This is a genomic window from Ramlibacter sp. (genome assembly GCA_019635435.1).
In the GTDB taxonomy this organism is placed as follows: Bacteria; Pseudomonadota; Gammaproteobacteria; order Burkholderiales; family Burkholderiaceae_C; genus JAHBZM01.
Genome location: JAHBZM010000001.1, coordinates 56549 through 111564, shown reverse-complemented (window position 1 = coordinate 111564; position 55016 = coordinate 56549). Strand labels below are relative to the sequence as shown.

The following is a 55016-nucleotide window of genomic DNA, read 5'->3' as shown; positions in this document are numbered from 1 at the left end:
GGCGGCATGTTTGGCGCCATCGGCGCGATGGCGGCCCTGGCCCAGCGCGAAAAGACCGGGCAGGGCCAGGAGGTGCAGAGCGCGCTGTTCGAGAACAATGTGCTGCTGGTGGCGCAGCACATGATGCAGTTCGCGGTCACCGGCAAAGCGGCCGATCCCATGCCCAGCCGGATCTCGGCCTGGGGGGTGTACGACGTGTTCACCGTCAAGGACGGTGGGCAGATCTTTCTTGCGGTGGTCAGCGACACGCAATGGGCGATCTTCTGCGACGCCTTTGGCCTGGACACGCTCAAGGCCGACCCGCGCCTGACCCGCAACAACGACCGCGTGCGGGCCCGCGACTGGCTGATGCCGCTGCTGCGCGCGCACCTTGGCGGCTACGGCACCGCGCAGCTCGGGGCCCTGTTTGAAAAGCATGGCCTGCCCTTTGCCCCCATCACGCGCCCGCAGGAGCTGTTTGACGACCCTCACCTTCTGGCCACACAAGGCCTGGCGCCACTGACCCTGCCCGATGGCCGCGAAACGCGGGTGCCGCTGCTGCCACTGACGCTGGGTGGGGAGCGGCCCGGTGTGCGGCTCAACCCGCCCCGGCTGGGGGAGCACACCCGCGCACTGCTGCGGGATGTGGGCTACGGTCCTGAGCAGATTGAAGCGCTCATTTCAAAGCAATCAATGCCTGAGAAGCCTTGATTTTTGACTTCCATGCGCATAATCTGCGGCCATGGACAAGCTCAAAGCGCTGGAATCCTTTGTCTCGGTGGCCACCCGGGGCAGCCTCACAGCCGCCGCCAACGCGGAAGGCGTGGCCCCGGCCATCATGGGCCGCCGGCTTGACGCCCTGGAAGAGAAGCTGGGCGTCAAATTGCTGGTGCGCACCACGCGGCGCATCTCGCTGACGCACGAGGGCAGTGCCTTCCTTGAGGACTGCCAGCGCGTGCTGGCCGACCTGGCCAACGCCGAAGCCAGCGTCAGCGCGGGTGGGGTCAAGGCCAGCGGGCACCTGCGCATCACCGCGCCGGCCGGCTTTGGCCGCCGCCATGTGGCGCCGCTGGTGCCCCGGTTCCGCGAACTGCATGCCGACGTCACCATCTCGCTGAACCTGAGCGACCGCGTGGTCGATCTGGCGGGCGAGGGCTACGACTGCGCCGTGCGCGTGGGCGACCTGCCTGACTCGTCACTGGTCAGCGTGCGGCTGGCCGACAACCGGCGCCTGTGCGTGGCCACGCCCGGCTACCTCAAGCGCCAGGGCACGCCCGCGCACCCCAATGACCTGGTCAAGTTCGACTGCCTGACGCTGTCCAGCGACGCGTCCCAGACCCGGGGCTGGGCGTTTCGCGTGCCCAAGGGCGAGGCCTATGAGGTGGTGCACCTCAAGCCCGGCGGGCCGCTGGACTGCTCCGACGGCCAGGTGCTGCACGACTGGTGCCTGGGCGGCTTCGGCATTGCCTGGCGCAGCACCTGGGAGGTCGAAAGCGAGATTGGCGCGGGCCGCCTGGTGGCGGTGCTCGAGGAGTTCGCGGCCCCACCCAACGGGATCTACGCGGTGTTCCCGCAGCGCAAGCACCTGCCGCTGCGGGTGCGCCTTTGGATCGATTTCCTCAAACACCATTACGGCCAGCCTGAATTCTGGAGACAGACATGACCCTCGAAGCCATCCTTGCCTATCTGCACTTCATTGCCATCCTGACCCTGGTGGTGTTTTTGTCCAGCGAGGCCGCGCTGTGCCGCATGGAGTGGATGAACGCGAAAGTGGTCGAGCGCCTGGCGAAGGTCGACATGGTCTACGGCATGGCCTCGGGCGCCGTGCTGCTGACGGGCGTGGCCCGCACCTGGTGGGGCGTCAAGGGCACGGCCTGGTACTGGACCAACCCGCTGCTGCACACCAAGCTCGCGCTGTTCATCGTGATCGGCCTGCTGTCGATCAAGCCCACGCTGATGTACGCGCGCTGGCGCAAGGAGCTCAGGGCCAGTGGCGCGCTGCCCGCGCAGGACGAGGTCCGCCGGGCCCGCAAGTTCGTGATGATCCAGGCGCACCTGCTGGTGCTGATCCCGCTGGCGGCGGTGTTTCTGGCGCGGGGTTTTGGCAAGTAGCCAGAGAAACAAAAAAGCCCGCCTGGGGGCGGGCCTGGATTCAGCGGGGCGGATCAGCCCTTGTTGCTGAGGCATTCCTTCATGAAGGCCTTGCGCTCGTCGCCCTTCTTGCCCTTGGCGTCGGCGTTGCAGGTCTTCATCTTGTCTTTCTGGCTGGCGGCCGCGGCCGGCTTGGCGCTCAGGCATTCCTTCATGAAGGCCTTGCGCTCGTCGCCCTTCTTGTCGCCAGCTTCCTTGTTGCAGGAGCTCATCTTGCCTTGTTGGGCCGTGGGCTTTTTCTCGGCATCGGCCGCGTGGGCCACGCCCAGGGACAGGCTCAGGCCGAGGGCCAGCAGGGAAAGCAGTTGTTTCATGGGGTCTCCTGAACAGGGTTGGATTGGATGGGTTGAATCCCGCGAGGATTCCAGCACATAACGAAGCGGCCCACAAGATGGATGACGCCCGCCCCGTAAAATCGCCAGATGCTCTCCGTCAAACAAGAATTGCTCGGCAGCCTGGCCGCCGAGCTGGACCGGCTGTCGCCGGGCGCCGGCGCCAAGGCCGCCTTCGAGTCGCCCAAGGTCGCCGCCCATGGTGATCTGGCCTGCACGGCCGCGATGCAGCTGGCCAAGCCGCTCAAGCTCAATCCGCGCCAGCTGGCGGAACAGCTCAAGGCCGCCTTGCTGGCCGCGCCCGCGTATGCGCGCTGGGTCGAGGCCATCGAGATCGCCGGCCCCGGCTTCCTCAATATCCGCCTCAAGGCCGAGGCCAAGCAGCAGGTCGTGAGCGAAATCCTGCACGCCGGCGAGCGGTTTGGCTTTCAGCCGGCCAGGGGCCAGAAGATGATGGTGGAGTTTGTGTCCGCCAACCCGACCGGACCGCTGCATGTGGGCCATGGCCGCCAGGCGGCGTTGGGCGATGCCATCTGCAACCTGTATGCCACCCAGGGCTGGGACGTCTACCGCGAGTTCTATTACAACGACGCGGGCGTGCAGATCGCCACCCTGGCCACCTCCACCCAGCTGCGGGCGCGGGGCTTCAAGCCCGGGGACGCCCAGTGGCCCAGCGGCGAAAAGGCCGCGGCCTACAACGGCGACTACATCCAGGACATCGCCAACGACTTCCTGGCCGGAAAGACCGTGAAGTCCGACGACCGCGAGTTCACCGCCAGCGGCGATGTGAACGACCTGGACGGCCTGCGCCAGTTCGCCGTGGCCTACCTGCGCCGCGAACAGGACCTGGACCTGCAGGCCTTCCAGGTGAAGTTCGACAACTACTACCTCGAGTCCAGCCTGTACACCAGCGGCCGCGTCGAGGCGGCAGTGAAAAAGCTGCAGGACGCCGGCAAGACCTACGAGCAGGACGGCGCCCTGTGGCTCAGGTCCACCGACTACGGCGACGACAAGGACCGCGTGATGCGCAAGTCCGACGGCACCTACACCTACTTCGTGCCCGACGTGGCCTACCACATCAGCAAGTGGGAGCGCGGCTTCCACAAGGTGGTGAACATCCAGGGCACGGACCATCACGGCACCATCGCGCGCGTGCGCGCCGGCCTGCAGGCGGCCGATGTGGGCATCCCCCAGGGCTACCCCGACTACGTGCTGCACACCATGGTGCGCGTGATGCGCGGCGGCGAGGAGGTCAAGATCTCCAAGCGCGCGGGCAGCTATGTGACGCTGCGCGACCTGATCGAGTGGACCAGCACCGATGCGGTGCGCTTCTTCCTGTTGTCGCGCAAGCCCGACACCGAATACATCTTTGACATCGACCTCGCGCTGGCGCAGAACAACGACAACCCGGTGTACTACGTGCAGTACGCCCATGCGCGCATCTGCTCGGTGCTGGCGGCCTGGGCTGAGAAGGATGGCGGTGACCCGGCGGCCCTGAAAGACACCGACCTGTCGCCGCTGCAAAGCCCGCAGGCGCTGGCGCTGATGCTGCTGCTGGCCAAGTATCCCGAGATGCTGGCTGCCGCCGCGCAGGACTTCGCGCCCCACGACGTGACCTTTTACCTGCGTGAGCTGGCCGCCAGCTACCACAGCTACTACGATGCCGAGCGCATCCTGGTGGACGACGAACCCGTGAAGAAGGCCCGCCTGGCCCTGGTCCTGGCCACGGCCCAGGTGTTGCACAATGGGCTGAAGGTGCTGGGCGTGAACGCGCCGGCCAGGATGTGAGCATGAGAGCAATGAAGCAACAACGCGGCGGACTGATCCTGGGCCTGATCATCGGGGTGGTGATTGGCCTGGCCGCGGCACTGGCCGTGGCGGTCTATGTCACCAAGGTGCCGGTCCCGTTCATGAACAAGGGCCAGAACCGCACGGCCGACCAGGACGCGGCCGAGGCCCGCAAGAACAAGGATTGGGACCCCAACGCGCCGCTGTACGGCAAGAATCCGGCCCGGCCCGCCGCCGCGGCCTCGGCGGCCTCGGCGCCTGCCACGGCGGCCTCGGCGCCGCGGGCAGCTGCCAGCGCCGCGGGCGCCCGTGCCGAGGCCAAGCCCGCCGTGTCGGGCGACCCGCTGGGCGACCTGGCCCGGGCCAAGGCGGGTATCGGGGCTGATCCGTTCCTGTATTTCATCCAGGCCGGCGCCTACCGCACGGCCGAAGACGCCGAGGCCCAGCGTGCCAAGCTCTCGCTGATCGGGCTGGAGGCCAAGGTCACGGAGCGCGAGCAGTCGGGCCGCACGGTCTACCGGGTGCGGGTCGGGCCGTTCGAAAAGAAGGACGAGGCCGACCGCCAGAAGGAGCGGCTCGAGGCGGGCGGGGTCGAAACTGCCCTGGTGCGGGTCCAGCGCTGAAACTTTTACCGGGCCGCCGGCTCAGACACAGTCAAGGAGTGATTTGAAATGAAGCGACGTGAGTTTTCCCTGAGTGCCGCAGCCACCCTCGCCGTCTCCGGCCTGGCCCTGCCGGCCCACGCCCAGAAAAAGCCGGAGGAAGGGACCGAATACCTCGCGCTGGACAAGGCCGTGCCGGTCGAGGCGCCCAAGGGCAAGGTCGAGGTGATCGAGTTCTTCTGGTACAACTGCCCGCACTGCAACGCCTTCGAACCCAAGCTCGAGTCCTGGATCAAGAAGCTGCCGTCCGACGTGGTCATGAAGCGCGTTCCCGTGGCCTTCCGTGACGATTTTGTACCCCAGCAGCGTCTGTTCTACACGCTGGAAGCCATGGGCAAGCTCGACGAGCTGCACGGCAAGGTGTTCAACGCCATCCATGCCGAACGCATCCCCGTCAACCGGGAAGACAACATCACCGCCTGGATCGAGAAGCAGGGGCTGGACAAGGCCAAGTTTGCCCAGCTGTACAACTCGTTCTCGGTGTCGACCAAGGCCCGCAAGGCGACACAGCTGCAGGACGCCTTCAAGGTCCAGGGCGTGCCCGCGCTGGGCATCGCCGGGCGTTACTACACTGACGGCAGCCTGGCCGGCAACATGGACCGCGCGCTGCAGGTCACTGATTACCTGATCGCCGAGGCGCGAAAAGGCCGTTGATGCACCGCTCGCCCCCGCGCTCGCCGGGGGCCTGACAGCGGTTTGTCATGAAAATTGCCCGCGATCGCGGGCAATTTGCTTGGAGAGGCGGTATCGGCCGGTACAATGCCAGCAAGATTCGTGCCTCTATGAAACACCCTTACGCCTCCCTCCTGCTGGCTGTTGCCGCCGCCCTGACCTGGGGCATGGCCGGGGCCGAAAAAGCCGACCGCAACAAGCCCATGAACATCGAGGCCGACGCGCTGCGCTACGACGACCTCAAACAAACCAGCGTTTTCACCGGCCGGGTGGTCATGACCAAGGGCACCATCGTGATCCGTGGTGCCCGGGTCGAGGTCCGGCAGGACGCCGAGGGCTACCAGTTCGGCACCGTGACGGCCGAACCTGGCCAGCTCGCCTACTACCGCCAGAAGCGCGAAGGCCTCGACGAGTACATCGAGGGCGAGTCCGACACCATCGAGTACGACGGCCGGGCTGACCGGGTCCGGTTCATCGGCCACGCCGAACTGCGGCGCCTGCGCGGCGCCACCCTGGCCGACGAAATGTCGGGCAGCCTGATCGTGTACGACAACAGCACCGACGTGTTCACCGTCGATGGCGCCGCCGCCGTGCCCGGCCAGGCCAAATCCGGCGGCCGCGTCCGCGCGGTGCTCACGCCCAAGCCGGCCGCATCGGCCACCGTGCCCGCACCCGCGGGTGCCCCGGCGCCGCAGCTGCGGCCCAGCCCCCGTCTGAGCGGGGAACGCCAGTGACGGCGGCGACGGTGCAGGCGCCAGGGCCTGGCGCGGCAGCGGGCACGGCGGATTCCGCCGCCGCTCCGGTCAGCCGGCTCGAAGCGCGCCACCTGCAAAAGTCCTACGGCAGCCGCAAGGTGGTCAAGGATGTCTCGCTGGCCGTCCAGAAGGGCGAGGTGGTGGGCTTGCTGGGCCCCAACGGCGCGGGCAAGACCACGTCGTTCTACATGATCGTGGGCCTGGTGCGCGCCGATGGCGGCGAGATCGCCATCGACGGCCGGCCCGTGGCCCACATGCCCATCCACCGGCGCTCGCGGCTGGGCCTGTCCTACCTGCCGCAGGAAGCGTCGATCTTCCGCAAGCTCAACGTCGAGGAAAACGTGCGGGCCGTGCTGGAGCTGCAGCGCGACGAGGCCGGCCGGCCGCTGGGCAAGCTCGAAATCGACCGGCGCCTGACGGCGCTGCTGCAGGACCTGCGGGTCGAGCACCTGCGCGGTTCGCCCTCGGTGGCGCTGTCGGGCGGCGAGCGTCGCCGCGTGGAAATTGCCCGCGCGCTGGCCACCCAGCCGCGCTTCATCCTGCTGGACGAACCGTTTGCCGGCATCGACCCGATCGCGGTGATCGAGATCCAGCGCATCATCGGCTTTCTCAAGTCGCGCGGCATCGGCGTGCTGATCACCGACCACAACGTGCGCGAGACCCTGGGCATCTGCGACCACGCCTACATCATCAGCGACGGCCATGTGCTGGCGCAGGGAACGCCCTCCGAGATCGTGAACAACGCCGACGTGCGGCGCGTGTACCTCGGCGAACATTTCCGGATGTAGTGCAATGGCCGATGGACACGACTTGAGCGACGCCGGGCCGCCCCAAGGCGCGAGGGCCCCCTCGGGGGGCAGCGCAGTACACGCAGTGACAAGCGTGGGGGCACGATGAAGCAGGGCCTTTCCCTTCGGGTCTCGCAGCACCTGGCGCTGACGCCCCAGTTGCAGCAGTCGATCCGCCTGCTGCAACTGTCCACGCTGGAACTGAGCCAGGAAGTCGACCAGATGCTGGACGACAACCCCTTTCTCGAACTCACCCAGGACGAGGCCCCGCGCGAGGAGTTTGGCCTGGCGCAGGCGGACGCCCCGGTGCGCGAGGACGACCGCGAAACCGAGAGCGCGCCTGACTTCATCGCGCCGCGCGTCGAGGAGACGCGCACCGAGAGCCCGGCCGAAGCCGAACCCGGCGCCAGTTCCGAGGCCGACGAGCCGCTGTGGGATGGCGACGGCAGCGTGGAAATGGTGCCCGACGACGGCGAGTGGGGCGGCGACGCGCCGGCCCGGCGCAACAACCTGGGCGACGACGGCGAGATGGACGCGACCGAACTCGCGCGCACCCAGGAGTCGCTGCAGTCGCACCTGCACCGGCAGGTGCTGATGCTGCGCCTGTCGGCCGAGGACAACGCGGCGCTGCGCTTCCTGATCGAGTCGCTCAACGACGACGGCTACCTTGATGACTCCATCGAGACCCTGGCGATGAGCCTGGCCGGCCATGACAACGAGCAGCTCGAGGAGCTGGTGCACCGCTTCACCGTGGCGCTGCGCCTGCTGCACCACCTGGACCCGCCCGGCGTGGGCGCGCGCACGCTCGGTGAATGCCTGACGCTGCAGCTCAAGGCCCTGCAGGGCAGCGGTGAGGGCAGCGAGGCCTGCGACACCGCGCTGCTGCTGTGCGCCCAGCCCATGGAGCTGCTGGCCCGGCGTGACGTCAAGCGCCTGTCGCAGGTCAGCGCCTGCACCGAGGCCCAGGTCAAGGCCGCCATGGCCCTGATCGCGCGGCTGGAGCCCAAGCCCGGCCGGCGCTTCGTGGACGTGGAGCGCAACGTCGTGGTGCCCGACGTGATCGTGACCCAGATCGGGCGCGGCGGCCAGGCGCGCTTTCGGGTCCAGCTCAACAGCGACGTGATGCCGCGCCTGCGCGTGCATGACATCTACGCCGGCGCGCTCAAGGCCCACAAGGGCGAGGGCCACCAGGCGCTGCAGCAGCGGCTGCAGGAGGCGCGCTGGTTCATCAAGAACATCCAGCAGCGCTTTGACACCATCCTGCGCGTGAGCAACGCCATCGTCGAGCGGCAGAAGAACTTTTTCGTGCACGGCGAGCTGGCCATGCGCCCGCTGGTGCTGCGCGAGATCGCCGACGAGCTGGGCCTGCATGAATCCACCATCAGCCGCGTGACCACCGCCAAGTACATGGCCACGCCCTTCGGCACCTTCGAGCTCAAGTATTTCTTTGGCTCGGCGCTGGGCACCGAAACCGGCGGCAATGCCTCGAGCACGGCCGTGCGCGCGCTGATCAAGCAGTTCGTGGCCAGTGAAAGTGCCCGCAAGCCGCTGTCCGACAACCAGATTTCCGAGATGCTCAAGGAGCAGGGCATCGAGTGCGCGCGCCGCACCGTGGCCAAGTACCGCGAAGCCCTGCGCATCGCGCCGGCCAACCTGAGAAAAGAACTTTGAACCAGCTGCAGTTGTTTTTGCCCTGCGCCGCGGGCGTTGAGGGCCTGCTGGCCGACGAGGTCCATGCCATCACCGGCCTGGCCGGTGAAGACCTGCTGAGCGGGCGCGGCGGCGTGCTGGTGCGCGCCTCGTGGCGCGACGCCATGCAGCTGAACCTGCACAGCCGCCTGGCCCAGCGCGTGCTGGTGCAGCTGTCGCACACGCCCTACCGCAGCGAGCGCGACCTGTACGAAGCCGCCAGCGCCGTGGCCTGGGAAATCTGGTTCACCACGCGCCAGACCTTCAAGATCGAGGTCACGGCCCAGCACAGCCCGCTCAAGAGCCTGAACTTTGCAGCGCTCAAGATCAAGGACGCCGTGGCCGACCGGTTCCGCCACAAGAGCGGCGTGCGGCCCGACGTCAACACCCAGTGGCCCGACATCCGCCTGTACGCGCACCTGACCACCGACATGGCCACGCTGTACATCGACACCTCGGGCGAGCCACTGTTCAAGCGCGGCTGGCGCGAGGACAAGGGCGACGCGCCGCTCAAGGAAACCCTGGCCGCCGCCATCATCGCGGCCAGCGGCTGGGACGGCCTGGCCGACGAGCCCGTGCCGCTGTACGACCCCTGCTGCGGCAGCGGCACCATCGCCATCGAGGCCGCGCAGATCGCCTGCAACATCGCGCCTGGCAGCCTGCGGCGCTTCGCCTTCGAGAAAATGCTGCCGTTTCAGGCCCATGTCTGGTCTGCTATCAAAAGCGAAGCAGAAAGTGCCCGCCTGGCAAGGACTCCAGCCATATTTGGCAGTGATGTGGCGCACCGCATGGTTGATTTCGCCGAGCGCAACGCGCAGCGCGCCGGCGTGGCGCAGGCCGTGCAGTTCCGCGGGGGTGATGCGCTGCAGCGGATGCCGCCTTCGGAAACGCCCGGCGTCATGCTGCTCAACCCGCCCTACGGCGAGCGCATCGAGGCCGGCGGGGTCGCCGGCCAGCGCGCCACGGGCCGCGAGCTGGCGCAGGCCGACGACGGGGGCGACTTCTTCAGCCAGTTGGCCACCCACTGGAAGAAGAACTACGCGGGCTGGAGCGCCTGGATGCTCACGCCCGACCTCAAGCTGCCCGGCCGCATGCGCCTGAAGGAATCGCGCCGCGTGCCCCTGTGGAACGGCCCGATCGAGTGCCGGCTGTTCCGCTTCGACATGGTCAAAGGCTCCGCCCGTGACAAGCCCGCTGGCCCGCCCCGTCATTCTTGACACCAACATCGTGCTCGACGCGTTCGTGTTTGACGACGCGGCCGCGCAGCCCTTGCGGGAGGGCCTGGCCGCCGGCGCCCTGCAATGGCTGGCCACGCCCGCCATGCGCGACGAGCTGGCCCGCGTGCTGGCCTACCCCAAGATCGTGCCGCGGCTGGCGTTCTACGGCCTGGATGCGCAGCAGGTGCTGGCCGCGTTCGACCGCCACGCCGTGGTGGTCGACGCCGCCCCGCGCGCCGACGTGGCCTGCAAGGACGCCGATGACCAGAAGTTCATCGACCTCGCCGTGGCCCGCCAGGCCCTGCTGCTGAGCAAGGACCGGGCCGTGCTTTGCATGGCAAAAAGGCTGCTGGCCCGCGGTGCGCGGGCGCAGTCTGCTATCAAGTCTGTAGCAGAAAACTCTCCGCCCGGGCTTTCGGCCAGTACAGCCTGAAGACATTGTGCAGGCCGCTCACGTCGCGGTCGAGCAGCGCGCCGTCTTCCAGCTGCGGCACCAGGTTGGCCAGCAGCCGCACCTCGTTCTCGTTGACGCGCCGCACGATGTGGTGGGCCGTGATGTCGCTCGGGTGCGCCAGGCCCGCGGCCTGCACCAGTTCCTTGAGGGCCTTGAGCGTGTGCTGGTGGAACTGGAACACGCGCTCGGCCTTGTCGGGCACCACCAGCGCCTGCTGGCGCTTCGGGTCCTGGGTGGTCACGCCGGTGGGGCAGTGGCCGGTGTGGCAGGTCTGGGCCTGGATGCAGCCCAGCGCGAACATGAAGCCGCGCGCCGAGTTGCACCAGTCGGCGCCCAGCGCCATGGCGCGGGTCATGTCAAAAGCGCTCACGATCTTGCCCGCGCAGCCCAGCCGGATGCGGTCGCGCAGGCCCACGCCCTTGAGCGTGTTGTGCACCAGCAGCAGGCCCTCTTGCAGCGGCGAGCCCACATGGTTGGTGAACTCCAGCGGCGCGGCGCCGGTGCCGCCCTCGGCACCATCGACCACGATGAAATCGGGCGTGATGCCCGTGGCCTGCATGGCCTTGACCATGGCAAACCATTCCCAGGGGTGGCCGATGCACAGCTTGAAACCCGTGGGCTTGCCGCCTGACAGCTCGCGCAGCCGCGCAATGAACGCCATCAACTCCACCGGCGTGCTGAAGGCGCTGTGCGCGGCCGGCGAGATGCAGTCCACACCCACGGGCACGCCGCGCGCCATCGAGATCTCGGGCGTGACCTTGGGGCCCGGCAGCACGCCGCCATGGCCGGGCTTGGCGCCCTGGCTGAGCTTGATCTCGATCATGCGTACCTGCGGGTCGCGCGCGTTGGCCGTGAAGCGTTCGGGGTCGAACAGGCCCTTGTCGGTGCAGCAGCCGAAGTAGCCCGAGCCGATCTCCCAGATCAGGTCGCCGCCGTTGGCGCGGTGGTGCACCGAGATCGAGCCCTCACCCGTGTCGTGCGCGAAGCCGCCGCGCCGCGCGCCCGCGTTGAGCGCGCGGATGGCGTTGGCCGAGAGCGAGCCAAAGCTCATGGCCGAGATGTTGAACACGCTGGCCTCGTAGGGCTGGGCCGTGCCGGGCCCGATGGTCACCCGGAAGTCGTGCGTGGCCAGCCGCGTGGGCGCCACCGAGTGGTTGATCCACTCATAGCCCTCGGCCCCCACATCCAGTTGGGTGCCAAAGGGCCGGTTGTCGGGCTCGCCCTTGGCGCGCTGGTAGACCAGTGAGCGCTGGGCGCGCGAGAACGGCGCGGCCTCGTTGTCGCTCTCGATGAAGTACTGCCGCATCTCGGGGCGGATGTATTCCAGCACGTAGCGCAGGTGGCCGATCACCGGGTAGTTGCGCAGCACCGAGCGGTGGCTCTGGCGCAGGTCATACACCCCCAGGGCCACCAGCGCGGCGAACAGCACCAGCGGGATCCAGCCCGCGCCGAACGCCAGCAGGCTGAACAGGCTGAGCAGCAGGCCGAAGGCGCACAGGCCGAAAGCGGTGTAGCGCACGGGGTAGAGCGTGTTGAGGTAGGCGAGCATGGTGTCCTTCGTCGGCCGGGCCGTCGGGTTCTTACGTCAAATGGCGCTGCAGGGCCGCCGGTATGCACCTGGAGCGCCGCCCTGGCGTGCGTGGCTTCAAAAAGCCTTGGGCACCGCCTGGCTCAGGAAATCGTACACCGCGCGAATGCGGCGGTTGGTGCGGATCTCGCGGTGCACGGTGAGCCAGATCGGCAGCGGCGGCACCTTGATCATGGGCAGCACCGGCACGATCTGGCTGTCGGTGCGCGCCAGGTAGTCGGCGATGAAGCCCACGCCCAGCCCCGCGCGCACCGCTTCCCAGTAGGCGATCAGGTCGTCGGTGCGCAGCGCAAAGGCCTCGGGCCCCACGGTGTAGCCAAAGCTGGCAAAGCCGCGCAGCAGGGTTTCGTCGCGGTCCGAGCCCACCAGTTCGTGGCCCAGCAGGTCGGGCGGCAGCCGTGGCGTGCCACGCCGGCGCAGGTAGTCGCGGTGGGCATAGGCGCCAATCGTGACCTTGGCAATGCGCTTGGCCACCAGGCTGGTCTGGTCCGGCTGGATCATGCGCAGCGCAATGTCGGCTTCGCGCCGCAGCAGGTTGCTCACGGCATTGCTGGCCACCAGTTCCACCTGCACCTCGGGCAGTGCGAGCCGCATCTGGGCGAGCACCGCGGGCATCACAAAGCAGGCAATGGGCTGGCTGGCCGTGATGCGCACCGTGCCCGACACCCCGGTCTCGGCGCCCGAGGCCTGCCGCGCCAGCTGGTGCGCGCTGCTTTCCATCGCGCGGGCCGAGTCGGCCAGCCGCAGCGCGAGGTCGCTGGGCAGCAGGCCGCGCCCGGTGCGCTCGAACAGCACGGCGCCAAGCTGGCTCTCCAGCTCGGCAATGTGGCGGCCAATGGTGGGCTGGGTGGTGCCCAGCGCCCGCGCCGCGCCCAGCAGGCTGCCCTGGTCCAGGGCCGCGAGGAAGGAGCGGATCAGCCCCCAGTCGAATGTGTTATTCAAAATCAAATACCTGCTATGGATCGTTAGGTAATTGTGGAATATCCCGGCGGTTTCCACAATCGGGCCATCACCCCTTCAACTCCTGGAGCTCACGATGTCCCGACTTTCCCCTTCTTCCGTGCTGGTCCTCGGCGCCCGCGGGCGCTTTGGCAGCGCCGCCGTGCGGGCCTTTGCCCAGGCCGGCTGGCAGGTCCATGCCCAGCTGCGCCCTGGCGCCAGCGCCCCGGCACAGCCCGGCGTCCAGTGGGTCCACGCCGACCCGCACGACACCGCCACCCTGGCCCGCGCCGCGCGGGGAGCCACGGTCGTGGTGCAGGCGCTGAGCCCGGTCTACACCCACAAGGCCTGGCGCACCCAGGTGCCGGCCCTGACCCAGGCCGCCATTGACGTGACCCGCGAGCTGCGCGCCACCTTGCTGCTGCCCGCCAGCGTCTACAACTTTGGCGCCACCATGCCCGCGCAGCTGCGCGAGGACACGGTGCAGATCCCCAGCACCCTCAAGGGCCGGCTGCGGCAGGCCAGCGAACAGCAGATCCTGCAGGCCACGCATGACGGTCGCATGAAAGCCGTGGTCATCCGCGGCGGCGACTTTTTTGGCAGTGGCCAGGGCTCCTGGCTGGACCAGGCCATGGTCAAGGACCTGCCCCGTGGCAAGCTGACCTACCCGGGCCCGCTTGATGTGCCCACCACCTGGGCCTACCTGCCCGACATGGCCCGCAGCTTCGTGCAGGTGGCCGAACGCCGCGACGCCCTGCCGGCCTTTGAAACCTTCCACTTTGGCGGCTACCACCTCACGGGCCAGGACTGGGCCCGTGCGCTGACCGACGTGGCGCGCGAGCAGGGCTGGTTGCCGGCCGGTGGCCAGCTCAAGGTGAGCTCCGTCTCGTGGCCGCTGTTCCGCGCGCTGGGCCTGTTCATGCCCATGCTGGCCGCGCTCAGTGAAATGCGCTACCTCTGGACCACGCCTTACCAGCTGGTCAACACCCGCATGGCCCGGCTGGCGGGCCCCGAGCCCCACACGCCGTTCCCGCAGGCCGTGCGCGCGGCGCTGGCCGACCTGGGCCTGCTGCAGCGCCTGCCGGCAGCGGGCGCACCGGCCCTGCAGCTTGACGGGGTGGCATCATGAATCGCCGCAACTTTGTCCGGCTGGCCGGTGGGGGCGTGGTGGCCGTGGCCACCGGCGCGGGCGTGACGGCCTGCGCCCTGTCGCCCGCCTACCCCGAGGAAGCCGTGCAGGCCTGGCAGGGGCCGGGCGCTGAAGCCGATCCGCGCCGCCGTGCCGTGGCCTACGCCATCACGGCGCCCAACCCCCACAACCTGCAGCCCTGGCTGGTGGACCTGCGCGAGCCCGGCGTCATCACGCTGTACACCGACCGCGAACGCGTGCTGACGCACACCGACCCGTTTGGCCGCCAAATATTGATCGGCCACGGTGCGTTTCTGGAACTGCTGGTGATGGCACTGGCCGAGCAGGGCCTGGCCAGCGATGTGGCGCTGTGGCCGCAGGGCGAGCTGGGCGCCAACCTGAAGGACTGGGACCGCAGGCCCATTGCGCGCATCACGCTCAAGCCCGGCGCGGCGCGCGACCCGCTGTTTGCGCACATCCTGAACCGCCACACACCCAAGACGGACTTTGACACGGCGCGGCCGGTGGCCGCTGATGTGCTGCGTGCGCTGACGGCGGGGGTAGATGGTGGCAATGCTGGAACTGGCGGCATCAAGGCCGGCGGCACGGTGGACGCTGCTGCCCTGGGCCCGTTGCGCGATCTGTGCTGGCAATCCGCCCGGGTGGAGCTGCTGACGCCACGCACCGTGATGGAGAGCGTGCACCTGACCCGTGTGGGCCCTGATGAAATCCTGAAGCACCGCGACGGCATCAGTTTGAACAGCCCGTTCATCCGCGCAGTGGATGCCCTGGGTATGTTTGACCGCAAGAACCCGCCCGCCGAAGGCAGCGAGGCCTACAAGACCATGATGGCCCGGTTTGAAGGCCACAGCCGCACCGCCATGGGTTTTGTCTGGCTCAGCACTGGCCGCAACCGCCGCGCCGACCAGGTCAACGCAGGCCGCGCCTACGTGCGCCTGCAGTTGCAGGCCACCGCGCTGGGCCTGGGCATGCACCCCATGAGCCAGGCGCTGCAGGAGTTTCCCGAGATGGCGCCGCACTACGAGCGCGCGCACCAGCTGCTGCTGGGGCGGTCTGCGCCCAAGTCTGCAGACGATGAGACGGTGCAGATGTTCTGCCGGCTGGGGTACACCGCAACACCAGCCCCGGCCACGCCGCGCAGGCCATTGACTGCATTCGTCGTGTAGAACCGTTCACCCTGAGCTCGTCGAAGGGCCCCCGCAAAGCCATCGCCACAAGCCAAACGGCCGGCCAGCGCACCGGCCGCCCATGCCCGTTCTGCGCTACGAGCTCGCGCAGATGTTCATGCAGCGCACCAGCCTGGCTGGCGCTGCCCCCACGGCCTGCACGCGCAACGCATGTACGCAGCGCGAATCCTCCGCTCCGCCCGGGCATGGCCACCCGGCGCGCCTGCGGGGGCTTGGTAGATCAGGAGGGCTAAGGCCGTGCGGTGGCTAGATTCGACGTTTGCAAGGGTTGGCGCCGTGTGAGCAGACTCCATATCGGCACGGGCCCGTGCGAGCCGAGCTCAGATGCCGGATATACGACTGCACGCGTTTCCCACCAGCTAACAATGTCGGTCAGCTTCTTGCCTTTGCGGGGAGGTCCATATTCGAAGGGTTGGGCGTCATGCACCGAAACCCTACCCGCGATGAACAATGGCGTCGTTCAGCGCGGCTACCACCTTCCCAAGGTACTCTTTCTGGTGTGTTGTCAGCGCCTTCGTTTCCCCGGCAGACGTTCTTAGCATTACGTGATAGACAGGTTTCTGCTTGTAGAGAAAATAGATAGATAGCGCGATTACGGGGATGCCAAAGAAGGCGTTCTCCATTGCCGCTGCGATGCCGATGAGAAGGCAGACGATGCCCCAGAACCTCTTCGGGGGATCGGTGAGCGGATTCACCGATGTGACGTTGCTCATGGCAAAAGTTTGACCGTCGACGATGAATCGGGCATTTGTGACCTTCACGCCTTCGTATTCAAAGAAGGTTTTTTCATCCATGCGCGAGTCTCCCTGTGGTGGCGATATTTCGAGGCGAAAGTTTGACGCCTAGCGTGAAGATGACCGGACCACCAACATAAGCGGCGGAGCCGCCTCCTGCTGTTGTGGGTCCGCGTCGATTGACCAGTTGGACCTCATGCCTTCCACGCCTCCAGCACCGACCTGAGCTGAGACAAGAGCTCCCTTAGGAATGTTTGATCCAGCTCGAGTTCGAACTCCAGCCTATTGCCGTACGTAGCCTGCGACCAAGCGGTTCCAGACATTTGAATGTGGCCGACAGGCGTTGCCGTGAGCTTCAGGTTGAACTGCCTCTCGCGAGGCTGCAACTGGGCGCTACCTTTGACTGTGCGGTCCAATGCTTCCAACTCTTCAAGGAAGAGCTTCAAGTCATGGACTTCCAAAGACGGCGCGATCGAACCGCGAAAGCCCCGGACAGCGATTTCAACATCGGCCTCCAACCAACCCTCAGGAATTGGGGCGCGAGGAAACCGCATGCTCACGAACTCAGAAGCGGTGCCGAGACAAACGGTTTGCATGAGGTCTAACGTAAAAATGACCGGACCACCAACATTCGCGGCAAAGCCGTCTTGTGCCGTTTTGGGTTCGGGTCGATTGGCATGTTATGTTGTGTATCAAACTTCAAGGTCGTCAATCCGGAGAGGCGTTCTCCATATAGGAGAGGTACTTACTTAAGACAGCACAGGCAGTAGCCACCCCTAGAAGTAGGTAGCTCGGCCACCCCTTCCAGCCTAGTGATCCCAAAATCACGGCTAAGACACCGACAGCAACGCCGACCAAGAACAAAAGTATCGGCAAACGCGACTTGGCTTTCGATTTCGATTCTGAATTCAAGTTCTCGTCAGAAGCGTTTGTCATGTGAATATGATCCGCTCAAGGTCGTGACAGTTGACTGGGTGTTGAACCAGTGCCACCTGAGTGTGGGCCACATCGACATAACGTGCGTGTGACCGGCGACTTGCGCCAGGAGGGAGCGCAGCGACCGGACGCCGCAAGGCGTCCGTGTCGACTAGCGGGTTAGCCATCAGGTCACCATTGACTTGCTGGAATGTCATGAGGCTTCACATACGAAGAGTCGTCACAACGGCCAACATACCGAATGGCCTTCCTTATCTTGTGCGTCTCCGGATCGACAAGGACTCCACGGAATGTACCGTCTACACCGGAGATCCCGACCCAGGCGAGCCCACCATGTTCCATTTCCGGGTGTTTGGCCGATACTCCGGGAACGTACGAAACACGGCCCGGCTTTCTCTTCCAGAGCGAGAGGGCCGATCGGTACTCAACAATGTCTCCAGGGAGCACCTGCGTGGCGCCGTCCGAGTACGTCACCGGTCTCATTCTGTAGGGCTAACGTAATGTATGCCGCAAATCCTGGGGTCTAATCTGGCGCGTGCAACATAAGCTGGGCATGGCAACAGTCCTAAGTCTTTGTCAGATCAAGATTTTCTGGCGGCATATCCGTTGAATGGCGTAAATAAAAATACCCACAAACACCGCAACTGGCCGAGGCCATTCTAGGTAGCCAACGCGCCCTGCGAATCCTTCAATGTGATGAGGCGCGGGCTCAGCCCTTGGGCGCGTCGCCCGCTGCCTGCTTGAGCATGTCCAGCAGCTTCTGCTTTTCGGCTGCTGCTGCGGCTGCAGCGTCTTTGAGGGGGGATGCTGCCGCCGGGTCGGCCCCTGCTTTGTCCAGTGCGTCTTTCATTGCATCGGCTGGTGCGCGTGGGCCAGGCGCGGGTGCAGGTGTGGGTGCCGGGGCGGGGGCTGCACCCGGTGCTGCCGGTGGGGCTGGTGTGCCGGGTGGCGCCGCAGCGGGGCCGGGGGGTGTGGCGGGCGCTGCGGGTGGCGGTGTGCCTGCGGGTGCCGTGGCGGGCTGAGCGGGTGCGCCTGGTGTTGCGGGGGGTGATGCCGGTGGCGTGGCACCGCCTGCGGCAGGTGCGGGCGCTGCGGCTGGTGGAGTGGCGGCGGGTGCTGGTGCTTCGGCGGGTGATGCAGGCGCCGCTGGTTCAGCTGCGGGCGGCGGTGACGTGGCAGGGGCCTTGTCTGCACTCGCAGGCGGAGGTGTTGGTGCCGGTGCTGGTGCGGGCGGGGGCGCAGACGTTGCGGGTGCGGCATCGGCTGCTGGTGCGCTGGCGGGTTCTGCGGCCGGTCCGTCCGCAGGGGATGGTGCCGCCGCCTCCGCAGGTGCCGGCGCGCTGGGCGGCGGCGCTTCTGCTGGGCCGGGTGCGGCGGCTGGTGTTGGCGCAGCGGGTGCCGACGATTCCGCCGGGCTGCCTGCGGCCGCGGCGGTGGGAGCCGGTGTTGGTGCGGGAGCATCCGCCGGCGCAGCCCCAGGCGCTGCGCCCGGCGCCGCAGCCGGTGCACCGGCCTCTGCCCCGGCTTCCTTTGCCGCATCCTTGGCTTCTTCCTTCGCGGCCTCTTTGGCCTCTTCCTTCTTCGGCGGCTCGCCGCCGTTCTTCACCACTTCGGCCGCCACGATGGATTCGGCGCTCACCACGTCGGCACGCGCCGCATTGGTCTGGTCTTGGGCGGCTTCGGCCTTGGCGCGGGACTCATCAATGAGCTTCTGGCCTTCGTCGCGTTTGGCGGTGACTTCGGCTTCGGCTTTGGCCGTCTGCTCGGCCATGTCTTTTTCTGCGGCCTGCACCTGTTCGCGCAGGGCGTCGGCTTCGGCGGTGGCTTTGGCCAGTTCGCGGTCCAGGCTGGCCTGGGCGTCGCGGGCTTCGTCGGCCGGGGGCGCGACGGCGGCCTTGGCGTCTTCCAGCACCTGGTTGAAGGCTTCGTTGGCGGCGGCCAGGTTCTCGCGCTGGGCTTCGCCGGCGGCCTCGGCCTGCACGCCGTGGGCGCGGGCGGCCTCCTGCGTGGCGCGCAGCTCGGCCTGCATGGGATCGGTGGCCACGGCCAGCGCGGCCAGGCCGGCCAGTGCGGCGTTGGCGCGGTCTGACGCGGCCTGGCCTGCCGACTCAAAGTCATCGCTCAGGGCGCTGGCGCTGTCGGCGGCGCCTTGCACGGCTTCGCGCGCCTGCGCCAGCGCGGCGGTCACTTCATCCTGCAGGGCGTCCAGCTGGCTGGCCACGCTGCTGGCGTTGTCGGCGGCCTGGCTGGCCGTGGATTCAATCTGCGCGGCCATGGCGGTGGCCTCGTCGGCGGCGGCGCTCAGGGCGGCCGCGGCGTCACCCGCCTGCGCGGCGCCGGCGGCCAGCTGGCCGCCGGCCTTGGCCAGCAGTTCGTCCAGCTTGCTGCGCGCCATGTCTATCTGCGCCATCAGGCGGCTTTTCAGGTCATCGCTCAGGGCCTTGAGGCGCTGCGCGGGCACGCGCACCTGGGCTTGCAGTTCGCTGATCTTGCTGCGCAGCTGGGCGATCTTGTCTTTGACCTGGTCCACAGGCTGCTGCATTTTGGCCTGGGCGTCGCCAATGGTCTGCACCACCTTGGCTTCGGCGCTTTCCACCTGCAGGCGCACCGGCGTGACCAGCCGGCCCTTGAGCGCATACACCTGGGCCTTGACCAGGTCCACCTTCTCGCGCGGCTGCACCAGGCCCACAAAGGTGTCGCGCGCCTGGCGCACCTGGGCCACCAGCTTGGCCGGTTGCGCCTTGACCTGCTCGGCCGCCTCATGCAGCTTGGCCGATGCCTGGTCCATCTGCGCCTTGGCCTGCTCCAGCGCGGCGCGCACCTGGTCCAGCACGGCCACCACTTTGGCAATGGCCTGGCGCACTTGTTCAATGGCTTTTTCAAGCGCCTCGCGCAGTTGCTCCACGATGGCCAGCGCCTGGTCCAGCAGCCCCAGCGTGGTCTTGCCCGCCGATCGCACGGCGCTGCGCGCGCCGACAATGGTGACCTGGATGCCGGGCAGCGATGCCTTCACGCCCATGAACAGCGAACGCGCCACCACCAGCGCCGGCGCGCGGGTGATGTAGCGGGTGCACACGGCGATGGCGTTGTCGCAGCGCTCGTCGGCCTGGTCCAGCTCGCGGCTGGCCTGGGCCAGCGTGGCGTCGGCCCGCTCCACAAACGCTTCCACCTTGGCCTTGATGTCGGTGATGACGTCGCGTGCCTCGGTGATCTTGTCCTGCACCGGCTGAAAGCGGTCGGGCAGGGTCTGCAGCGTGGTCTTGATCTCGTCGATTTCGGCGATCACCTCGTCCAGCGCCTGCTTCATCTCGCCAATGGCTTCGTCCACGCCTTGCACCGCGGCGTCGATCACGTTGTTGATGGCGGCCACGATGGTGTCCAGCCGGCCAATCTGCGTCTCCACCGCCGCAAGAACGGTGTCCACCGTCTGGCCCACGGCTTCAATCTGCGCGGCCACGGCGTCGATGGCGGCCTCCACCGCCACGATGGGCGCCACCACCAGCAGCGCCATCTCGTGCGCCTTGCCCTTGAAGCCTTCCACCTGCGCCATCAGCGCGTCGATTTCCTGCTCGATGGCGCTGATGGCGGTGTCCACCCGCTGGATGACGGCGTCCACCGAGGCCGTCACGTCGGCGGTGATGGCGTCCACCTGCGCGGCCATGCCGTCCAGCGTGGCGCTCAGGTCCTGCTGCACGCCGTCCACCTGGGCCTGCAAGGTGGTGGTGCCGTCCTGCAGCGCCTGGCGGGCCTGCGCCGCATCGCGCAGCGCCTGCAGCCGCTGGCCCAGGGCCTGTGCATCGGCGGCCACGCCGGCCAGGCGCGGCGGCACGGTGGACACATCGGGCCGGATGGCGGCCAGGCGGTCGGGCACGCCCTGCACGGTGCTGGCAATGCCTTGCGCGTCACCCGCAATGCCCAGCAGGTTCTGGCCGGCGGCGGCCAGCCGCGTGCCCATGCCGGCCAGTGAATTGACGAGGCCCGTCAGGTCGGTCTGCAGCTTGGCCACGGCCACCGGCAGGGCGCCGGCCAGAGCCACCGGGTCCAGCGGCGGCGCGAGTTGCTTGACCTGGGTGACCAGCTCGCCAATCTGCGCCGATACCGTGCTGATGGCGGCGTTGGCGTCGCTGATGCTGGCGGTCAGCTCGGTCTGCATCGTGGTGGAGGCCGTGCCCACGGCCTCCACCACCCGGGTGGCGCCCTGGGTGATGGCGGTGTTGGCGCGGCTGACGAACTGCATCAGAGCTTGTCCAGCGTGGTGGTGACCGAGCTGCTGGCGGTGCGCATGGCGGTGTTGATCTCGGGGATCTTGGACGGCGTGGGCGCCAGCGACACCGGCGCCAGTTTGAGCTCGCCCAGCGTGAGGTCAATCTGCTCCAGCGACTGCATGATCTCGGGCAGCACTTCGGCGCCTTCAATCTGCACTTCTTCCAGGATGGGCAGCAGTGGCGGCACCGGTGGCTTGATGGGCGCCAGTGCCTGCATGAGCGGTGCGGGCGCCGAGGTGGCCGGCGGCGCCGGCACCCCCGGCAGGCCAGCGGGCTGGGGCGGCAGCGGGCTTTCGGTCAGGATCAGCGCGCCCTGCACCAGGCGCGCCGCCAGCGTCTGGATCACGCGCTCATCGGGGTAAGAGAACACCCAGGTCGACGGTTCAAGCCGCTGCAGCGCCTGGCGCAGTTCGCGCAGCGCGCTGGCATCGGCCTGCCAGAAGCACAGGTAGCGCTCAGCCTCGTCCTGGTGCCAGAAGGTGCGCTGCTGGCCGCGCCGCACGTCGAACAGCGCACTGTCGGCATGCGAGGGCGTGGCCGGGTCCGGGCCACCCATCATGCGAAACGGTGCGGGCGCGGGCGCGGGCTCGGCCGACGCATTGGCGCCCGGCGCGGCCGGGGGGGTGGCCGGTGGCGTGGCGGCCTGGGGCGGCGGGGGCAGCGGCGGATGCGGGCGGGTGGCGGGCGGGGGCGAGTCAGCGGCGCGCGGGGGCGGGCTCATGCGGTCGTGCAGCCACACCACCCGGGCGTCGCGGCGCAGCCAGAGCAGCGGCAGGTTCATGCGGCCAGCCCCGCGGTGGCCGCCGCGCCGCGCCGCCGCACCCGCTGCAGCAGCATGAAGGCGATGCCGAAGTTCAGCAGGTTCCAGCCAATGCCATTGAGGAAGGCCGCATGGTAGGAGCCCGTGAGGTCGAACACCTTGCCCGACATCCAGCCGCCCAGCGCCATGCCGAACATGGTGGCCATGATCACCGTGCCCACGCGCGCGCCGGCCTCGGCCGCGGGGAAATGCTCGCGCACGATGATGGCGTAGCTGGGCACGATGCCGCCCTGGAACAGGCCGAACAGCGCCGAGATCACATACAGCGGCACCAGCCCGTCAAACGGCAGGAACAGCACCAGCGCCAGGGTCTGCAGCGCCGAGCCCAGCAGCAGGGTGCGCAGGCCGCCGATGCGGTCGCAGATGGCGCCCGACACCAGCCGGCTGACGATGCCGCAGGCCAGCATCAGCGACAGCATTTCGGCGCCGCGCGCCGCGCCAAAGCCCAGGTCGGAGCAGTAGGCCACGATGTGCACCTGCGGCATCGACATGGCCACGCAGCAGGCCACGCCGGCCAGGCACAGCAGCGCCTGGGCCTGGCCCAGCCGCAGGCCGAAGGGCAGGCTGCCCGCGGGCGCGCCGCTGACCATGGGCGGCGCCAGCTGCAGCGCGGGCGGCCGCTGGCGCATGAGCTGGGCCAGCGCCAGCATGACCAGCGGACAGAACAGCGCCAGCCCCCAGTAGGTGGCGCGCCAGCCGGCCTGCTCGACGAAATGCTGGATCACCGGCGGCCAGAGCGTGCCGCCCAGGTAGTTGCCGCTGGCGCACACCGCCACCGCGATGCCGCGGCGCCGCGCGAACCACAGCGAGGTGTCGGCCAGCAGCGGCGAGAACGTGGCCGAGCTGCCGCACAGGCCGATCAGCACGCCATGCGCGGCGGCAAAGGCCCAGATGCTGCCGCTGAGCGCGGCCGCCGCGTAGCCCAGCCCCAGGCCCAGCGCGCCCAGGCGCAGCGGCACGGTCACGCCAAAGCGGTCGGCCAGCCGGCCCATGGCCACGCCACCAATGCCAAAGCCCACCATGAGCAATGTGTAGGGCAGCGAGGCGTCGGCCCGCGCCACGCCAAAGTCGGCCTGCACCGCGGGCAGCACCACGGGCACCACATACATGCCGCTGGCGCCCACGGTCATCAGCGCCAGCGTGATCCAGAGCCGGCGCCAGGCCTGGGGCGAGTCGATCAGGTCGGCGGCGGCGGGGGTGTTCATGGCCGGCAGAGGGTCAGGGGCTCAGCCCAGCAACTGCACCAGGCGCCGCAGGGCATGGGCCACGGTGGCGGCGCGCACCGCCGCGCGGTCACCGTCAAAGCGCCGCATCTCGCTGGTCAGCAGGCCATCGACCGAAAAGCCGAACCAGACCGTGCCCACGGGTTTGTCGGGGCTGCCGCCGCTCGGGCCGGCCACGCCGGTGACGGCCACGCTGACCTGGGCCTGCGAGTGGCGCACCGCGCCAAACGCCATGGCGCGCGCCACCACCTCGCTGACCGCGCCGTGGGCCGCGATCTGCGCGGCGTCCACGCCCAGCAGCTCGGTCTTGGCCTCGTTGGAGTAGCTGACAAAGCCGCGCTCGAACCACAGGCTGGAGCCCGGCAGCGCCGTGCAGGCCGCGGCGATCAGGCCGCCGGTGCAGCTTTCGGCCGTGGCCATCATCTGCCCGCGTTTTTGAAGCAAATCGGCCAGGAGTCCAGCAGCGGCGGCCACTTCGTGCTCTGGATTTGATAGCAAATCAGGGTTCACCAGAATCTCCAGAGCGCGATCACCAGGAGCGTGCAGACGGCGGCCACCAGGTCGTCGAGCATGATGCCCAGGCCGCCGCGCCAGCCAAAGCCCTTGAACAGGCCGTCGGCCCAGGCCACCGGGCCGGGCTTGGCGGCGTCAAAGAACCGGAACAGCACGAAGGCCGCGAACTGCATCCACAGCCCCGCGGGCATCACCAGCCACAGCACCAGCCAGAAGGCGGCGATCTCGTCGATCACGATCTGCCCCGGGTCGGCCACGCCCATGTGGCGCGCGGTCACGGCGCTGGCCCACCAGCCCAGCAGGAGCGTGATGCCAATCACCACGCCCCACTGCAGCGCACTGGGCGCCCAAGCGGTCTGGATCAGCAGGAACGCCAGCCAGGCCCACAGCGTGCCCGACGTGCCAGGCGCCACCGGGCTCAGGCCCGAGCCAAAGCCCAGCGCCACCCAGTGCGCGCCGTGGCCCAGCATGAAGCGCACGCCGGCGCGGCGCGGCGCCGGGGCCGGGGCGGTCTGGTCGTCGGGCGGTGCGGTGAAGGGCGGGTTCATCGGTGTCTCGGGAAAAGGCTCGGGCGTCAGATCTGGCCGAACCAGTCGGCCCAGTAGTCGATGCAGGCGCGGATCTTGGGCAGACGGTGGCGCTGCGGCAGCATCATCGCGTAAATCGGCGAGCGCTGCGCGTCGATGAAGGCGTCAAGCAGCGGCACCAGCCGGCCTTCCTTGACCAGCGGCTTGGCGATCAGGTCGTTGCAGCGGCAGATGCCCAGGCCATTGAGCACCATGGACATCTGGATGCCGGTGGACGCCGTGCGGTAATGGCCCTGCATCACGCGCGCCACCGGCTCGCCGTCGATCAGGAACGGCCAGCGGTTCAGATGCTGTGCCACGCTGTTGGTGATCAGGCGGTGGCTGGCCAGCTCGTCGGGGTGCGCGGGCGTGCCGTGCCGGCGCAGGTAGTCCGGGCTGGCGTAGAGGTAGCGGGTGTGGCTGCCGATTTCGCGCGCGATCACCGCATCGCTTTGCACGGTGCCGGTGCGGATCGCGATGTCGATGCCTTCGCGCGCCATGTCCACCAGCCGGTCGTCGGCGTGGATGTCCACCTGCAGCCGCGGGTGGCGCTGCGTCAGGCCGGCCAGGCCCGGCACGATCAGGAAATGCGCCATCGACGGGCTCACCGCCAGGCGCACCGTGCCGCCGACCTCAAGCGCCTTGCTGGCGAACTCGGCCTCCAGCTCGACAAAGGTGCCGCCCACGCGCAGGCAGTAGTCCAGAAAGGTCTCGCCCTCGGCCGTGAGCGCCAGGCCGTGGGTGGAGCGGTGGATCAGCCGCGCGCCGCAGGCCTTCTCGATGCGCGCCAGCGAGCGCGACACCTGGCTGACCGGCGCATTGCGCTCGCGCGCCACCGCCGACAGCGTGCCCAGCTCGGCCACGCGCGCGAACAGCTGCAGGTCGTCAAACGCGAGTTCCCTCATGGGCCAATGGTAGCGGGCCAGGCGCCCGCGCGCGCTGGCGGCCTTGCAGCCGGTGCAAGACCCATTTGCGTGGCGTGCCGTTTCCGGATGCGGCGGCCGTGCCTACATTCAAGGCTCTCCCGCGACCGTCACGAAAGGACACCGCCATGACCACCGCCACACCCTCGAACCTTTTGCCCCCCGGCGCCCATGCCGCGCTGATGGACGCCGCCCTGGCCCGCGCCGAAGTGCTGCGCCGCGAGGCCGCCGACCGCTTCTGGTGTGGCCTGGCGGAACGCATCCGCCAGGCCTTTGACGCCGCGCGGCGCCACGCACCGGCTGCGCACGCCACCCGCCTGCTGGAGGCCTGAGCATGCCCACCTTGAACCTGCGGGTGGCCCCGCTGCAAAACCCTGAACGCTACCGCGCCCTGGCCGCGGCCCTCACCGACATCACCGCGCGCACGCTGGACAAGCGGGCCGAGGTCACGGCCGTGACCATTGAAGACCTGCCCACCGCCCGCTGGACCGTGGGCGGCCGTGATGTGCAGCGGCCCACCGCCCTGCTTGAAATCAGCGTCACCACGGGCACCAACAGCGCCGCGCAGAAGGCCGCCTTCATCGCGCAGGCCCATGCCGAGCTGCAGCGGCAGCTGGCACCGGGGGCGGCGCTTGAAGAGGCCAGCTATGTGATCGTGCGCGAGGTGCCCGCCACCGACTGGGGCTATGCCGGCGAAACCCAGGCCGCCCGTCAGCGTGCGCGGCAACAGGCGCAGGCGCTGCGGCCCGAGCCCCAGTCGCAGGCGGCCTGAGCCCAGTCGCAGCGGCCTGAGCGGCGGCGGCTGGCGGAGGTGCTGCCCCCGCTGCCCTCAGGCGGCCAGCCGCAGCGCCGTGTGCGCGGCACCGCGCAGCACGGCCACCAGGCCCGCGGCGTCCGCGGGCACGGCATCCCCGCGCCAGACCACGTGCTGGTCGGCGCGGCACAGCACCAGGGCGTGCCTGTAGGCCTCGGGCAGCGGGTCGCGCGGCTGCACATCCAGCACCTGCAGCGGCAGGCGCTGCGCGCGCGCGGCATCGACCAGCGTGCCCACGTTGGCATCGGCTTTCAGGCGCAGCAGCGTGTAGCCCGGGCCGAATGCGTCATACAGCGAATGGCCATCGGCCAGCCAGACATGCGGCGCGCGGCAGCCGGGCACGGTGGACGGCGTGAAACTGCCCATGCTGTAGGCGGGTGGGGCTTCGTCATCGGCCACTATCACCGGCGAGCCGCTGTAGAAGTAGCCAAAGTTCAGCCCCGCGCAGCAGAACTGCTGCACGTTGAGGTCATAGGCCTCGCGGCCTGCGAGTGCGCGGGCCGCGGCGCCTTCGGCGTCGTCGGCTTCGATGTGGGCCGGCACGGCGCGGCGCGCGCGGATCATCTTCTGCGCATGGTCCATCGCGAAGTTCGAGACCTGCTCGGTGATGGGCTGCCGTTCGGCCTCGTAGGCATCCAGCAGGCCCTCATCGCCCCAGCCCTGCAGGCGCGCCGCCAGCAGCCATGACAGGTGGATGGCGTCGGCAATGCCCGCGTTCATGCCGTAGCCCGCATAGGGCACCCACAGGTGGGCCGCGTCGCCCGCGATGAACACGCGGCGGTCGCGGAAGCGGTTGGCCACCAGCCGCCGGCCCACCCAGTCTTCCTTGCTGATGACCTCGTACTGGAAGTCCGGGCCCACGCCCAGGATGTTGCGGATGGACTGGTCGCGGTCCACCGAGTCGAACTCGGGCTCCTCGGCGTTCAGGTGGTTGTGCACCAGCCAGGTGCTGTGCCCGTCAATCGCGAACATGGTGCCGCAGCGCCGCGGGTTGTAGGCGTAATACGACCAGGCCGGCTTGCCCGGGATCAGCGCCTTGAGCTGCGGCGCGCGGATGTAGGTGGACTGCACGCGCTGGATCACCGCCGTGCCTTCGAGCTTCGCGCCCATCTGCTTGCGCACGCCGGAGCTGCCGCCGTCGCAGCCCACGAGGTAGCGGGCCCGCAGGGTGCGTGTGGTGCCGTCGTCCAGGTTCTGCGCCGTGGCCTGCACGCCGGCGGCGGTCTGCGTGAAGCCGGTGACCTGCGTGCGGTTGAGCAGGGTCACGCCGGGCAGGGCCGCGGTGTGTTCGAGCAGGATGGGCTCGAGGTAGATCTGGTTGATGCGGTGCGGCGGCTCGGGCGTGGGCCACCAGCCGTCGGGCCCGCTGGTGTCGCTGTAGCGGTCGCGCCGGCAGGGGATGGGGATGCGCGTCAGCTCGGTGCCGGTCACGCTGGTGCGGAACACCACGTCGTTGGGGTAGTCCTCGGGCAGGCCGGCGCTGCGCAGCTTGTGCGCCACGCCGAGCCGGCGGAACTGCTCCATGGTGCGGGCCGAGACATGGTTGCACTTGACGTTGGGCGGCTCGGCGTAATGCCGGGTCTCGGCGATCAGCACGCGCACGCCGCGTCCGGCGAGGTCCATCGCAAGGGTCAGGCCCACGGGGCCGGCCCCGACGATCAGCACGTCGCAGTCGGGCGTGCCATTGGCGTTGTCGGTCATGGGTTCAGTTGAGCTTGATGTGGGCCGTCTTGATCACGCGTGCCCATTTTTCGGTTTCGGACTTGATGTAGGCCTCGAACGACTCCGCCGTGCCCGGCGCCGGCTCCACGCCCAGGTTGCGCATGTTGGTCTTGATGGCGTCGTCGTTGAGGGCGGCGGTGATCTCGGCGTTCAGCCGCGCGATGATCGCGGGCGGCGTGCCGGCCGGCGCAACCACGCCGAACCAGCCCGTGGAGTCGTAACCCGGCAGGCCGGCCTCGGCCACGGTGGGCACGTCGGGCAGCATGGGCAGGCGCTGCGGGCTGGTCACGCCATAGGCGATCAGCTTGCCGGCCTTGATGTGCTGCAGCGCCGACGGCAGGTCCACCACCGCCAGCGGCACCTGGCCCGACAGCACGTCCAGCGCCGCCGGCCCCGAGCCGCGGTAGGGAATCTCCACCAGCTTCACGTCGGCCATCTGCGCGAACAGCGCGGCGGTCAGGTGCATGGCCGTGCCGTTGCCGCCGTGCGCGATCGACAGCTTGCCGGGCTGGGATTTGGCCAGCGCGATCAGCTCGCGCTGGCTGCGCGCCGCCACCGAGGGGTGGCCGATGATCACAAAGGGAATGGCCGCGAGCATGCTCACCGGGCGCAGGTCCTTGACCGGGTCGAACGGCATCTGCGCATACAGGCTGCTGTTGGCCGACAGAGCGCCGGCCGCGCCCACGCCCAGGGTGTAGCCGTCGCCGGGCGCGGCCTTGGCCACCACGGTCAGCCCGATGTTGCCGCCCGCGCCGGGGCGGTTGTCCACGATCACCGACTGGCCCAGCTTCTCGTTCAGGCGCGGCACCAGCATGCGCACCACCGCGTCGGTGCTGCCGCCAGGCGGGAAGGTCACCACGATGCGGATCGGCTTGTTGGGGTAGTCGGGGCCCTGGGCCGCGGCCGGCTGGCTGAAGCCGGCTGCCAGGGCCGCCATGGCGGCCCAGCCCGCGAGGGTGCGGGAAAGAGTTTGCATGCTGTCTCCTTGTGTTGTTGTCGTTGATTGGAATCAATCCTCATTCATTCGTAAAACGATAAATTACGAATGAAATATGATTTAAATTCATGAATCAGAGTTTCAGCCCCACCCTGCGCCAGCTGCGCGCGTTTGCCGCGGTCTACCAGCTGCGCAAGCTCAGCGCGGCGGCCGAGCAGCTGTTTGTGACGCAGTCCGCTGTCAGCGTGCTGATCCGCCAGATGGAGCAGGGGCTGGGCGCGCGGCTGTTTGACCGCACCACGCGCTCGCTGCAGCCCACCCAGGCGGCGCGCGAGGCCATCGTGGTGGCCGAGCGCATCCTGCGCGACGTGGACTCGCTGGGCGCGGGGCTGCGCGACCTCTCGGGCCTGCGCCGGGGCCGCGTCTGCCTGGCCATCACGCCCACGCTGGCCGAAATCCTGCTGCCCCGGGTCATTGGCCGGTTCACCGCGCAGCACCCCGAGATCCGGGTGGTGATTGACGATTGCGCGCCCGACCAGTTTGTCTCGCGCGTGATCGGCGAGCATGTGGACTTTGGCATCGGCACGCCCGAGCGGGCCGGCGCCGATGTGGACACCCAGACCCTGGTGCGCGACCACCTGAGCGTGGTCTGCCCGCGCGATCACCCGCTGGCCACACGCCGCACCGTGCGCTGGACCGACCTGGCCGGCCACCCGGTGATCACGGTGCGCCCGGGCTACGGCATCCGGCCCCTGATCGACGGCACGGCCGCCCGTGCCGGGGTGGCGCTGAACGTGGTTAACGAGGTCTCGTTCCTGTCCACGGCGCTGTGGATGACCGGCGCCGGCCTGGGCGCGTCCATCATGCCGTCGGCCTTCGCCTCGTGGTCGAACGACCCCCACCTGGTGGTCAAGGCCCTCACGGGGCCCAAGGTCTCGCGCGACATTTCGGTGGTGACGCGGCGCGGCCGCTCGCTGTCGCCGGCCTGCGAGGGCTTCATCGCCGTGATGCGCGCCGAACTGGCGCGGGCCCCGGCGCGTGTCCCGGCGCGTCAGGCGAAGTGATCGAACGAGGTGTAGCGGCGCGTCAGCGCCTGGCCCTGCGCGTCGATCAGCCGCACACCGGGCTCGGCCTCGATGCGGCCGATGCGCGTGACGGCCGTTTGCGCGGCGCGGCCGGCGGCCAGCACCGCGTCGCGTGCTGAAACGGGCGCGGTGAAGGCCAGTTCATAGTCGTCGCCGCCCGACAGCACCAGTTCCAGCTGCTTTTCAGCATCAAATAGGGCTGGAGTCCAGGACTGGCGGCCACCAGCAGCTATCAAATCAGTAGCAATCGAGGTGTCGATGGTGGCCCCCACGCCGCTGGCGCGCAGCACGTGGCCCAGGTCGCCCAGCAGGCCATCGCTGAGGTCCACGGCCGCGCTGGCCACGCCGCGCAGCGCCTGGCCCAGCGCCACGCGCGGCTCGGGCTGCTCCATGCGCGCGCGCGCCGCCTCGAACACCTCTGCCGGCACGGCCAGCGTGCCGCGGAACACCTCCAGCGCCAGCCGCGCGTCGCCCAGCGTGCCGCTGACCCACAGGTCGTCGCCGGCGCGCGCGCCGCTGCGCAGCAGGGCCTGGCCGGCGGGCACCTCGCCAAACACGGTGATGCAGATGTTCAGCGGGCCCTGGGTGGTGTCGCCGCCCACCAGTTCGCAGCCGTGGGCGTCGGCCAGGGCCAGCAGACCGCGCGCAAACGGCGCCAGAAAGGCCTCGTCGGCGCGCGGCAGGGCCAGCGCCAGCGTGAACGCCAGCGGCCGCGCGCCGCAGGCGGCCAGGTCGCTGAGGTTGACCGCCAGTGCCTTGTGGCCCAGCCGCGCCGGGTCCACGGTGGACAGGAAGTGGCGGCCCTCCACCAGCATGTCGCTGGACACCGCCAGCTGCATGCCCGGCGCGGGCTGCAGCAGCGCGCAGTCGTCGCCCGGCCCGAGCGGCGAACGGCGCGCCGGCCGGTGAAAGAAGCGCTGGATCAGCTCGAACTCGCCCATGGGCTAGCTGCCGCCGCCGGGCCGCCCCAAGGCGGCTGAAGCCCCCTCGGGGGGCAGCGAAGCACACGAAGTGGCAAGCGTGGGGGCCATGTCAGTCCCGGGGCGAGGGCGCCAGCGGCGCGGGGCTGCCGGCCGCGAAGGGTGGCGGCTCGGCGTCCTCGGCCGGTGGCCAGTACTCGGGCGCCTCGTAGCCGCGCGCGGGGTCCAGCTCATCGCCCGACGAGCGCAGCGCGCGGGCCGTGACCGGCGGGCCCAGGGTTTCGAGCACGGCCACCGCAGCCAGCACGATGGAGCCGACGATGGCGCCTTCCTTGGGGAACAGCGCCACCATGTTGTTGACCAGGCCAATCGCCAGGCCCGCCATCGGGATCAGCATCAGGCCGGTGGTGGCCGACTGGCGCCTGGGCACCCCGAGCAGCATCGAGGTGCCGCCCACGCCCAGCCATTTGGCCAGCGAGCGGCCCACCACGAACACCGCGGCGGCCGGGGCATAGGCCAGCATCTCGGACACATGCAGGTTGGCGCCCGCATAGACGAACAGGGCAATGAAGAACAGCTCGAACGCGGGGCCGAACTCGATGTTGGCGATCAGGTGCTTGCGCTCGATGCTGCGCACCACGATGCCCAGCACCAGCGGCGCGAACAGCGGCGAGAGCTTGAGCATCAGCGCCGCGCCCAGCGTGATGGCCACCGCGCCCACCACGAGCGCCAGCTGGTACTGCTGGGCTGCCTTGGTCCGGCGCGCCGCCACGTGCAGGGCCGCGCCCATCAGGCCGCCCAGCAGGCCCGAGCCCAGCAGCTGGTACAGCGGGCCGAGCAGGATGGTGACCAGTGGCGCCTCGGCGCGGTGGTAGAGCAGGGGCAGCAGCGCGGCAAAGGCCAGGAAGGCCAGCACGTTGTTCAGGGCCACCAGGCTCTTGGCGCGGTCGGTCACCGGGCCCTTGGCGCCGAGTTCGTGGGCCACGTGGATCAGCACCGCGGGCGACGAGGAGATGGCAATCGCCGCGATCACCGCGGCCGGCAGGTTGGGCACGCCCATCCAGCGCATGCCGGCCAGCACCACGGCAAAGGTCAGCGCGCTTTCGGCCAGCGAAATGAAGATCAGGCTGCGGTCACGCAGCAGCAGCTTGATGTCCAGTGACAGCCCGAGCCGGTACAGGATCAGGCCCAGCGCCACGTCGACCACGATGCGCGACTCGGCCAGCCCCTCGTGGCTGACCAGGTGCAGCACGTTGGGCCCCGCGATGAAGCCCACCAGCATGAACCCGGTGATGCTGGGCAGCCAGGGCCAGCGGTGCGCCACATAACCGCCCAGCGACCCGCAGAACAGCAGGAAGCCGAAGAAGAACAGGGCGTTCGCCGACAGCGGCCAGGCGGGCAGGAAATTCATGTTCAGAGGCCGCGGAACTTCTGCGCCCCCTGGCGCACCACCTCGGCCAGCAGCCGTTCGTGGGTCTGGCGCTCGCGCAGCCAGCGCGCGTCGTTGTTGCCCTGCTCGACGCTGGTGCGCAGCAGGTGGATGCCGGCGCTGGCATTGAGCTTGTGGGCGTGGCGGTGCACCTGGGCCATGGTGGCCAGGATGTGCTCGCGCAGCGTGGTGTGCTCGCCGGTGGCCGGGTCCACGTATACGGCCTCCAGCCCGAAGCGGCAGGCCTGGAAGCGGTTGTAGGTGTAGACCAGGTAGTCGTCCTCGGTCGGCATGAAGGGGTCGTCCTCCATGAACCACGAGGCCAGCGACTGCACATAGCCGGCCAGCGCGGCCGCGCGGCCCACGGTCAGCGGGGTGTCGAACACGCGGATTTCAATGGTGCCGTACTCGGGCTTGGGCCGGATGTCCCAGTAGAAGTCCTTCATGCTCTTGACCACGCCGGTGCGCGTCATCTTGTCGAAGTAGGCGCTGAAGTCGTCCCAGGTCAGCGCGAACGGCGCCCGGCCCGACAGCGGGAACGCGAACACCGAGTTGAGCCGGGCCGAGTCGAACGCCGTGTCCTGCGCCTGCACGAAGGGCGACGAGGCCGACAGCGCGATGAAGTGCGGGATGTAGCGCGACATGCGGTGCAGCGTGAGCAGCGCGGTGTTGGCGTCGGGGCAACCCACGTGCACGTGCTGGCCGAAGATGGTGAACTGCTTGGACAGGTAGCCGTACAGCTCCGACAGCTCGCGAAAGCGCGGCTTGTCGTAGATGCGCCGCTCATGCCACATCTGGAACGGGTGGGTGCCGCCGCCCAGCACGGCGATGTTGAGCTTGTCGGCGCTCTTGACCAGCGCATCGCGGATCTGCGTGAGCTGACCCAGCACCTCGGACGAGGAGTGGCAGACGTCGGTGGAGATCTCGATCATGCTCGAGGTCATCTCGGGCACCACGCTGCCGGGCAGCGGCACCTTGGCCATCAGCCGCAGCATGTCGTCGGAATAGGGCGCCAGGTCGTAGTCGTTGGTGTTGACGAGCTGCAGTTCCAGCTCCACCCCCAGCGACAGCGCGGCCGAGTTGCCAAACGGTTCAAGCGCCATAGCGGTCTCCGGTGCTGTCGCGGCTTTCGGGCATGGGCGCCACCTGCGATTGCCAGGGCTTGGAGCTTTCGCCGGCGCGGTACAGCGCCAGCGTGGTGATGACGGCGCCCAGCACCTCCATCAGCAGGATCGCGGGCAGCGCGATGCGCGCGATCATCGGCCCGTTGGCCGGTGACGACACCACGAACTGCGACACCAGCAGCAGCGCCACCGACGACATCGGCGCCATCGCGCAGCCCAGCCACAGGGCCTGGCGCCAGCTGGCGCCGCTGCCCGGGTTGGCCAGCGCCACGCCGGTGATCTTGGCCAGCGCGCGGGCGCCGATCAGGGCCAGCACCAGGGTGACGACGGGCGCGCTCCAGTCGGCCCGCGCCGCCACCACCGACACCAGCACGAACATCAGCATGGTCAGGATGGAGGCGGCCGTGCCCAGCTGGCGCGGCACCGTCCAGGGCCGGGGGTTGAGCTGCTTGAGCAGCATGCCGCCCAGCAGCGCGGCCAGCGGCGCCGAGCCGCCAAAGTGGGCGGCCAGCGCAGTGCCCGCGGCAATCAGCGCCAGCAGCAGCATGGAGGTGTTCTCGCTGGTCGGGTTCATCACGCGCAGCGCGCTGCGCAGCGCCAGCGCCAGCACCGCGCCCACCACGAACGACAGGCCCAGCACCACCGCCACCGGGTAGACCGTGTCGGTCAGCGGGTGGCTGGGCCGGAACATCAGGCCGGCCTTGGCGCTGCCCCAGGTCAGCGCGTACAGCGTGCCCAGCGTGGCCAGCACCATGGCGCGCTCGGTCACCGGCCCCGAAGCCCGGGTGTCCAGCACCACGCGGCTGAGCACGGCCGGCGAGGCCACGATGGCCACGATGGCCAGGGCCTCGGCCACGACATGCGGCACCTCCAGCCAGACCAGCACCCAGAACACCGCGAAATAGGTCAGCAGCGACTCCAGCACGCTTTGCACCAGCACCATGGGGTTGTGGCGGAACCAGCGCAGCGGGATGCGGCCGCCGGCCTCGAACAGCACCACCGCCACGCCCAGTTCGAGCAGGAACAGGCTGATGCCCTGCAGCGGCCAGGCCGCGCCCGAGAACCCCGCCAGGCCCGCGACGGCGCCCACGGCCGAGTAGCCAACCACCTTGGGCAGGCCGGTGTAACGCTGGATCAGGTGGCCCGCGATGGCCGCCATGGCCAGCAGGATGGACCACTGAACGGTGGGCAGACCGGCCGAAGGCTTGAGCCATTCGGCCCAGACAGCCATGATTTCATTCATAAAAATGCTCCCCGGGGAGAGTTTATTCCGCCGTCATCGGCGCAGGATGTAGGCGCAAACGCCAAGGCCGCGCTCCTTCAGAGCTGGGCGAGGGGCACCTGTTCGGCCTGGGGGTCGGTGAGGTCGCTGGCCAGCGCCTCGATCAGTTTGCCCAGGTCCGCGTCCAGGCGGTCCAGAGTGGCAGAGTCTAGCCGGTCCAGCGCGGCGGGCAGGACGCCCGAGAACGGCCCCGGGGCCCGGTCCAGCATCCGCTCGCCGTCGGGCAGCAGGTGCAGGCACACCGCGCGCCGGTCTTCCTCGCTCTTGCTGGTCTCCACCAGCTTGCGCTCGACCAGGGTGCGCACCAGGTTGCTGGCGGTGGACTGGTGGATGTCCATGGCCGTGGCCAGGTGGGTCACCCGGATGCCCGGATGCTGGCGCACCACGCTCAGCGCCCAGAGCTGGGCCCCGCCAATGCCGGCCTGCTTCTCGACCTGCTGGAAATGGGTCTTGATGGCATTGAACACCACGCGAAACCGCCGCAGCACCTGCTTCTCGGCGGCCCCCATTTCAGCAGGCACGGGCATGGGCGGGGCAGGGCGGGTGGTGGGCATACGCGAGGATCATAGGGTTTCCGCAAACCGGTGCCTATGGACGGTGTCCCGCCCTGTGAGGGCCGCGCAACAGCTTGCCGGAGGCAAAAAAAGAGCCCTCGAGAGGGCTCCAATTGCTCGGAATCGCTGCCAAGAGTCAAAAAAGCAGAGTTGAGCCTGAAATGAAGCTTTATTATATTTGTATCAATGTTCATCTGCAAGCCCTGACCGGGATGCCGCTGTCGCGCGCAGGGTCTGGCGCCGTGGCTCAGTGCAGGACCCGGGGCGCGGCGCTGCCGGCGTCGAGCACGAAGGCCGGGATGTCCACCTCGAAGCGCTCCCCGTCCTCGGCCACGCAGAAATAGCTGCCGCGCATGGTGCCGGTGGGCGTGCGCAGGCGGCAGCCGCTGGTGTACTGGAAGGATTCGCCGGGGCTGAGCAGTGGCTGGTGCCCGACCACGCCCAGGCCCTTGACCTCCTCGGTCTGGCCCTGGGCGTTGCCGATGAGCCAGTGGCGGGCGATCAGCTGGGCTGGCACCTCGCCCGCGTTGGTGATGGTGATGGTGTAGGAGAAGCTGTAGAGGTCCTGCGCCGGCGCGGACTGGTCCGGCAGGTAGTGGGGCTCGACGTCAACCGTGAACTGGTACTTGGGCATGGCCGCTGAATGGTACCGCGCGGGGCGATGGCGCGCGCCAACTGCGACAATCCCGTCATGAGCCCGACCGTCCCCACCTACCGCATTGCCCCCTCGATCCTGTCCGCCGACTTCGCCCGCCTGGGCGAGGAAGTGGCCAGCGTCATCGCCGGCGGCGCCGACTGGATCCACTTTGACGTGATGGACAACCATTACGTGCCCAACCTCACCTTTGGCCCCATGGTCTGCCAGGCGCTGAAGCCGCATGCCAGGACCGCGGCCGGCGTGGCCGTGCCCGTGGACGTGCACCTCATGGTGCAGCCGGTGGATGCGCTGGCCGCGGCCTTCGCGGACGCCGGCGCCGACTACATCAGCTTCCACCCCGACGCGTCGGGCCATGTGCACCGCAGCATCCAGGCCATCAAGGCCAAGGGGTGCAAGCCGGGCCTGGTGTTCAACCCCGCCGCGCCGCTGGACGTGCTGGACTGGGTGATCGACGACATCGACCTGATCCTGATCATGAGCGTCAACCCGGGTTTTGGCGGCCAGAGCTTCATCGACTCGGCGCTGCGCAAGGTCGAGGCCGCCCGCAAGCGCATCGACGCCTGCGGCAAGGACATCCGGCTGGAGGTGGACGGCGGCATCAAGACCGACAACATCGCCCGTGTGGCGGCGGCCGGGGCCGACACCTTCGTGGCCGGCAGCGCGATTTTCGGCAAGCCCGACTACAAGGGCGTGATCGACGGCATGCGCGCCGCGCTGCGCGGCTGACAGGCCGCGCCCCGGCGCTCAGGGCTTGATGTAGGCGTAGTGGTCGCGGGCCTGCAGCTCGCCGATGCGCACCACGCCCGACGGGGTGAACTCCGCGTCGAGGATGAACTGGTCTTTCTTGAGGTTGCGGTTGCGCAGCGTGATCTCGCAGACCTCGAAGCGCACCCCGCGGGCGCGCAGGGCGCTGACCAGCGCGGCGTAATCGATGTTGGGGTTCTTCGGGTCCTTCGCGCCTTCCATGAGGAAGTCCACGCCGTCCGCGTGCGTGACCACGACGATGCCGGTCTTGGGGGCCACGTCCAGGTGGTTGCGGATGTTGCGCAGGGCCTTGGTGGCCTGGGCCTCGGCGCTGTCAATGTGGTAGACCACTTTCACGTCCTGGGCGAAGGCCGCGGTGGCGAGCAGGGTGGCGCCCAGCAGGGCAATGAACGAACGCATCAGGCGCATGGCGGTCTCCTCGGGATGGCCTTGGTTTGGCCTCGGGTCAATGGACCCGGCAAATTGTGCCCGGCAAATGAACCCGGCCACCTCAGGGCAGGGGCTTGCCCTTGACCTTGCCGTAGGCTTTGTCCATCACCGGCGCCCTGTCGGTGTCGACCAGGCCCTGCTGCACATCGCGGTGGGCCTGCCGGCCGACCCGCTGCTGGCTGGCGTCGGCGCCGGCCTGGCTGTCGGATGACTCGTCATGCTCGTGCGGCAGCCGGGGGACTTCCTGCGGCGCGGTGGTTTCGCCCTGCGCGGGCACGGTCTTGCCCGCCGCGCGGCCCGTGTTGCGCCGTTTGCTGGTCATCCGGATGTGCATCACCTCACTGTGGCGCGGACGGGCGCGCGGCGGTGTAGGAGAGGAGCGCGACCTGACTCGCGGCACAATGCCGGCGATGCCTTTTGCCTTGCTACCCCGGCCGGTCGACGCCGCCATCATCGACCTTGACGGAACCCTGGTGGACACACTGGGTGACTTCGAGGCAGCCCTGAACCTCATGCTCGCGGACCTGTCGCTGCCGCCGGTCGGCCGTGGCGCCATTGGCCTCATGGTGGGCAAGGGGTCGGAACACCTGATCCGCCAGGTGCTGGCCCATGTGGGCGCGGACGCGGCGCGCTACGACGCGGCCTGGCGCCGCTACCAGCACCATTACCTGGCCATCAATGGCCAGCACTCGGCGGTCTACCCCGGGGCGCGCGAAGGCCTGGCCGCGCTGCGCCAGGCCGGCGTGCGGCTGGCCTGCCTGACCAACAAGCCCACGGCGTTTGCCCGGCCCCTGCTGCAGGCCAAGGGGCTGGATGCCTTCTTCGAGGTGGTGTTTGGCGGCGACGCCTTCGAGCGCAAGAAGCCCGACCCGTTGCCCCTGCTCAAGACCTGCGAGGCGCTGGGCACGCAGCCGGACCGCACGCTGATGGTCGGCGATTCAAGCAACGACGCCCGGGCCGCGCGGGCCGCGGGCTGCCCCGTGGTGCTGGTGACCTACGGCTACAACCACGGCGAGCCGGTGCGCAGCGTGGATGCCGACGGCTTTGTTGACGCGCTGACGCAGCTCGCCTGATCGCGCCGCGGGCGCTCAGCCCGCCTTGCCCAGCAGCGCTTCCTTGAGTTTCCAGTCGGCCGGGTTGGGCCCCAGCCAGATGCGCATCAGGGCGTTGAAGAACTCGGGCTCCTTGAACGGCTCGCCCTGGGCCTTGCCCTTGACCGTGATCACGGTGCCGGTGCCGGGGATCCAGTCGATGGCAAAGGTGTCGCCCGCCACCAGCTTCTTGTGGTCGGAAAAGATCTGGCTCATCTTGAGCACGCCCGGGATCAGCTTGGAGAACGCCGCCTTGTCCATGTTGTCTTCCATGCCGCGCGAGAACAGCTTGCCCAGCTCTCCCGAGTCAATGTCGCGCAGCATGGTGATGCTCATGCGCTTGGGGCCGGTGGCCGCAAGCACCTCGTCGGGGGTGCTGGCCTTCTTGCCCAGGTACAGCCCTGCGGTATAGACCTTGAAGATGGCCTTGTAGCGGATGCCCGCGCCGTTCAGGTGCAGCTGGGTGCCGCGCGCATCGACCGTGTCGTCGTATTTGACGCCCGACAGCGTCATCTCGGCCAAGGCGCTGGTGGCCAGCAGGCAGGCCGCCGCCGTGAGCGCGAACTTGTTGAACCACTTCATGCTTGTCTCCTGAAAAAGAACGATCGTTCGTTTATGGCTTCATTCTTGCGGTTCGGCGCGGGGCTGGCAACAGGGTTTTCGAGCGTGGACGGCTGGCCGCGTCCGCGCGTCATTTGCTACACTGCGCTCCAAATGTTCATCCACCGCACGTCCATCACAGGTTTGAGCGACCGGGGAGCCTGGCCCTGGCGTCAACCTGAATTCGTGCGTTCCTGAAGCACGGGGCAACCCGTGCCCCGCGCCTGGCTCCCCGAGCAAGGCATTGGTTTGAATGAAAGCGGCAGTCCCTGCCGCCGAGCTTGTGGAGGCTCACCCCTTGATCACCGAACTTGAATTCAAAAGCCTGGCCCAGGCTGGCTACAACCGCATTCCGCTGATCGCGGAAGCCTTTGCGGACCTCGAAACCCCCCTGTCCCTGTACCTCAAGCTGGCGCATTCGCGTGACGGCGGCCGCTACAGCTTCCTGCTCGAATCCGTGGTGGGCGGCGAGCGTTTTGGCCGCTACAGCTTCATCGGGCTGCCCGCGCGCACCCTGCTGCGCGCCAGCGGCTTTGGCGCCGACGCCGTGAGCGAGGTGGTCACCGACGGCAAGGTGGTGGAAACCGTGCCCGGCAACCCGCTGGACTTCGTGGCGGCCTACCAGAAGCGCTTCAAGGTCGCGCTGCGGCCGGGCCTGCCGCGCTTTTGCGGCGGCCTGGCGGGCTACTTTGGCTACGACACGGTGCGCCACATCGAGAAAAAGCTTCAGGCCAGCTGCCCGCCCGACACGCTGGGCTGCCCCGACATCCTGCTGCTGCAGTGCGAGGAACTGGCCGTCATCGACAACCTCTCGGGCAAGCTGTACCTGATCGTCTATGCCGACCCGGGCCAGCCCGAGGCCTTTGCCAACGCCAAGAAGCGGCTGCGCGAACTGCGCGAGCAGCTCAAGTACTCGGTCAGCGCGCCCGTGATCAAGCAGAGCCAGACCTTCCCGGCCGAGCGCGACTTCGCCAAGGCCGACTACCTGAAGGCCGTGGACCGCGCCAAGGCGCTGATCGAGGCCGGCGACTTCATGCAGGTGCAGGTGGGCCAGCGCATCAAGAAGCGCTACACCGAAAGCCCGCTGAGCCTGTACCGCGCGCTGCGCTCGCTCAACCCCTCGCCCTACATGTACTACTACCACTTCGGGGATTTCCATGTGGTGGGGGCATCGCCCGAGATCCTGGTGCGCCAGGAGCAGGTCGAGCATGAAGGCCGGTCGGCGGAGAAAATCACCATCCGCCCGCTGGCCGGCACCCGGCCGCGCGGCGCCTCGCCCGAGCAGGACCTGGCGGTGGAGCAGGAACTGGTCAACGACCCCAAGGAACGCGCCGAGCATGTGATGCTGATCGACCTGGCGCGCAATGACATTGGCCGCATCGCGCGCACCGGCACCGTCAAGGTGACCGAGCAGTTCGCGGTCGAGCGCTACAGCCATGTGATGCACATCGTGAGCAACGTCGAGGGCATCCTCAACGAGGGCATGACCAACATGGACGTGCTGCGTGCCACCTTCCCGGCCGGCACGCTGACCGGCGCGCCCAAGGTGCACGCCATGGAGCTGATCGACCAGCTCGAGCCCACCAAGCGCGGCCTGTACGGCGGCGCCTGCGGCTACCTGAGCTTTGCCGGCGACATGGACGTGGCCATTGCCATCCGCACCGGCATCATCAAGGACCAGACGCTCTACGTGCAGGCCGCGGCCGGCGTGGTGGCCGACTCGGTGCCCGAGCTGGAGTGGAAAGAGACCGAGGCCAAGGCCCGTGCGCTGTTGCGTGCCTCGGAGCTGGTTGAGGAGGGCATGGAATGAGTGCCACCGAAACCGGACTTCCGTACGCGGAAGGCGCAAAGGACGCGCAAAGGACGCAGAAGGAACAGCCGATCGAGAATGATTGTTCCCACGCCATCATCGGGGCCGCTGTCGAGGTCCAGCGGGTGCTGGGCGTCGGCTTGCTGGAAAGTGCCTATTCAGGTGCGCTGGCGATGGAGCTGGCCGAGAGGGGGCTGCGCTTCGAGCGTGAAGTGGCGGTGCCAGCCCTCTACAAGGGACGCAGCGTCGGCCTGGGATACCGGGCTGATTTCATCATTGAAGGCGCCGTTATTGTGGAGGTCAAGGCCCTGGAGAGCGTGCTCGACGCTCACCGCGCGCAGCTGCTGTCCTACCTGCGGCTTTCAGGCCTGAAGCTCGGCCTCCTCATCAACTTCCATGCCTTTCCCGTTGTCAAGGGCATTCACAGACTGGTGAACAAGCTATGAACACCTTTTTGTCTTCTTTCTGCGTTCTCGGCGCTTGTTTTGCGCCTTTTGCGTACGGATGTCCGTTCCTGGAGCTTGTCCCATGAAAATCCTCATGATCGACAACTACGACAGCTTCACCTACAACATCGTCCAGTACTTTGGCGAGCTGGGCGCGCAGGTGGAGGTGTTCCGCAACGACGAGATCACCGTGGAAGGCATTGCCGGCCGCGCGCCCGACCGGCTGGTGGTCTCGCCCGGCCCATGTTCGCCGGCCGAGGCCGGGGTGTCGGTGGCGGCCATCCAGTACTTTGCGGGCAAGCTGCCGGTGCTGGGCGTGTGCCTGGGCCACCAGAGCATTGGCGCGGCGTTTGGCGGCAGGATCATCCGCGCGCAGCAGCTCATGCACGGCAAGACCAGCGTGATCACCACCACGCGCCAGGGCGTGTTCGCGGGCCTGCCCGAAAAGTTCACGGTCAACCGCTACCACTCGCTGGCGATCGAGCGGGCCACGTGCCCCGTCGAGCTCGAGGTCACGGCCTGGACCGACGACGGCGAGATCATGGGCGTGCGCCACAAGACGCTGGCGGTGGAAGGGGTGCAGTTCCACCCCGAGTCCATCCTCACCGAACACGGCCACGCCATGCTGCGCAACTTCATGGAGATGCCGGCATGAGCGCCACTGTCGATCTGCGCAGCGACACGGTTACCCAGCCGACCGCGGCCATGCGCGCCGCCATGGCCGCCGCGCCGCTGGGCGACGACGTGTTTGGCGGCGACCCCAGCGTCAACGCGCTGCAGGACAAGATCGCGGCGCTGCTGGGCTTTGAGGCCGCGCTGTTCGTGCCCACGGGCACCCAGAGCAACCTGTGCGCCATCCTGAGCCACTGCCAGCGCGGCGACGAGTACATCGTGGGCCAGCAGCAGCACTGCTACCGTTGGGAAGGTGGCGGCGCGGCGGTGTTTGGCAGCGTGCAGCCGCAGCCCTTGAACCATGCGCCCGACGGCACGCTGCCGCTGGCCGACATTGAAGCCGCCATCAAGCCCGACGACGCGCACTTTGCGCGCACCCGCCTGCTGGCGCTGGAGAACACACTGGGCGGCAAGCTGCTGCCCATGGCCTACGTCGAGCAAGCCACGGCGCTGGCGCGCCGCCATGGCCTGAGCCGCCACCTGGACGGCGCGCGGCTGTTCAACGCGGCCGTGGCGCAAGCGCACTCCGTTCGGGCTGAGCTTGCTGAAGCCCCCGGTAGCACTTCGACCAGCTCAGTGCGAACGGTTTCCCATGCAGAGGTGGTGGCCGAGGCCCGCCGCATCGCGCAGTGCTTTGACTCGGTCTCGGTCTGCTTCAGCAAGGGCCTGGGCGCGCCCGTGGGCTCGGCCCTGTGCGGCAGCCGCGAATTCATTGCGCGCGCCCACCGCATCCGCAAGATGGCCGGTGGCGGCATGCGCCAGGCCGGGCTGCTGGCCGCCGCGGCCGCGCACGCGCTGGACCACCACATCGACCGGCTGGCCGACGACCACGCGCTGGCGCGCCGCCTGGCCGAGGGGCTGGCGGGCCTGGAGGGCGTGAGCGTCGAAGCCCCGCACACCAACATCGTGTTTGTCGACTTGCACGGTGCTGCCCGCGACAAGTCAGCCGGCCTGCTGCCGCACCTGGCGGCGCAGGGCATCCAGGCCACAGGGTTGTACCGGCTGCGCTTTGTCACCCACCTGGATGTGGACGCCGCCGGCGTGGACCGCGCGGTGGCCGCCATCCGCGGCTACTTCGGGGGCTGAGCATGGAACTGCACCAGCTGCTCCTGTTCGTGGCCGCCGGCCTGCTGCTCAACCTCACGCCGGGGCCCGACGTGCTGTACATCGTGAGCCATGCGCTGCGCCAGGGCGCGCGCGCCGGCATGGTGGCGGCGCTGGGCATCACGGCCGGCTGCTTCGTGCACATCCTCGCGGCGGCCGCGGGCGTGAGCGCGCTCATGGCCGCGTCGGCCACGGCCTTCACCGTGCTCAAGTGGGTGGGCGCCGCCTACCTGGTCTATGTGGGGCTGCGCATGCTGTTGTCGCGACCGCCGGCCGCTATGGATTCCGTAGCGGATAGTGGCCGCCCCTCCTGGACTCCAACCATGAAAAGTATCTTTTTCAGGGGTTTCTGGACCAATGCGCTCAATCCCAAGGTGGCGCTGTTCTTTCTGGCCTTTGTGCCGCAGTTCATTGGCCCCGGCGTGGAGCACAAGGCGCTGGCCTTCCTGCTGCTGGGCCTGCTGTTCAATTTCAACGGCCTGTGGGTCAACCTGGGCTGGGCACTGGCCGCAGCCTGGCTGGCGACCCGCGCCACGGCCCTGAGCGCCGCGATGCACTGGCTGGACCGCATCGCGGGCCTGATGTTCATGGGCTTTGGCGTGAAACTCGCGCTGGCCGACAATCCGACGACTTGAGGAGACCCAGATGCCCATCACCCCCCAGGAAGCGCTGCAGCGCACCATCGAACACCGCGAAATCTTCCACGACGAGATGCTGCGCATCGTGCGCCTGATCATGAGCGGCGAGTGCTCGCCCGTGATGATGGCGGCGCTGATCACCGGCCTGCGTGTCAAGAAGGAAACCATCGGCGAGATCACGGCCGCGGCCCAGGTCATGCGCGAGTTCTCCACCAAGGTCAACGTGGCCGACAAGGCCCACCTGGTGGACATCGTGGGCACGGGCGGCGACGGCTCGCACACCTTCAACATCTCCACCTGCTCGATGTTCGTGGCCGCGGCCGCGGGCGCCAAGGTCAGCAAGCACGGCGGGCGCAGCGTCTCCAGCAAGAGCGGCAGCGCCGACGTGCTGGAGAGCCTGGGCGTCAACATCAACCTCAAGCCCGAGCAGATCGCGCAGTGCATCGCCGACACCGGCATCGGCTTCATGTTCGCGCCCAACCACCACACGGCCATGAAGCACGTGGCGCCGGTGCGCAAGGAGCTGGGCGTGCGCACCATCTTCAACATCCTGGGCCCGCTGACCAACCCGGCCGGCGCGCCCAACATCCTCATGGGCGTGTTCCACCCCGACCTGGTGGGCATCCAGATCCGCGCGCTGCAGCGCCTGGGCACTGAGCACGCGGTGGTGGTCTATGGCCGCGACGGCATGGACGAGGTGAGCCTGGGCGCCGCCACGCTGGTGGGCGAGCTGAAAGACGGCGAGATCACCGAGTACGAAATCCACCCCGAGGACTTCGGCCTGCCCATGGCCAGCAACCGCGCGCTCAAGGTCGACACGCCCGACCAGTCGCGCCTCATGCTGATGAGCGTGCTGGACAACCAGAGCGGCGCCGCGCGCGACATCGTCACGCTCAACGCCGGCGTGGCGCTGTACGCCGCCAATGTGGTGCCGACCATGAAGGACGGCATCGCGCAGGCCGCCGCGGCCATCGCCTCGGGCGCGGCCAAGGCCCGGCTGACGCAGTTTGTGGCGGCCACCCAGGCGCTGGGCGGCTGAAGCATGTCCGACATCCTGAACCAGATCATTGCCGTCAAGCGCGAGGAGATCGCCGCCGGCCAGAAGAAGAAGCCGCTGGCCGCGATGCGCGCCGACGCGCAAAGCCGCGTGCTCACGCGCGACTTCGCCGGCGCCCTGCGCGCCAAAATCGCGGCCGGCCAGGCCGCGGTGATCGCCGAGGTCAAGAAGGCCAGCCCGAGCAAGGGCGTGCTGCGGGCCGACTTCATCCCGGCCGACATCGCGCAAAGCTATGCCGAGGGCGACGGCCAGACCCAGGCCGCCTGCCTCTCGGTGCTCACCGACCAGCAGTTCTTCCAGGGCAGCGTGGACTACCTCAAGCAGGCCCGCGCCTCGTGCGACCTGCCGGTGCTGCGCAAGGACTTCATGGTCGATGCCTGGCAGGTCTACGAGTCGCGCGTCATGGGCGCCGACTGCATCCTGCTGATCGCGGCCTGCCTGGACGACGCGCAGATGGCCGAGCTTGAAGCGATTGCGCACAGCCTGGACATGGCGGTGCTGGTGGAGGTGCATGACCGCGCCGAACTGGAACGCGCGCTCAGGCTCAAGACGCCGCTTCTGGGCATCAACAACCGCAACCTGCGCAGCTTCGAGGTCACGCTGGACACCACGCTGGCCATGCTGCCCGACGTGCCGGCCGACCGCCTGCTGGTCACCGAGTCGGGCATCCTGGGCCGCGACGACGTGAAGAAGATGCGCGACGCCGGCGTGCATGCCTTCCTGGTGGGCGAGGCCTTCATGCGCGCGCCCGACCCGGGCACGGCGCTGGCGGCCCTCTTCGGCCCCTGATGGGCCCCTGGTTTTCTCCTCCAATTTGCTCCTGAATTTGTAGCGCACCATGGCCGCCGCTATTGGACTCCAGGCCAGTTTGGCACTTGAACCCGGGCCAGCCACCGCGCTCACGGCCTGGAAGCCCCGGGCCTGGCCCGTGGCCGCCGGCTGGCGGCCGGTGCTGGATGATTTTCTTGACAGCCCGACCGGCCAGCAGCTGGGCCGCTTTATCGAGGCGCGGCTGGCCGCCGGCGCCACCCTCTACCCGCCGCAGCCGTTTCGCGCGCTGGAACTCACGCCGCTGGCCGGCGTGAAGCTGGTGATCCTGGGGCAGGACCCGTACCACGGCCCCGGGCAGGCCGAGGGGCTCGCGTTCTCGGTGCCGCCGGGCGTGCGGCCGCCGCCCTCGCTGCGCAACATCTTCAAGGAACTGCAGCGCGAGTTCGGCACGCCGCCCCCGGCCAGCGGCTCGCTGCAGGGCTGGGCGCGCCAGGGCGTGCTGCTGCTCAACACCAGCCTCACGGTGGAAGACGGCCAGCCCGCCAGCCATGCGCGCCAGGGCTGGGAGGCGCTGACCGACGCGCTGATCGGCGCCGTGGCGGCCCAGGCCTCACCCTGCGTCTACCTGCTGTGGGGCGCGCATGCCCAGGCCAAGGCCGGGCTGATCGAGGCGGCGGCGGCCACCCACCAGCGCGAGGCGCTGGTGCTGCGCGCCAACCACCCGTCGCCGCTGTCGGCGCTGCGGCCACCCGTGCCCTTCATCGGCTGCGGGCATTTCGGCCTTGCGCGCGACTGGCTGGCCGAACGCGGCGTCGAGCTGCGGTTCTAGGCCCGGCGGCCAAACAGCCGGCTGATCAGCGATTTCAGGCCCCGCCGCGGTGGCGGCGGCTGCCCGTGGTGTGGCCGGGGCAGGCTGTCCAGCCGCGTGTCGTCCAGGTAATCCTGGCCGATGTCCACCGTGCTGCGCTGGCCCAGCGCCACGAAGTGCTTTTGCAGCCACTCCTGGCCCGAGGTCTGCCCGAGCTTGAACAGCGCCTGGATCAGGTCGGGGTCGGCCGAGGCGCGCGACGAGGCGGGGTAGTGCTGGATGGCTTCGCCGCCATCGATGCGGTGCAGCAGCACGCGCCGGCAGCGCGAACCGCGCAGCGAGCCCTCGGCCAGCAGCCGGTTGATGAAGTCGATCGAACGCACCTGGGTCAGCAGGCTGGCGTTGAAGGTCAGCTCGTTGACCCGGTCCAGGATGTCGGCCGGGGTGCGCGGCGTGTCCTCGCGCCGCAGCGGGTTGATCTGCACCAGCACGATGTCGGCGCTGGCGCAGTGGTCGATCAGCGGCGTCAGCGCCGGGTTCACCGAATAGCCGCCGTCCCAGTAATGCTGGCCGTCGATCTCCACGGCCTGAAACAGCATGGGCAGGCAGGCCGAGGCCATCACCGCCTGGGGCGTGACGTCGGCGCCGGTGAACAGGGCCGCCTTGCCGGTGTTGACATGGGTGGCCGACACAAACACCCGCGGCGACTGCAGCGCGCCCAGCGCCTTGAAGTCGATCAGGCGGGTCAGCAGTTCGCGCAGCGGGTTGATGTCCAGCGGGTTGGACTGGTACGGCGAGAACCAGCCCTGCATCGCGCTGGCAAAGAAGTTGGTAGGCGCCAACTCCTTCGGAATGGCGCCCCACAACAGGCTGGCCACTCCTTTTTGCAGGGCGCCGATGTGGCCCAGGGCCGACACCTCGCCCCAGACCCGGGCCAGCGACTCGCGCGCGGCCTGGCGCGGGTCGGTGCCCGCAGCCTGGGCGCGCGCGTAGCCGTCGGCCAGCGCCACGGCGTTCACCGCGCCCGCGCTGGCGCCGCTGATGCCCTCAATGGCGATCCGCGGGTCGGCCAGCAGGGCGTCCAGCACGCCCCAGGTGAAGGCGCCGTGGGAGCCGCCGCCCTGCAGGGCAAGGTTGATGGTGCGCTGGGCCGGGGTGGCGGGGAGGGTCATGCCGGTCATTGTGCGGGGTTGTTGGGGGCCGGGTTTGTGGGACGTCGCGCCAGGAAATGCAGGTCGCGTGCCGGCAAGCAGGCCAGTGACAAAAAATCGTGCTATATTTCGAGGTTCGCCGGAGGGGTGCCCGAGTGGCTAAAGGGGGCAGACTGTAAATCTGTTGGCTTACGCCTACGCTGGTTCGAATCCAGCCTCCTCCACCAGGCCTTTTTTGGGTCTGGGTGAAACTGTAGAAGTGAAGTGTTGAAGTGATTTGTGTAGAGCTCTGGGAAGCCTGCAGGGGTTGTTGAAGTTCGCCCGATGCGGGAGTAGTTCAATGGTAGAACCCTAGCCTTCCAAGCTAATGACGCGGGTTCGATTCCCGTCTCCCGCTCCACAAATCGTTACGGCACGCGGCGAATGGTTTTTATTTGCCCTTGTGGCTCAGTGGTAGAGCACTCCCTTGGTAAGGGAGAGGTCGCGGGTCCGATTCCCGCCAAGGGCACCAGAATTTTGTTGATTTGATCTAGTTTCTTTTTTCGGAGTCGAAAAATGGCAAAAGGAAAATTTGAGCGCACCAAGCCGCACGTGAACGTGGGCACCATTGGTCACGTGGACCATGGCAAGACCACGCTGACGGCGGCCATCACCACGGTGCTGGCCAGCAAGTTTGGTGGCGAAGCCAAGGGTTACGACCAGATTGACGCGGCTCCCGAAGAAAAGGCGCGCGGCATCACCATCAACACCGCCCACGTCGAGTACGAAACCGCTTCGCGCCACTACGCCCACGTGGACTGCCCCGGCCACGCCGACTACGTCAAGAACATGATCACCGGCGCCGCCCAGATGGACGGCGCCATCCTGGTGTGCTCGGCCGCTGACGGCCCCATGCCCCAGACCCGCGAGCACATCCTGCTGGCCCGCCAGGTCGGCGTGCCCCACATCATCGTCTTCCTGAACAAGTGCGACATGGTCGACGACGCCGAACTGCTCGAACTCGTTGAAATGGAAGTGCGCGAGCTGCTCTCCAAGTACGACTTCCCCGGCGACGACACCCCCATCATCCACGGCAGCGCCAAGCTCGCCATGGAAGGCGACAAGGGTGACCTGGGCGAAGGCGCCATCATGAAGCTGGCCGACGCCATGGACAGCTACTTCCCCACGCCCGAGCGCGCCATCGACGGCGCCTTCCTGATGCCCGTGGAAGACGTCTTCTCCATCTCTGGGCGCGGCACCGTCGTGACCGGCCGCGTCGAGCGCGGCATCGTCAAGGTCGGCGAGGAAATCGAAATCGTGGGCATCACCCCCACCGTCAAGACCACCTGCACCGGCGTGGAAATGTTCCGCAAGCTGCTGGACCAGGGCCAGGCCGGCGACAACGTCGGTATCCTGCTGCGCGGCACCAAGCGCGAGGAAGTGCAGCGCGGCCAGGTGCTGTGCAAGCCCGGCTCGATCAAGCCCCACACGCACTTCACCGCTGAAGTCTATGTGCTGAGCAAGGACGAGGGCGGGCGTCACACGCCGTTCTTCAACAACTACCGTCCGCAGTTCTACTTCCGCACCACCGACGTGACCGGTGCGATCGAGCTGCCCAAGGACAAGGAAATGGTCATGCCTGGCGACAACGTCAGCATCACCGTCAAGCTGATCAACCCGATCGCCATGCAGGAAGGCCTGCGCTTCGCCATTCGCGAAGGCGGCAAGACCGTCGGCTCCGGCGTCGTGGCCAAGATTCTGGAGTAAGGAATTTCGTAGGGGTATAGCTCAATTGGCAGAGCGTCGGTCTCCAAAACCGAAGGTTGTAGGTTCGATTCCTACTGCCCCTGCCACTTGGGTGTGGCACCCGCCAGGCCCCTGGCGAAGCGTCTGAAACCAAAGCCCGTCCTACCCGGCGGTGACCCCAAAAAGAACCCGCCGCGACCCGGCGGGTTTGGCGCCTTCAAAGGCGCGTTGAGCTAGAAGCAGGAAAACGCCAAAAATGGCCACTTCGCAAGTTGAAACCGTCAGTTCCGCAGCCGACAAGGCCAAGCTGGCCGCTGTGGTGGCTCTGGTCATTGCGGCGGTGGCGGGCTTCTACCTGCTTGGCAAACAGGGCCCGGTCGCCCAGTGGGGCGCCTTGCTGGTGGGTCTGGGTGCCGCGGTGGTGGTCTTTGTGACCTCCGAGCGCGGCAAGGAATTCGTGGCCTTCGGGCGCGACGCCTGGCGCGAAGTCAAGAAAGTGGTCTGGCCCACCCGCAAGGAAGCGATCCAGATGACCGCCTATGTCATTGCATTTTGCGCGGTCATGGCCATCTTCCTGTGGCTCACCGACAAAACGCTGGAATGGCTGTTCTACGACATCATTCTTGGCTGGAAGAAGTAAATGACTGAAGCTGAAACCCCTGCCGTCGACTCCGCACCCGCCGCCCCGGTCAACCCGGACCTGCGCTGGTATGTCGTCCATGCCTACTCGGGCATGGAGAAAGCGGTGGAGCGCAACATCATCGAGCGCATCAACCGGGCCGGCATGCAGAGCAAGTTCGGCCGCATCCTGGTGCCCACCGAAGAAGTGGTCGAGGTCAAGAACGGCCAGAAGCGCACCACCGAGCGCCGCTTTTTCCCGGGCTACGTGCTGGTCGAGATGATCATGGACGACGAGTCCTGGCACCTGGTGAAGCACACCAACAAGGTGACCGGCTTTGTCGGCGGCGCCAAGAACCGCCCGGCCCCGATCTCCGAGGAAGAAGTCCAGAAGATCGTGAGCCAGATGCAGGAAGGCACCGACAAGCCGCGCCACAAGGTGGAGTTTGTCGTGGGCGAGTACGTGCGCGTCAAGGACGGCCCGTTCACCGACTTCAACGGCACGGTCGAGGAAGTCAACTACGAAAAGAGCAAGGTTCGCGTGTCGGTCACGATTTTCGGTCGTGCCACGCCCGTCGAACTCGAATTCAGTCAGGTCGAAAAAACCTGACGCCCGCATCCGCACTTTTCGACTCGGTGCGGAATCGGTCTTGTTGAGTCGTTAACCCCCGGGGAGCCGTGGCCACCGAGCCCAGGCGCTATCACCCGCAAGGAGTAAAACCATGGCGAAAAAAATCGTCGGTTTTGTCAAGCTGCAAGTTCCAGCCGGCAAGGCCAATCCCTCACCGCCCATCGGCCCGGCCCTGGGCCAGCGTGGCCTGAACATCATGGAGTTCTGCAAGGCGTTCAACGCCCAGACCCAGGGTGTTGAGCCCGGTCTGCCGCTGCCGGTGGTGATCACCGCGTTCGCGGACAAGAGCTTCACCTTCATCATCAAGACCCCGCCCGCGACGGTCCTGATCAAGAAGGCGGTCAAGCTCGAAAAGGGTTCGTCCACGCCCCACAGCAACAAGGTCGGCAAGATCACCCGGGCCCAGCTCGAGGAAATCGCCAAGACCAAGCTCAAGGACATGAACGCCGCGAGCGTGGATGCCGCCATCCGCACGCTGGCTGGTTCCGCCCGTTCCATGGGCATCACGGTGGAGGGCCTCTAAATGACCAAGCTCACCAAGAAACAAAAGGGCCTGCAGGGCAAGGTTGACAGCACCAAGCTGTACGCCCTGACCGACGCGCTGGCCATCGTCAAGGAAGCCGCCACGGCCAAGTTCGACGAGTCCATCGATGTGGCCGTCCAGCTGGGCATTGACGCCAAGAAGTCCGACCAGGTGGTGCGTGGCGCCGTGGTGCTGCCCAATGGCACCGGCAAGACCAAGCGCGTGGCCGTGTTCGCCCAGGGCGCCAAGGCCGAGGAAGCCAAGGCCGCCGGCGCCGACATCGTCGGCATGGACGACCTGGCCGCCATGGTCAAGGCCGGCGACATGCCCTTTGACGTGGTGATTGCCGCCCCTGACGCGATGCGCGTGGTCGGTACTCTGGGCCAGATCCTGGGCCCGCGCGGCCTGATGCCCAACCCCAAGGTCGGCACCGTGACGCCCGACGTGGCCACCGCGGTGAAGAACGCCAAGGCAGGCCAGGTCCAGTTCCGCGTCGACAAGGCCGGCATCGTGCACGGCACGATCGGCCGCCGTTCGTTCGACACCGACAAGCTGCAGGGCAACCTGGCGGCGCTGGTGGATGCGCTCAACAAGGCCAAGCCTGCGTCGAGCAAGGGTGTGTACCTGAGGAAAGTCGCGGTCTCGTCGACGATGGGTGTGGGTGTCCGCGTGGACACGCAAACCATCTCGGCGTAATCGCAGAGGAATGGTGGGTCGCCGGTGCAAGCCGGCGAGCCATCCAAGACCGTTGGTGCGGAGCGATCCGCTTAATTGACCAGCCCCGGGGTTCGCCCCGGTGCCCAGCCAACGCAGATGGCGATCCCGCTGAAGATGGAATTGCAAGATTTCGGAAAACAGTTGGTCGCTGCAAGAAGGCGTGCTGAAAGGTCCCCGGACCCGACGGCACTTTAAAAGGAGTAGACCTTGAGTCTGAATCGCAGTGAGAAAGAAGCGGTCATTGAAGAAGTGACCGGCCTCGCCGCAAAAGCTCAAACGCTGGTGATGGCGGAATACCGCGGCATCACGGTCGCTGACATGACCAGACTGCGTAACGATGCGCGCAGCAAGGGCGTGAACCTGAGCGTGTTGAAAAACACCCTGGCTCGCCGTGCTGTCGCAGGGAGCGCGTTTGAAGTCGTCGGTGACCAGATGACCGGTCCGCTGATCTATGGCTTCTCTGTGGATGCTGTGGCCGCCGCCAAGGTGGTGGCCGACTTCGCGAAAACCAACGACAAGCTGGTGATTCGCGGTGGCGCATTCGCGGGCAAGGCCCTGGATGTCAACGGTGTGAAACAGCTGGCCAACATTCCCTCCAAGGACGTGTTGCTGGCTCAGCTTTGTGGCCTGTTGATGTCGCCCATCTCGCGCACCGCCGTGGTGCTTGGCGCATTGGCAGCGAAAAAGGGTGGTGGCGCTGAAGCCGCTCCCGAGGCAGCCCCTGAACCCGCCGCCGCCTGATCGGCCCGGCAGGAACCCAACTTATTTAGGAAATCAAAATGGCATTCGATAAAGACGCATTTTTGACCTCGCTGGACAGCATGACGGTCATGGAACTCAACGACCTGGTGAAAGCCATCGAAGAGAAGTTTGGCGTGAGCGCCGCGGCCATGGCCGCGCCCGCTGCTGGTGGTGGCGCTGCCGCCCCCGCCGCCGAAGAGAAGACCGAATTCAACGTGATGCTGCTTGAGGCCGGCGCCAACAAGGTGTCGGTCATCAAGGCCGTGCGCGAAATCACCGGCCTGGGCCTCAAGGAAGCCAAGGACATGGTTGATGGCGCGCCCAAGGCCGTCAAGGAAGGCGTGTCCAAGGCTGACGCCGACGCCGCCAAGAAGAAGCTCGAAGAAGCTGGCGCGAAGGTCGAACTCAAGTAATTGGGTTCCCCTCAGAAGGCTGGAGTGCCCCCAGGGGTCTCCAGCCTTTGGTGCTTACAGAGCGCACCAAAAAACACCGTTGCCAACGATGTTTTTTTGTGTCTTCTGACCCCGACTGCAGAAGATGCCTTGGTACGGGCCGTGTGCAATGCGCGGCCGTCCGCCATGGTTGGTAGTGGCCAACCCGCCAAGATCGTCGAGACCGACGCGACAGTTGCTGAAGACCTCTCAAGCCCGTGGAGAAGATCTAATGGCCTACACCTATACCGAACGCAAGCGCATCCGCAAGAGTTTCGGCAGCCGCGACAGCGTGCTGGAAGTTCCTTACCTGTTGCAGATGCAGAAGGACGCGTACACCGCGTTCCTGCAGGCTGACTCCGCCCCGCAAAAACGGACCGTTGAAGGTCTGCAGGCGGCGTTTGACGCTGCCTTCCCCATCGTCTCGCACAACGGGTTTGTCGAGATGAAGTTCATCGAATACAACCTGGCCAAGCCGGCCTTCGACGTGCGCGAGTGCCAGACCCGCGGGCTGACCTTCGCGTCGGCCGTGCGCGCCAAGGTGCAGCTGATCATCTATGACCGCGAGTCCTCGACGCCGCAGTCCAAGGTGGTCAAGGAAGTGAAGGAGCAGGAAGTCTACATGGGCGAAGTGCCCCTGATGACCGACAAGGGCTCGTTCATCATCAACGGCACCGAGCGCGTGATCGTCTCGCAGCTGCACCGCTCGCCGGGCGTGTTCTTCGAGCACGACAAGGGCAAGACCCACAGCTCGGGCAAGCTGCTGTTTTCAGCGCGCATCATCCCCTACCGTGGCTCCTGGCTCGACTTCGAGTTCGACCCCAAGGACATCCTGTACTTCCGCGTGGACCGCCGCCGCAAGATGCCGGTCACGATCCTGCTCAAGGCCATCGGCCTGAACCCCGAGTCCATCCTGGCGAACTTCTTCGTCAATGACAACTTCCGCCTGATGGACAGCGGCGCGCAGATGGAATTCGTCGCCGAGCGCCTGCGCGGCGAGGTGGCGCGCTTCGACATCACCGACAAGTCCGGCAAGGTCGTGGTCGCCAAGGACAAGCGTGTCACGGCCCGCCACACCCGCGAACTGGAGCAGTCCGGCACCACGCACATCAGCGTGCCCGAAGACTTCCTGGTGGGCCGCGTGGTCGCGCGCAACATCGTCGACGCCGACACCGGCGAGATCATCGCCAAGGCCAATGACGAGCTGACCGAAGCCCTGCTCAAGAAGCTGCGCACGGCCGGCGTGCAGGATCTGCAGGTCATCTACACCAACGAACTCGACCAGGGCGCGTACATGTCGCAGACCCTGCGCATCGACGAAACGGTGGACGAGTTCGCCGCCCGCGTGGCCATCTACCGCATGATGCGCCCCGGCGAGCCGCCGACCGAAGACGCCGTGCAGGCCCTGTTTCAGCGCCTGTTCTACAACCCGGACACCTACGACCTGTCGCGCGTGGGCCGCATGAAGTTCAACGCCAAGATGGGCCGCGACGAATCCACGGGCCCGATGGTGCTGACCAATGAGGATATTTTGGCCGTGGTCAAGATCCTGGTGGACCTGCGCAACGGCAACGGCGAGGTCGATGACATCGACCACCTGGGCAACCGCCGCGTGCGCTGCGTCGGTGAACTGGCCGAAAACCAGTACCGCACCGGCCTGGCCCGCATCGAGAAGGCCGTCAAGGAACGCCTCGGCCAGGCCGAGCAGGACCCGCTGATGCCGCACGACCTGATCAACTCCAAGCCGATTTCCGCGGCGCTCAAGGAGTTCTTCGGTGCCTCGCAGTTGTCGCAGTTCATGGACCAGACCAACCCGCTGTCCGAGATCACGCACAAGCGTCGCGTCTCGGCCCTGGGCCCGGGCGGCCTGACCCGCGAGCGCGCCGGCTTCGAGGTGCGCGACGTGCACGTCACCCACTACGGCCGTGTCTGCCCCATTGAAACGCCTGAAGGCCCGAACATCGGCCTGATCAACTCGCTGGCCCTGTACGCCCGCCTCAACGAGTACGGCTTCATCGAGACGCCGTACCGCCGGGTGGTGGACGGCAAGGTCACCATGGACATCGACTACCTGTCGGCCATCGAGGAAGGCAAGTACGTGATCGCCCAGGCCAACGCCACGCTCGACAAGGACGGCAAGCTGGCCGACGAGCTGGTGTCCGCCCGCGAAAAGGGTGAATCCATCCTCTGCGGCGCGGACCGCGTGCAGTACATGGACGTGTCGCCCGCGCAGATCGTGTCGGTGGCCGCCTCGCTGGTGCCCTTCCTGGAGCACGACGATGCGAACCGCGCGCTGATGGGCGCCAACATGCAGCGCCAGGCCGTGCCCGTGCTGCGCCCCGAGAAAGCCTTTGTCGGCACCGGCATCGAGCGCGTCTCGGCGGTGGACTCCGGCACCGTGGTCACCGCCAACCGCGGCGGCGTGGTGGACT

Annotated in this window: 57 protein-coding genes and 4 tRNA genes (2 of these 61 running past the window's edge); 38 read left to right on the top strand and 23 right to left on the bottom strand. The window is 67.8% G+C overall.

The features are described 5' to 3' along the window. The 3 genes in view from KF796_00560 to KF796_00550 are tightly spaced (at most 31 nt apart) and all read left to right on the top strand, a layout consistent with a single transcriptional unit that may run on beyond the window. Nucleotides 1–690 carry the 3' portion of a CoA transferase gene (locus KF796_00560; GenBank protein ID MBX3585104.1) on the top strand. The gene continues 501 nt to the left of window position 1, outside the view, so only the last 690 of its 1191 coding nucleotides appear in the window; its start codon lies off the left edge, out of view; its stop codon occupies nt 688–690. 31 nt (nt 691–721) lie between these two features. After that, on the top strand, nt 722–1642 hold the full coding sequence (locus tag KF796_00555; protein MBX3585103.1) for a LysR family transcriptional regulator: 921 nt from the start codon (nt 722–724) through the stop codon (nt 1640–1642). Continuing rightward, a complete protein-coding gene (locus KF796_00550) occupies nt 1639–2091 on the top strand; it encodes a DUF2214 family protein (protein ID MBX3585102.1) in 453 nt (150 codons plus the stop codon). The genes KF796_00555 and KF796_00550 overlap by 4 nt, the downstream gene beginning before the upstream one ends. A 53-nt stretch (nt 2092–2144) precedes the next feature. Here KF796_00550 and KF796_00545 read toward each other — a convergent pair whose 3' ends face one another. Continuing rightward, nucleotides 2145–2444, bottom strand: a complete 300-nt coding sequence (locus KF796_00545; protein MBX3585101.1) for a phosphate starvation-inducible protein PsiF — start codon at nt 2442–2444, stop codon at nt 2145–2147. A gap of 108 nt (nt 2445–2552) precedes the next feature. On the opposite strand from KF796_00545, the gene KF796_00540 reads away from it, so the two are divergent. From KF796_00540 to KF796_00505, 8 genes are all read left to right on the top strand, one after another. Continuing rightward, entirely contained in the window at nt 2553–4250 is a 1698-nt protein-coding gene (locus KF796_00540; GenBank protein MBX3585100.1) for an arginine--tRNA ligase, read from the top strand. Nucleotides 4251–4261: 11 nt separating this feature from the next. Further along, on the top strand, nt 4262–4873 hold the full coding sequence (locus tag KF796_00535) for an SPOR domain-containing protein (GenBank protein ID MBX3585099.1): 612 nt from the start codon (nt 4262–4264) through the stop codon (nt 4871–4873). A gap of 48 nt (nt 4874–4921) precedes the next feature. Next, on the top strand, nt 4922–5566 hold the full coding sequence (locus tag KF796_00530) for a thiol:disulfide interchange protein DsbA/DsbL (GenBank protein ID MBX3585098.1): 645 nt from the start codon (nt 4922–4924) through the stop codon (nt 5564–5566). A gap of 128 nt (nt 5567–5694) precedes the next feature. Next, complete coding sequence (gene lptA / locus KF796_00525; protein ID MBX3585097.1) at nt 5695–6318, top strand: lipopolysaccharide transport periplasmic protein LptA; 624 nt, start codon at nt 5695–5697, stop codon at nt 6316–6318. A gap of 11 nt (nt 6319–6329) precedes the next feature. Continuing rightward, nucleotides 6330–7127 carry an LPS export ABC transporter ATP-binding protein gene (gene lptB / locus KF796_00520; protein ID MBX3585096.1) on the top strand — a complete coding sequence of 266 codons (798 nt, stop codon included), beginning with the start codon at nt 6330–6332 and terminating at the stop codon, nt 7125–7127. 105 nt (nt 7128–7232) lie between these two features. Further along, complete coding sequence (locus KF796_00515; GenBank protein MBX3585095.1) at nt 7233–8798, top strand: RNA polymerase factor sigma-54; 1566 nt, start codon at nt 7233–7235, stop codon at nt 8796–8798. After that, a complete protein-coding gene (locus tag KF796_00510) occupies nt 8795–10033 on the top strand; it encodes a class I SAM-dependent RNA methyltransferase (protein MBX3585094.1) in 1239 nt (412 codons plus the stop codon). Before KF796_00515 ends, KF796_00510 begins: the two co-directional genes overlap by 4 nt. Beyond that, nucleotides 9999–10466, top strand: coding sequence for a putative toxin-antitoxin system toxin component, PIN family (locus KF796_00505; GenBank protein ID MBX3585093.1), 468 nt, complete (start codon nt 9999–10001; stop codon nt 10464–10466). The genes KF796_00510 and KF796_00505 overlap by 35 nt, the downstream gene beginning before the upstream one ends. On the opposite strand, the gene KF796_00500 is transcribed toward KF796_00505, so the two are convergent. Together KF796_00500 and KF796_00495 are read right to left on the bottom strand one after the other, a co-directional pair. Continuing rightward, on the bottom strand, nt 10414–12036 hold the full coding sequence (locus KF796_00500; protein ID MBX3585092.1) for an FMN-binding glutamate synthase family protein: 1623 nt from the start codon (nt 12034–12036) through the stop codon (nt 10414–10416). The genes KF796_00505 and KF796_00500 overlap by 53 nt on opposite strands. A 96-nt stretch (nt 12037–12132) precedes the next feature. Then, nucleotides 12133–13017 carry a LysR family transcriptional regulator gene (locus tag KF796_00495; protein ID MBX3585091.1) on the bottom strand — a complete coding sequence of 295 codons (885 nt, stop codon included), beginning with the start codon at nt 13015–13017 and terminating at the stop codon, nt 12133–12135. Nucleotides 13018–13111: 94 nt separating this feature from the next. Between KF796_00495 and KF796_00490 the strand changes: the two genes are divergently transcribed. Next, entirely contained in the window at nt 13112–14143 is a 1032-nt protein-coding gene (locus tag KF796_00490; protein ID MBX3585090.1) for an NAD(P)H-binding protein, read from the top strand. Beyond that, on the top strand, nt 14140–15330 hold the full coding sequence (locus KF796_00485; GenBank protein MBX3585089.1) for a twin-arginine translocation pathway signal protein: 1191 nt from the start codon (nt 14140–14142) through the stop codon (nt 15328–15330). The genes KF796_00490 and KF796_00485 overlap by 4 nt, the downstream gene beginning before the upstream one ends. Nucleotides 15331–15785: 455 nt before the next feature. On the opposite strand, the gene KF796_00480 is transcribed toward KF796_00485, so the two are convergent. The 8 genes from KF796_00480 to KF796_00445 form a co-directional block, all read right to left on the bottom strand. After that, the gene (locus tag KF796_00480; protein ID MBX3585088.1) at nt 15786–16145 is read right to left on the bottom strand and encodes a hypothetical protein; all 360 of its coding nucleotides are present in this window, start codon (nt 16143–16145) and stop codon (nt 15786–15788) included. Between the two features lie 134 nt (nt 16146–16279). Further along, nucleotides 16280–16681, bottom strand: coding sequence for a hypothetical protein (locus KF796_00475; protein MBX3585087.1), 402 nt, complete (start codon nt 16679–16681; stop codon nt 16280–16282). A gap of 1049 nt (nt 16682–17730) precedes the next feature. Next, complete coding sequence (locus tag KF796_00470) at nt 17731–21258, bottom strand: hypothetical protein (protein ID MBX3585086.1); 3528 nt, start codon at nt 21256–21258, stop codon at nt 17731–17733. After that, nucleotides 21258–22067: a hypothetical protein gene (locus KF796_00465; GenBank protein ID MBX3585085.1), complete on the bottom strand. Its 810-nt coding sequence runs from the start codon at nt 22065–22067 to the stop codon at nt 21258–21260. The genes KF796_00470 and KF796_00465 overlap by 1 nt, the downstream gene beginning before the upstream one ends. Next, nucleotides 22064–23311 carry an MFS transporter gene (locus KF796_00460; protein ID MBX3585084.1) on the bottom strand — a complete coding sequence of 416 codons (1248 nt, stop codon included), beginning with the start codon at nt 23309–23311 and terminating at the stop codon, nt 22064–22066. The genes KF796_00465 and KF796_00460 overlap by 4 nt, the downstream gene beginning before the upstream one ends. A 21-nt stretch (nt 23312–23332) precedes the next feature. Then, nucleotides 23333–23839: a CinA family protein gene (locus KF796_00455; protein MBX3585083.1), complete on the bottom strand. Its 507-nt coding sequence runs from the start codon at nt 23837–23839 to the stop codon at nt 23333–23335. Next, the gene (locus tag KF796_00450) at nt 23836–24390 is read right to left on the bottom strand and encodes a phosphatidylglycerophosphatase A (GenBank protein ID MBX3585082.1); all 555 of its coding nucleotides are present in this window, start codon (nt 24388–24390) and stop codon (nt 23836–23838) included. The genes KF796_00455 and KF796_00450 overlap by 4 nt, the downstream gene beginning before the upstream one ends. Before the next feature lie 26 nt (nt 24391–24416). Further along, nucleotides 24417–25313 carry a LysR family transcriptional regulator gene (locus KF796_00445; GenBank protein MBX3585081.1) on the bottom strand — a complete coding sequence of 299 codons (897 nt, stop codon included), beginning with the start codon at nt 25311–25313 and terminating at the stop codon, nt 24417–24419. Between the two features lie 146 nt (nt 25314–25459). On the opposite strand from KF796_00445, the gene KF796_00440 reads away from it, so the two are divergent. Both KF796_00440 and KF796_00435 read left to right on the top strand, forming a co-directional pair. Then, on the top strand, nt 25460–25663 hold the full coding sequence (locus KF796_00440; GenBank protein ID MBX3585080.1) for a hypothetical protein: 204 nt from the start codon (nt 25460–25462) through the stop codon (nt 25661–25663). Nucleotides 25664–25665: 2 nt separating this feature from the next. Further along, on the top strand, nt 25666–26103 hold the full coding sequence (locus KF796_00435; GenBank protein ID MBX3585079.1) for a tautomerase family protein: 438 nt from the start codon (nt 25666–25668) through the stop codon (nt 26101–26103). A gap of 57 nt (nt 26104–26160) precedes the next feature. Here the strand turns inward: KF796_00435 and KF796_00430 are convergent, their stop codons facing one another. Both KF796_00430 and KF796_00425 read right to left on the bottom strand, forming a co-directional pair. Next, the gene (locus KF796_00430; protein ID MBX3585078.1) at nt 26161–27846 is read right to left on the bottom strand and encodes an FAD-dependent oxidoreductase; all 1686 of its coding nucleotides are present in this window, start codon (nt 27844–27846) and stop codon (nt 26161–26163) included. A gap of 4 nt (nt 27847–27850) precedes the next feature. After that, on the bottom strand, nt 27851–28843 hold the full coding sequence (locus tag KF796_00425) for a tripartite tricarboxylate transporter substrate binding protein (protein MBX3585077.1): 993 nt from the start codon (nt 28841–28843) through the stop codon (nt 27851–27853). Between the two features lie 89 nt (nt 28844–28932). Between KF796_00425 and KF796_00420 the strand changes: the two genes are divergently transcribed. Next, on the top strand, nt 28933–29868 hold the full coding sequence (locus KF796_00420) for a LysR family transcriptional regulator (GenBank protein ID MBX3585076.1): 936 nt from the start codon (nt 28933–28935) through the stop codon (nt 29866–29868). Here KF796_00420 and thiL read toward each other — a convergent pair. The 6 genes from thiL to apaG all read right to left on the bottom strand — a co-directional run bounded on the left by thiL (nt 29856) and on the right by apaG (nt 35832). Next, on the bottom strand, nt 29856–30830 hold the full coding sequence (thiL, locus tag KF796_00415; protein MBX3585075.1) for a thiamine-phosphate kinase: 975 nt from the start codon (nt 30828–30830) through the stop codon (nt 29856–29858). The genes KF796_00420 and thiL overlap by 13 nt on opposite strands. A gap of 91 nt (nt 30831–30921) precedes the next feature. Then, a complete protein-coding gene (locus tag KF796_00410; GenBank protein ID MBX3585074.1) occupies nt 30922–32220 on the bottom strand; it encodes a cation:proton antiporter in 1299 nt (432 codons plus the stop codon). A gap of 2 nt (nt 32221–32222) precedes the next feature. Beyond that, nucleotides 32223–33341 (bottom strand): glutamate--cysteine ligase, encoded by a 1119-nt coding sequence (locus KF796_00405; GenBank protein ID MBX3585073.1) that lies wholly within the window; start codon nt 33339–33341, stop codon nt 32223–32225. Further along, nucleotides 33331–34605 carry a cation:proton antiporter gene (locus KF796_00400; GenBank protein ID MBX3585072.1) on the bottom strand — a complete coding sequence of 425 codons (1275 nt, stop codon included), beginning with the start codon at nt 34603–34605 and terminating at the stop codon, nt 33331–33333. Before KF796_00400 ends, KF796_00405 begins: the two co-directional genes overlap by 11 nt. A gap of 77 nt (nt 34606–34682) precedes the next feature. Next, nucleotides 34683–35171 (bottom strand): winged helix-turn-helix transcriptional regulator, encoded by a 489-nt coding sequence (locus KF796_00395; protein ID MBX3585071.1) that lies wholly within the window; start codon nt 35169–35171, stop codon nt 34683–34685. A gap of 274 nt (nt 35172–35445) precedes the next feature. Continuing rightward, nucleotides 35446–35832 (bottom strand): Co2+/Mg2+ efflux protein ApaG, encoded by a 387-nt coding sequence (gene apaG / locus KF796_00390; GenBank protein MBX3585070.1) that lies wholly within the window; start codon nt 35830–35832, stop codon nt 35446–35448. A 57-nt stretch (nt 35833–35889) separates the two neighbouring features. Between apaG and rpe the strand changes: the two genes are divergently transcribed. Beyond that, nucleotides 35890–36582, top strand: coding sequence for a ribulose-phosphate 3-epimerase (gene rpe, locus KF796_00385; GenBank protein ID MBX3585069.1), 693 nt, complete (start codon nt 35890–35892; stop codon nt 36580–36582). A gap of 18 nt (nt 36583–36600) precedes the next feature. Here rpe and KF796_00380 read toward each other — a convergent pair whose 3' ends face one another. After that, nucleotides 36601–37029: a DsrE family protein gene (locus tag KF796_00380; GenBank protein MBX3585068.1), complete on the bottom strand. Its 429-nt coding sequence runs from the start codon at nt 37027–37029 to the stop codon at nt 36601–36603. 82 nt (nt 37030–37111) lie between these two features. Next, nucleotides 37112–37372 carry a hypothetical protein gene (locus KF796_00375; GenBank protein MBX3585067.1) on the bottom strand — a complete coding sequence of 87 codons (261 nt, stop codon included), beginning with the start codon at nt 37370–37372 and terminating at the stop codon, nt 37112–37114. A gap of 88 nt (nt 37373–37460) precedes the next feature. Between KF796_00375 and gph the strand changes: the two genes are divergently transcribed. Then, nucleotides 37461–38123 carry a phosphoglycolate phosphatase gene (gene gph, locus KF796_00370; protein ID MBX3585066.1) on the top strand — a complete coding sequence of 221 codons (663 nt, stop codon included), beginning with the start codon at nt 37461–37463 and terminating at the stop codon, nt 38121–38123. 15 nt (nt 38124–38138) lie between these two features. Here gph and KF796_00365 read toward each other — a convergent pair whose 3' ends face one another. Then, nucleotides 38139–38723 carry a chalcone isomerase family protein gene (locus KF796_00365; GenBank protein MBX3585065.1) on the bottom strand — a complete coding sequence of 195 codons (585 nt, stop codon included), beginning with the start codon at nt 38721–38723 and terminating at the stop codon, nt 38139–38141. Nucleotides 38724–39039: 316 nt separating this feature from the next. Between KF796_00365 and KF796_00360 the strand changes: the two genes are divergently transcribed. The 8 genes from KF796_00360 (at nt 39040) to KF796_00325 (ending at nt 46068) form a co-directional block, all read left to right on the top strand. Further along, nucleotides 39040–40551, top strand: coding sequence for an anthranilate synthase component I (locus KF796_00360; protein MBX3585064.1), 1512 nt, complete (start codon nt 39040–39042; stop codon nt 40549–40551). Beyond that, a complete protein-coding gene (locus KF796_00355) occupies nt 40548–40997 on the top strand; it encodes a GxxExxY protein (protein ID MBX3585063.1) in 450 nt (149 codons plus the stop codon). The genes KF796_00360 and KF796_00355 overlap by 4 nt, the downstream gene beginning before the upstream one ends. An 82-nt stretch (nt 40998–41079) precedes the next feature. Then, nucleotides 41080–41652 carry an aminodeoxychorismate/anthranilate synthase component II gene (locus tag KF796_00350; GenBank protein MBX3585062.1) on the top strand — a complete coding sequence of 191 codons (573 nt, stop codon included), beginning with the start codon at nt 41080–41082 and terminating at the stop codon, nt 41650–41652. After that, on the top strand, nt 41649–42755 hold the full coding sequence (locus tag KF796_00345; GenBank protein ID MBX3585061.1) for an aminotransferase class I/II-fold pyridoxal phosphate-dependent enzyme: 1107 nt from the start codon (nt 41649–41651) through the stop codon (nt 42753–42755). The genes KF796_00350 and KF796_00345 overlap by 4 nt, the downstream gene beginning before the upstream one ends. A gap of 2 nt (nt 42756–42757) precedes the next feature. Continuing rightward, nucleotides 42758–43408: a LysE family translocator gene (locus tag KF796_00340; GenBank protein MBX3585060.1), complete on the top strand. Its 651-nt coding sequence runs from the start codon at nt 42758–42760 to the stop codon at nt 43406–43408. A gap of 10 nt (nt 43409–43418) precedes the next feature. Next, complete coding sequence (gene trpD / locus KF796_00335) at nt 43419–44450, top strand: anthranilate phosphoribosyltransferase (protein MBX3585059.1); 1032 nt, start codon at nt 43419–43421, stop codon at nt 44448–44450. A gap of 3 nt (nt 44451–44453) precedes the next feature. Beyond that, nucleotides 44454–45257: an indole-3-glycerol phosphate synthase TrpC gene (gene trpC / locus KF796_00330; protein ID MBX3585058.1), complete on the top strand. Its 804-nt coding sequence runs from the start codon at nt 44454–44456 to the stop codon at nt 45255–45257. 49 nt (nt 45258–45306) lie between these two features. Then, a complete protein-coding gene (locus KF796_00325; GenBank protein MBX3585057.1) occupies nt 45307–46068 on the top strand; it encodes a uracil-DNA glycosylase in 762 nt (253 codons plus the stop codon). Here the strand turns inward: KF796_00325 and KF796_00320 are convergent. Next, on the bottom strand, nt 46065–47219 hold the full coding sequence (locus tag KF796_00320) for a patatin-like phospholipase family protein (GenBank protein MBX3585056.1): 1155 nt from the start codon (nt 47217–47219) through the stop codon (nt 46065–46067). The genes KF796_00325 and KF796_00320 overlap by 4 nt on opposite strands. 120 nt (nt 47220–47339) lie before the next feature. Here KF796_00320 and KF796_00315 point away from each other — a divergent pair. The 12 genes from KF796_00315 to rpoB all read left to right on the top strand — a co-directional run. Continuing rightward, nucleotides 47340–47425, top strand: a tRNA-Tyr gene (locus KF796_00315). A gap of 99 nt (nt 47426–47524) precedes the next feature. Then, nucleotides 47525–47598 (top strand) — tRNA-Gly (locus tag KF796_00310). A 36-nt stretch (nt 47599–47634) separates the two neighbouring features. Continuing rightward, a tRNA-Thr gene (locus KF796_00305) sits at nt 47635–47709 on the top strand. A gap of 44 nt (nt 47710–47753) precedes the next feature. Continuing rightward, nucleotides 47754–48944, top strand: coding sequence for an elongation factor Tu (gene tuf / locus KF796_00300; protein MBX3585055.1), 1191 nt, complete (start codon nt 47754–47756; stop codon nt 48942–48944). Nucleotides 48945–48954: 10 nt separating this feature from the next. Then, nucleotides 48955–49030: transfer RNA gene (locus KF796_00295), tRNA-Trp, on the top strand. A 149-nt stretch (nt 49031–49179) separates the two neighbouring features. Then, nucleotides 49180–49563, top strand: a complete 384-nt coding sequence (gene secE, locus KF796_00290; GenBank protein MBX3585054.1) for a preprotein translocase subunit SecE — start codon at nt 49180–49182, stop codon at nt 49561–49563. Continuing rightward, a complete protein-coding gene (gene nusG / locus KF796_00285; protein MBX3585053.1) occupies nt 49564–50151 on the top strand; it encodes a transcription termination/antitermination protein NusG in 588 nt (195 codons plus the stop codon). 112 nt (nt 50152–50263) lie between these two features. After that, nucleotides 50264–50695 carry a 50S ribosomal protein L11 gene (gene rplK, locus KF796_00280; protein MBX3585052.1) on the top strand — a complete coding sequence of 144 codons (432 nt, stop codon included), beginning with the start codon at nt 50264–50266 and terminating at the stop codon, nt 50693–50695. Then, nucleotides 50696–51391 (top strand): 50S ribosomal protein L1, encoded by a 696-nt coding sequence (rplA, locus tag KF796_00275; protein MBX3585051.1) that lies wholly within the window; start codon nt 50696–50698, stop codon nt 51389–51391. Nucleotides 51392–51619: 228 nt separating this feature from the next. Further along, nucleotides 51620–52153, top strand: coding sequence for a 50S ribosomal protein L10 (gene rplJ, locus KF796_00270; protein ID MBX3585050.1), 534 nt, complete (start codon nt 51620–51622; stop codon nt 52151–52153). Nucleotides 52154–52191: 38 nt separating this feature from the next. Continuing rightward, a complete protein-coding gene (rplL, locus tag KF796_00265; GenBank protein ID MBX3585049.1) occupies nt 52192–52566 on the top strand; it encodes a 50S ribosomal protein L7/L12 in 375 nt (124 codons plus the stop codon). Between the two features lie 250 nt (nt 52567–52816). Beyond that, nucleotides 52817–55016: the 5' portion of a DNA-directed RNA polymerase subunit beta gene (gene rpoB / locus KF796_00260; protein ID MBX3585048.1), read on the top strand. The gene runs 1913 nt beyond the window's last position; 2200 of the gene's 4113 nt are visible here — the first part of the coding sequence; its start codon is at nt 52817–52819; its stop codon lies beyond the right edge, outside the window.

Coding starts and splice junctions, on each gene's coding strand:
- KF796_00555 (MBX3585103.1), top strand. CDS start 722: ATGGACAAGCTCAAAGCGCTGGAATCCTTTGTCTCGGTGGCCACCCGG.
- KF796_00550 (MBX3585102.1), top strand. CDS start 1,639: ATGACCCTCGAAGCCATCCTTGCCTATCTGCACTTCATTGCCATCCTG.
- KF796_00545 (MBX3585101.1), bottom strand. CDS start 2,444: ATGAAACAACTGCTTTCCCTGCTGGCCCTCGGCCTGAGCCTGTCCCTG.
- KF796_00540 (MBX3585100.1), top strand. CDS start 2,553: ATGCTCTCCGTCAAACAAGAATTGCTCGGCAGCCTGGCCGCCGAGCTG.
- KF796_00535 (MBX3585099.1), top strand. CDS start 4,262: ATGAAGCAACAACGCGGCGGACTGATCCTGGGCCTGATCATCGGGGTG.
- KF796_00530 (MBX3585098.1), top strand. CDS start 4,922: ATGAAGCGACGTGAGTTTTCCCTGAGTGCCGCAGCCACCCTCGCCGTC.
- lptA (MBX3585097.1), top strand. CDS start 5,695: ATGAAACACCCTTACGCCTCCCTCCTGCTGGCTGTTGCCGCCGCCCTG.
- KF796_00515 (MBX3585095.1), top strand. CDS start 7,233: ATGAAGCAGGGCCTTTCCCTTCGGGTCTCGCAGCACCTGGCGCTGACG.
- KF796_00500 (MBX3585092.1), bottom strand. CDS start 12,036: ATGCTCGCCTACCTCAACACGCTCTACCCCGTGCGCTACACCGCTTTC.
- KF796_00490 (MBX3585090.1), top strand. CDS start 13,112: ATGTCCCGACTTTCCCCTTCTTCCGTGCTGGTCCTCGGCGCCCGCGGG.
- KF796_00485 (MBX3585089.1), top strand. CDS start 14,140: ATGAATCGCCGCAACTTTGTCCGGCTGGCCGGTGGGGGCGTGGTGGCC.
- KF796_00480 (MBX3585088.1), bottom strand. CDS start 16,145: ATGGATGAAAAAACCTTCTTTGAATACGAAGGCGTGAAGGTCACAAAT.
- KF796_00475 (MBX3585087.1), bottom strand. CDS start 16,681: ATGCAAACCGTTTGTCTCGGCACCGCTTCTGAGTTCGTGAGCATGCGG.
- KF796_00470 (MBX3585086.1), bottom strand. CDS start 21,258: ATGCAGTTCGTCAGCCGCGCCAACACCGCCATCACCCAGGGCGCCACC.
- KF796_00465 (MBX3585085.1), bottom strand. CDS start 22,067: ATGAACCTGCCGCTGCTCTGGCTGCGCCGCGACGCCCGGGTGGTGTGG.
- KF796_00460 (MBX3585084.1), bottom strand. CDS start 23,311: ATGAACACCCCCGCCGCCGCCGACCTGATCGACTCGCCCCAGGCCTGG.
- KF796_00450 (MBX3585082.1), bottom strand. CDS start 24,390: ATGAACCCGCCCTTCACCGCACCGCCCGACGACCAGACCGCCCCGGCC.
- KF796_00445 (MBX3585081.1), bottom strand. CDS start 25,313: ATGAGGGAACTCGCGTTTGACGACCTGCAGCTGTTCGCGCGCGTGGCC.
- KF796_00440 (MBX3585080.1), top strand. CDS start 25,460: ATGACCACCGCCACACCCTCGAACCTTTTGCCCCCCGGCGCCCATGCC.
- KF796_00435 (MBX3585079.1), top strand. CDS start 25,666: ATGCCCACCTTGAACCTGCGGGTGGCCCCGCTGCAAAACCCTGAACGC.
- KF796_00430 (MBX3585078.1), bottom strand. CDS start 27,846: ATGACCGACAACGCCAATGGCACGCCCGACTGCGACGTGCTGATCGTC.
- KF796_00425 (MBX3585077.1), bottom strand. CDS start 28,843: ATGCAAACTCTTTCCCGCACCCTCGCGGGCTGGGCCGCCATGGCGGCC.
- KF796_00420 (MBX3585076.1), top strand. CDS start 28,933: ATGAATCAGAGTTTCAGCCCCACCCTGCGCCAGCTGCGCGCGTTTGCC.
- thiL (MBX3585075.1), bottom strand. CDS start 30,830: ATGGGCGAGTTCGAGCTGATCCAGCGCTTCTTTCACCGGCCGGCGCGC.
- KF796_00410 (MBX3585074.1), bottom strand. CDS start 32,220: ATGAATTTCCTGCCCGCCTGGCCGCTGTCGGCGAACGCCCTGTTCTTC.
- KF796_00405 (MBX3585073.1), bottom strand. CDS start 33,341: ATGGCGCTTGAACCGTTTGGCAACTCGGCCGCGCTGTCGCTGGGGGTG.
- KF796_00400 (MBX3585072.1), bottom strand. CDS start 34,605: ATGAATGAAATCATGGCTGTCTGGGCCGAATGGCTCAAGCCTTCGGCC.
- KF796_00395 (MBX3585071.1), bottom strand. CDS start 35,171: ATGCCCGTGCCTGCTGAAATGGGGGCCGCCGAGAAGCAGGTGCTGCGG.
- apaG (MBX3585070.1), bottom strand. CDS start 35,832: ATGCCCAAGTACCAGTTCACGGTTGACGTCGAGCCCCACTACCTGCCG.
- rpe (MBX3585069.1), top strand. CDS start 35,890: ATGAGCCCGACCGTCCCCACCTACCGCATTGCCCCCTCGATCCTGTCC.
- KF796_00380 (MBX3585068.1), bottom strand. CDS start 37,029: ATGCGCCTGATGCGTTCGTTCATTGCCCTGCTGGGCGCCACCCTGCTC.
- KF796_00375 (MBX3585067.1), bottom strand. CDS start 37,372: ATGACCAGCAAACGGCGCAACACGGGCCGCGCGGCGGGCAAGACCGTG.
- gph (MBX3585066.1), top strand. CDS start 37,461: ATGCCTTTTGCCTTGCTACCCCGGCCGGTCGACGCCGCCATCATCGAC.
- KF796_00365 (MBX3585065.1), bottom strand. CDS start 38,723: ATGAAGTGGTTCAACAAGTTCGCGCTCACGGCGGCGGCCTGCCTGCTG.
- KF796_00355 (MBX3585063.1), top strand. CDS start 40,548: ATGAGTGCCACCGAAACCGGACTTCCGTACGCGGAAGGCGCAAAGGAC.
- KF796_00350 (MBX3585062.1), top strand. CDS start 41,080: ATGAAAATCCTCATGATCGACAACTACGACAGCTTCACCTACAACATC.
- KF796_00345 (MBX3585061.1), top strand. CDS start 41,649: ATGAGCGCCACTGTCGATCTGCGCAGCGACACGGTTACCCAGCCGACC.
- KF796_00340 (MBX3585060.1), top strand. CDS start 42,758: ATGGAACTGCACCAGCTGCTCCTGTTCGTGGCCGCCGGCCTGCTGCTC.
- trpD (MBX3585059.1), top strand. CDS start 43,419: ATGCCCATCACCCCCCAGGAAGCGCTGCAGCGCACCATCGAACACCGC.
- trpC (MBX3585058.1), top strand. CDS start 44,454: ATGTCCGACATCCTGAACCAGATCATTGCCGTCAAGCGCGAGGAGATC.
- KF796_00325 (MBX3585057.1), top strand. CDS start 45,307: ATGGCCGCCGCTATTGGACTCCAGGCCAGTTTGGCACTTGAACCCGGG.
- KF796_00320 (MBX3585056.1), bottom strand. CDS start 47,219: ATGACCCTCCCCGCCACCCCGGCCCAGCGCACCATCAACCTTGCCCTG.
- tuf (MBX3585055.1), top strand. CDS start 47,754: ATGGCAAAAGGAAAATTTGAGCGCACCAAGCCGCACGTGAACGTGGGC.
- secE (MBX3585054.1), top strand. CDS start 49,180: ATGGCCACTTCGCAAGTTGAAACCGTCAGTTCCGCAGCCGACAAGGCC.
- nusG (MBX3585053.1), top strand. CDS start 49,564: ATGACTGAAGCTGAAACCCCTGCCGTCGACTCCGCACCCGCCGCCCCG.
- rplK (MBX3585052.1), top strand. CDS start 50,264: ATGGCGAAAAAAATCGTCGGTTTTGTCAAGCTGCAAGTTCCAGCCGGC.
- rplA (MBX3585051.1), top strand. CDS start 50,696: ATGACCAAGCTCACCAAGAAACAAAAGGGCCTGCAGGGCAAGGTTGAC.
- rplL (MBX3585049.1), top strand. CDS start 52,192: ATGGCATTCGATAAAGACGCATTTTTGACCTCGCTGGACAGCATGACG.